The 56,521-nt window shown below is 72.8% G+C and carries 52 protein-coding genes (1 of these 52 cut by a window edge); 25 read left to right on the top strand and 27 right to left on the bottom strand.

Annotation, left to right across the window (positions count from 1 at the left end; genetic code table 11):
- The 7 genes from IH61_RS49665 to IH61_RS0124400 all read right to left on the bottom strand — a co-directional run.
- Positions 1-322 carry the beginning of a putative Ig domain-containing protein gene (locus tag IH61_RS49665; protein WP_031073370.1) on the bottom strand. 1,895 nt of this gene lie to the left of the window's left edge, so 322 of the gene's 2,217 nt are visible here — the first part of the coding sequence; the start codon lies at positions 320-322; its stop codon lies off the left edge, out of view.
- Between the two features lie 117 nt (positions 323-439).
- The gene (locus IH61_RS0124425) at positions 440-1,390 is read right to left on the bottom strand and encodes a sugar kinase (protein WP_037973289.1); all 951 of its coding nucleotides are present in this window, start codon (positions 1,388-1,390) and stop codon (positions 440-442) included.
- Positions 1,383-2,042: a bifunctional 4-hydroxy-2-oxoglutarate aldolase/2-dehydro-3-deoxy-phosphogluconate aldolase gene (locus tag IH61_RS0124420; RefSeq protein ID WP_234327315.1), complete on the bottom strand. Its 660-nt coding sequence runs from the start codon at positions 2,040-2,042 to the stop codon at positions 1,383-1,385. The genes IH61_RS0124425 and IH61_RS0124420 overlap by 8 nt, the downstream gene beginning before the upstream one ends.
- A complete protein-coding gene (locus IH61_RS0124415) occupies positions 2,039-2,953 on the bottom strand; it encodes a carbohydrate ABC transporter permease (RefSeq protein ID WP_051837845.1) in 915 nt (304 codons plus the stop codon). Before IH61_RS0124415 ends, IH61_RS0124420 begins: the two co-directional genes overlap by 4 nt.
- Positions 2,954-2,993: 40 nt before the next feature.
- Positions 2,994-3,944 (bottom strand): carbohydrate ABC transporter permease, encoded by a 951-nt coding sequence (locus IH61_RS0124410; protein WP_031073361.1) that lies wholly within the window; start codon positions 3,942-3,944, stop codon positions 2,994-2,996.
- 5 nt (positions 3,945-3,949) lie between these two features.
- Positions 3,950-5,242, bottom strand: a complete 1,293-nt coding sequence (locus tag IH61_RS0124405) for an extracellular solute-binding protein (RefSeq protein WP_051837843.1) — start codon at positions 5,240-5,242, stop codon at positions 3,950-3,952.
- 16 nt (positions 5,243-5,258) lie between these two features.
- The gene (locus IH61_RS0124400) at positions 5,259-6,050 is read right to left on the bottom strand and encodes an NAD-dependent epimerase/dehydratase family protein (RefSeq protein ID WP_078911359.1); all 792 of its coding nucleotides are present in this window, start codon (positions 6,048-6,050) and stop codon (positions 5,259-5,261) included.
- Positions 6,051-6,212: 162 nt separating this feature from the next.
- Between IH61_RS0124400 and IH61_RS0124395 the strand changes: the two genes are divergently transcribed.
- From IH61_RS0124395 to IH61_RS0124385, 3 genes are read left to right on the top strand one after another with little or no spacing between them, the layout of a single operon-like run.
- A complete protein-coding gene (locus IH61_RS0124395; RefSeq protein ID WP_267884062.1) occupies positions 6,213-7,418 on the top strand; it encodes an ROK family transcriptional regulator in 1,206 nt (401 codons plus the stop codon).
- Positions 7,415-8,611, top strand: coding sequence for a galactonate dehydratase (gene dgoD / locus IH61_RS0124390; protein ID WP_078911358.1), 1,197 nt, complete (start codon positions 7,415-7,417; stop codon positions 8,609-8,611). The genes IH61_RS0124395 and dgoD overlap by 4 nt, the downstream gene beginning before the upstream one ends.
- Positions 8,612-8,616: 5 nt before the next feature.
- On the top strand, positions 8,617-9,720 hold the full coding sequence (locus IH61_RS0124385) for a lactonase family protein (protein WP_063763257.1): 1,104 nt from the start codon (positions 8,617-8,619) through the stop codon (positions 9,718-9,720).
- Positions 9,721-9,990: 270 nt separating this feature from the next.
- Here the strand turns inward: IH61_RS0124385 and IH61_RS0124380 are convergent, their stop codons facing one another.
- On the bottom strand, positions 9,991-11,370 hold the full coding sequence (locus IH61_RS0124380) for an FUSC family protein (protein ID WP_158845261.1): 1,380 nt from the start codon (positions 11,368-11,370) through the stop codon (positions 9,991-9,993).
- A 76-nt stretch (positions 11,371-11,446) separates the two neighbouring features.
- On the opposite strand from IH61_RS0124380, the gene IH61_RS0124375 reads away from it, so the two are divergent.
- Positions 11,447-11,887 carry a MarR family winged helix-turn-helix transcriptional regulator gene (locus tag IH61_RS0124375; RefSeq protein ID WP_234327314.1) on the top strand — a complete coding sequence of 147 codons (441 nt, stop codon included), beginning with the start codon at positions 11,447-11,449 and terminating at the stop codon, positions 11,885-11,887.
- A gap of 11 nt (positions 11,888-11,898) precedes the next feature.
- On the opposite strand, the gene eboE is transcribed toward IH61_RS0124375, so the two are convergent.
- The 4 genes from eboE to IH61_RS0124355 form a co-directional block, all read right to left on the bottom strand.
- Complete coding sequence (gene eboE, locus IH61_RS0124370) at positions 11,899-13,086, bottom strand: metabolite traffic protein EboE (protein ID WP_031073345.1); 1,188 nt, start codon at positions 13,084-13,086, stop codon at positions 11,899-11,901.
- A complete protein-coding gene (locus tag IH61_RS50360; protein ID WP_051837837.1) occupies positions 13,086-14,504 on the bottom strand; it encodes an EboA domain-containing protein in 1,419 nt (472 codons plus the stop codon). The genes eboE and IH61_RS50360 overlap by 1 nt, the downstream gene beginning before the upstream one ends.
- 61 nt (positions 14,505-14,565) lie before the next feature.
- Positions 14,566-15,753 carry an inositol-3-phosphate synthase gene (locus IH61_RS0124360; protein WP_031073340.1) on the bottom strand — a complete coding sequence of 396 codons (1,188 nt, stop codon included), beginning with the start codon at positions 15,751-15,753 and terminating at the stop codon, positions 14,566-14,568.
- A complete protein-coding gene (locus IH61_RS0124355) occupies positions 15,750-16,775 on the bottom strand; it encodes a sugar phosphate isomerase/epimerase family protein (protein WP_031073338.1) in 1,026 nt (341 codons plus the stop codon). Before IH61_RS0124355 ends, IH61_RS0124360 begins: the two co-directional genes overlap by 4 nt.
- A 435-nt stretch (positions 16,776-17,210) precedes the next feature.
- Between IH61_RS0124355 and IH61_RS0124350 the strand changes: the two genes are divergently transcribed.
- The 9 genes from IH61_RS0124350 to IH61_RS0124310 all read left to right on the top strand — a co-directional run bounded on the left by IH61_RS0124350 (position 17,211) and on the right by IH61_RS0124310 (position 30,754).
- Positions 17,211-17,972, top strand: coding sequence for a DeoR/GlpR family DNA-binding transcription regulator (locus IH61_RS0124350; protein ID WP_031073336.1), 762 nt, complete (start codon positions 17,211-17,213; stop codon positions 17,970-17,972).
- Between the two features lie 177 nt (positions 17,973-18,149).
- Positions 18,150-19,430: an extracellular solute-binding protein gene (locus tag IH61_RS0124345; protein ID WP_031073334.1), complete on the top strand. Its 1,281-nt coding sequence runs from the start codon at positions 18,150-18,152 to the stop codon at positions 19,428-19,430.
- Positions 19,431-19,470: 40 nt separating this feature from the next.
- The gene (locus IH61_RS0124340; protein WP_037973288.1) at positions 19,471-20,376 is read left to right on the top strand and encodes a carbohydrate ABC transporter permease; all 906 of its coding nucleotides are present in this window, start codon (positions 19,471-19,473) and stop codon (positions 20,374-20,376) included.
- Positions 20,373-21,200 carry a carbohydrate ABC transporter permease gene (locus tag IH61_RS0124335; protein WP_031073329.1) on the top strand — a complete coding sequence of 276 codons (828 nt, stop codon included), beginning with the start codon at positions 20,373-20,375 and terminating at the stop codon, positions 21,198-21,200. The genes IH61_RS0124340 and IH61_RS0124335 overlap by 4 nt, the downstream gene beginning before the upstream one ends.
- Before the next feature lie 163 nt (positions 21,201-21,363).
- Positions 21,364-24,042 (top strand): TIM-barrel domain-containing protein, encoded by a 2,679-nt coding sequence (locus IH61_RS0124330; protein WP_051837835.1) that lies wholly within the window; start codon positions 21,364-21,366, stop codon positions 24,040-24,042.
- Positions 24,043-24,156: 114 nt separating this feature from the next.
- Positions 24,157-25,884, top strand: coding sequence for an RNA ligase family protein (locus IH61_RS0124325; RefSeq protein ID WP_031073325.1), 1,728 nt, complete (start codon positions 24,157-24,159; stop codon positions 25,882-25,884).
- Positions 25,885-25,890: 6 nt separating this feature from the next.
- Positions 25,891-28,683, top strand: coding sequence for an RNA repair domain-containing protein (locus IH61_RS0124320; protein ID WP_031073323.1), 2,793 nt, complete (start codon positions 25,891-25,893; stop codon positions 28,681-28,683).
- Between the two features lie 63 nt (positions 28,684-28,746).
- Positions 28,747-29,388 (top strand): ArsR/SmtB family transcription factor, encoded by a 642-nt coding sequence (locus IH61_RS0124315; protein WP_051837833.1) that lies wholly within the window; start codon positions 28,747-28,749, stop codon positions 29,386-29,388.
- Positions 29,389-29,485: 97 nt separating this feature from the next.
- Entirely contained in the window at positions 29,486-30,754 is a 1,269-nt protein-coding gene (locus IH61_RS0124310) for an MFS transporter (protein WP_031073319.1), read from the top strand.
- Between the two features lie 10 nt (positions 30,755-30,764).
- Here the strand turns inward: IH61_RS0124310 and IH61_RS0124305 are convergent, their stop codons facing one another.
- On the bottom strand, positions 30,765-31,907 hold the full coding sequence (locus IH61_RS0124305) for a hypothetical protein (protein WP_158845258.1): 1,143 nt from the start codon (positions 31,905-31,907) through the stop codon (positions 30,765-30,767).
- Positions 31,908-32,232: 325 nt separating this feature from the next.
- On the opposite strand from IH61_RS0124305, the gene IH61_RS43160 reads away from it, so the two are divergent.
- Positions 32,233-32,817, top strand: a complete 585-nt coding sequence (locus IH61_RS43160; protein WP_031073316.1) for a DUF4328 domain-containing protein — start codon at positions 32,233-32,235, stop codon at positions 32,815-32,817.
- Between the two features lie 214 nt (positions 32,818-33,031).
- Here IH61_RS43160 and IH61_RS0124295 read toward each other — a convergent pair whose 3' ends face one another.
- The 3 genes from IH61_RS0124295 to IH61_RS0124285 form a co-directional block, all read right to left on the bottom strand.
- Positions 33,032-33,784, bottom strand: coding sequence for a maleylpyruvate isomerase family mycothiol-dependent enzyme (locus tag IH61_RS0124295; protein ID WP_031073313.1), 753 nt, complete (start codon positions 33,782-33,784; stop codon positions 33,032-33,034).
- A 126-nt stretch (positions 33,785-33,910) separates the two neighbouring features.
- Entirely contained in the window at positions 33,911-34,705 is a 795-nt protein-coding gene (locus IH61_RS0124290) for a putative protein N(5)-glutamine methyltransferase (RefSeq protein WP_031073311.1), read from the bottom strand.
- Between the two features lie 277 nt (positions 34,706-34,982).
- Positions 34,983-35,558 carry a TetR/AcrR family transcriptional regulator gene (locus tag IH61_RS0124285; RefSeq protein ID WP_031073309.1) on the bottom strand — a complete coding sequence of 192 codons (576 nt, stop codon included), beginning with the start codon at positions 35,556-35,558 and terminating at the stop codon, positions 34,983-34,985.
- Positions 35,559-35,726: 168 nt separating this feature from the next.
- Between IH61_RS0124285 and IH61_RS0124280 the strand changes: the two genes are divergently transcribed.
- The gene (locus IH61_RS0124280) at positions 35,727-36,572 is read left to right on the top strand and encodes an SDR family NAD(P)-dependent oxidoreductase (RefSeq protein WP_031073307.1); all 846 of its coding nucleotides are present in this window, start codon (positions 35,727-35,729) and stop codon (positions 36,570-36,572) included.
- A 24-nt stretch (positions 36,573-36,596) separates the two neighbouring features.
- On the opposite strand, the gene IH61_RS0124275 is transcribed toward IH61_RS0124280, so the two are convergent.
- Complete coding sequence (locus IH61_RS0124275) at positions 36,597-36,950, bottom strand: VOC family protein (RefSeq protein WP_031073305.1); 354 nt, start codon at positions 36,948-36,950, stop codon at positions 36,597-36,599.
- A gap of 416 nt (positions 36,951-37,366) precedes the next feature.
- On the opposite strand from IH61_RS0124275, the gene IH61_RS0124270 reads away from it, so the two are divergent.
- Positions 37,367-37,732 carry a hypothetical protein gene (locus tag IH61_RS0124270; protein ID WP_051837831.1) on the top strand — a complete coding sequence of 122 codons (366 nt, stop codon included), beginning with the start codon at positions 37,367-37,369 and terminating at the stop codon, positions 37,730-37,732.
- Positions 37,733-37,736: 4 nt separating this feature from the next.
- Here the strand turns inward: IH61_RS0124270 and ligA are convergent, their stop codons facing one another.
- The 4 genes from ligA to IH61_RS0124250 all read right to left on the bottom strand — a co-directional run bounded on the left by ligA (position 37,737) and on the right by IH61_RS0124250 (position 42,290).
- Entirely contained in the window at positions 37,737-39,779 is a 2,043-nt protein-coding gene (ligA, locus tag IH61_RS0124265) for an NAD-dependent DNA ligase LigA (RefSeq protein WP_031073300.1), read from the bottom strand.
- 143 nt (positions 39,780-39,922) lie between these two features.
- On the bottom strand, positions 39,923-40,756 hold the full coding sequence (locus IH61_RS0124260; protein WP_031073298.1) for an AfsR/SARP family transcriptional regulator: 834 nt from the start codon (positions 40,754-40,756) through the stop codon (positions 39,923-39,925).
- Positions 40,757-40,929: 173 nt separating this feature from the next.
- Complete coding sequence (locus IH61_RS0124255) at positions 40,930-41,586, bottom strand: ScbR family autoregulator-binding transcription factor (protein WP_031073296.1); 657 nt, start codon at positions 41,584-41,586, stop codon at positions 40,930-40,932.
- Between the two features lie 299 nt (positions 41,587-41,885).
- Positions 41,886-42,290, bottom strand: a complete 405-nt coding sequence (locus tag IH61_RS0124250) for a RidA family protein (RefSeq protein WP_031073292.1) — start codon at positions 42,288-42,290, stop codon at positions 41,886-41,888.
- Between the two features lie 244 nt (positions 42,291-42,534).
- Between IH61_RS0124250 and IH61_RS43155 the strand changes: the two genes are divergently transcribed.
- A complete protein-coding gene (locus IH61_RS43155) occupies positions 42,535-43,182 on the top strand; it encodes a C40 family peptidase (RefSeq protein ID WP_158845255.1) in 648 nt (215 codons plus the stop codon).
- Between the two features lie 18 nt (positions 43,183-43,200).
- On the opposite strand, the gene IH61_RS0124240 is transcribed toward IH61_RS43155, so the two are convergent.
- Complete coding sequence (locus IH61_RS0124240; protein WP_051837829.1) at positions 43,201-43,695, bottom strand: MarR family winged helix-turn-helix transcriptional regulator; 495 nt, start codon at positions 43,693-43,695, stop codon at positions 43,201-43,203.
- Positions 43,696-43,788: 93 nt separating this feature from the next.
- Between IH61_RS0124240 and IH61_RS0124235 the strand changes: the two genes are divergently transcribed.
- On the top strand, positions 43,789-44,202 hold the full coding sequence (locus tag IH61_RS0124235) for a VOC family protein (protein WP_031073286.1): 414 nt from the start codon (positions 43,789-43,791) through the stop codon (positions 44,200-44,202).
- Here IH61_RS0124235 and thrS read toward each other — a convergent pair.
- Positions 44,196-45,452: a threonine--tRNA ligase gene (gene thrS, locus IH61_RS0124230; protein ID WP_031073284.1), complete on the bottom strand. Its 1,257-nt coding sequence runs from the start codon at positions 45,450-45,452 to the stop codon at positions 44,196-44,198. The genes IH61_RS0124235 and thrS overlap by 7 nt on opposite strands.
- Positions 45,453-45,666: 214 nt before the next feature.
- Complete coding sequence (locus IH61_RS0124225) at positions 45,667-46,455, bottom strand: leucine-rich repeat domain-containing protein (RefSeq protein WP_420713997.1); 789 nt, start codon at positions 46,453-46,455, stop codon at positions 45,667-45,669.
- Between the two features lie 107 nt (positions 46,456-46,562).
- Here IH61_RS0124225 and IH61_RS0124220 point away from each other — a divergent pair, with 107 nt between their 5' ends.
- Positions 46,563-47,342, top strand: a complete 780-nt coding sequence (locus IH61_RS0124220) for an alpha/beta fold hydrolase (RefSeq protein WP_031073280.1) — start codon at positions 46,563-46,565, stop codon at positions 47,340-47,342.
- Between the two features lie 57 nt (positions 47,343-47,399).
- Here IH61_RS0124220 and IH61_RS0124215 read toward each other — a convergent pair whose 3' ends face one another.
- Entirely contained in the window at positions 47,400-48,746 is a 1,347-nt protein-coding gene (locus tag IH61_RS0124215) for a serine hydrolase domain-containing protein (RefSeq protein ID WP_158845250.1), read from the bottom strand.
- A gap of 263 nt (positions 48,747-49,009) precedes the next feature.
- On the opposite strand from IH61_RS0124215, the gene IH61_RS0124210 reads away from it, so the two are divergent.
- The 4 genes from IH61_RS0124210 to IH61_RS0124195 all read left to right on the top strand — a co-directional run bounded on the left by IH61_RS0124210 (position 49,010) and on the right by IH61_RS0124195 (position 53,625).
- A complete protein-coding gene (locus IH61_RS0124210; protein ID WP_031073276.1) occupies positions 49,010-51,754 on the top strand; it encodes a DUF6493 family protein in 2,745 nt (914 codons plus the stop codon).
- A 97-nt stretch (positions 51,755-51,851) separates the two neighbouring features.
- Positions 51,852-52,133, top strand: a complete 282-nt coding sequence (locus IH61_RS0124205; protein WP_158845247.1) for a hypothetical protein — start codon at positions 51,852-51,854, stop codon at positions 52,131-52,133.
- A gap of 104 nt (positions 52,134-52,237) precedes the next feature.
- Positions 52,238-52,543, top strand: coding sequence for an antibiotic biosynthesis monooxygenase family protein (locus IH61_RS0124200; protein ID WP_031073272.1), 306 nt, complete (start codon positions 52,238-52,240; stop codon positions 52,541-52,543).
- A gap of 125 nt (positions 52,544-52,668) precedes the next feature.
- Positions 52,669-53,625, top strand: coding sequence for an SDR family NAD(P)-dependent oxidoreductase (locus IH61_RS0124195; RefSeq protein WP_031073271.1), 957 nt, complete (start codon positions 52,669-52,671; stop codon positions 53,623-53,625).
- 6 nt (positions 53,626-53,631) lie between these two features.
- Here the strand turns inward: IH61_RS0124195 and IH61_RS43150 are convergent, their stop codons facing one another.
- Entirely contained in the window at positions 53,632-54,573 is a 942-nt protein-coding gene (locus IH61_RS43150; RefSeq protein ID WP_158845244.1) for an ArsR/SmtB family transcription factor, read from the bottom strand.
- A 159-nt stretch (positions 54,574-54,732) separates the two neighbouring features.
- Here IH61_RS43150 and IH61_RS0124185 point away from each other — a divergent pair, with 159 nt between their 5' ends.
- A complete protein-coding gene (locus IH61_RS0124185) occupies positions 54,733-55,122 on the top strand; it encodes a hypothetical protein (RefSeq protein ID WP_031073267.1) in 390 nt (129 codons plus the stop codon).
- Positions 55,123-55,192: 70 nt separating this feature from the next.
- On the opposite strand, the gene IH61_RS0124180 is transcribed toward IH61_RS0124185, so the two are convergent.
- Complete coding sequence (locus IH61_RS0124180; protein ID WP_031073265.1) at positions 55,193-55,681, bottom strand: carboxymuconolactone decarboxylase family protein; 489 nt, start codon at positions 55,679-55,681, stop codon at positions 55,193-55,195.
- Between the two features lie 107 nt (positions 55,682-55,788).
- Here IH61_RS0124180 and IH61_RS0124175 point away from each other — a divergent pair.
- The coding region (locus IH61_RS0124175) for a pirin family protein (RefSeq protein WP_051837826.1) at positions 55,789-56,521 on the top strand (733 nt) is incomplete at its 3' end.

Below are 56,521 nucleotides of genomic sequence, written 5' to 3'. Positions count from 1 at the left end.
TCCCGTGGGGCGTGCCGACCACGGTGCCGGTGGAGTAGTTGATGCTCAGCCCGGCCGGCAGGCCCGTGGCCGACCAGCTGAGCGGGGCGGTGCCGCCGGTGGCCTGCGGGAGCAGACCGGTGGCGACGCCGACGACGGAGCTCTGGGTGCCCGGGTCGGTGGGCGCGGGCGCGTCGGCGGCGGGCGCCTTCTGCTGCCGGCTCACGGCGCCGGTGGCCGCCTCCGCGGTGGGGGCGGCCAGGGTGAGCCCGGCGATGCAGGCGGCCGTGGCCAGCGCGGCGGTCGGGCGTAGGAGGAGTCGGACGAGTCTGATCGGGCGCATGGGGGACCTCGTTCCACTGGGGGTGAATGCCGCTGAGGATGAAGGGAGTGCCGATCGGTGGTGGGTCCGTCCTCGCGGCGCCGTCGGCGGAGGGCGCCGCGAGGACGGGGTTCCGGGTCAGCGGCTGACGTCCGTGCCGGCCGCTGGGAGGTGTGCGAGTTCGGCGGCCGTGGGCAGTCCCTCCCAGTCGCCCAGGGCCGAGACGGAGTACGCGGCCACCCGGGCCGCCTTCGCGAGCCGGGCCGGCTCGTCCAGGCCGGAGAGGAGGGCGGAGAGGTAGCCCGCGACGAAGGAGTCCCCGGCGCCGACCGGGTCGGTCTCGGTCACCCGGACCGCCTCGGTGCGCAGGACGCCGGAGGGGCCGGTCGAGAGCGCGCCGCTCGCCCCGAGGGTGAGGATCACGGTGCGCGGGCCGAGTTTCAGCAGCAGGCCGGCGAGCGCCGCGGGATCGGTGCGGTCGGTGTGGAGCAGGGCCCGGGCCTCGTCCAGGCCGGCGAAGAGCAGGTCCACGTGGGGCAGCAGGGCGGTGACGGCCTGCCGGTAGGCGGCGGGCTGCCAGAGCTTCGCCCGGTAGTTGGCGTCGAAGGACACCGTGACGGCCGCGGCCCGGGCTCGCCGTACGGCCTCGCGGACGGCCTCTGCGGCGCTGTCCGACAGCGCCGGGGTGATGGCGCTGGTGTGCAGGACGCTCGCCCGCTCGACGACCTCGGCCGGGATGTCCTCCGGGCGGAGCCGGGAGCCGGCCGAGTGGGCCCGGTAGTAGTGGACCCGTCGCAGGTCGGCGGTGCGCCGCTCCTTGATCATCAGCCCGGTCGGGGCGCCGGGGTCGACGGCGGCGTGCACCTCGACGCCTTCGCCGCGCAGGGTCGTCCGGACCAGCTCTCCGAACTCGTCCGTGCCGAGCCGGCCGATCCACCCGGCGGTGTGGCCGAGCCGCCGGGCGCCGATGGCCACGGTGGATTCGGCGCCGGCGACGGACAGGTCCAGCGTGCGGGCGTGCCGCAGCGGTCCGACGCGCTCCGCGCCGAGCGCGGCCATGGTCTCCCCGATCGTCACCAGGTCAGGCACGGCCGCCCCCTCCTCGTGCGGTCTCGACGAACTCGCCGGCCCGCGTGCGCAGTTCGTCGAGACTCCCGCCCGTGAGGGCGTCGCCGAGCAGCGGGGAGCCGACGGCGACGGCGAGCGCTCCGGCGTCCAGCCAGGGACGCACGTCGGCGAGGCCGATGCCCCCGGTCGGGACGAGAGGCACGTCCGGCAGCGGGGCCCGCAGCGCGGCGGCGAACGACGGCCCCAGCGCCGAGGCCGGGAAGAGCTTCGCGGCGGTCGCGCCGGCCGCCATGGCGTCGACGGCCTCGGTGGGGGTGAGGACGCCCGGCAGGGTTCCGAGGCCGAGGTCACGGGCGGTCTCCACGACGGGCAGGCTCAGATGGGGGCTGACGATGAAGTCGGCGCCCGCGTCGGCCACCCGCTGAACGTCCGTGGCCCGCAGCACGGTGCCCACACCGATGGTGACCTCCTCCCCCAGCCGGGCTCGGGTCCTGGCGACGGCCGTCAGGCTGCCCGGCGTGGGCAGGGTGACCTCCAGGCAGCGGACACCGGCCTCGACCAGCGCGTCGATCGCCGCCGTCAGGTCCGTTCCGGTGGTCGCTCGGAGGATGGCGACCAGCCGGTGCCGCCTCAGGGCGGCGGCCAGCCGGGCGTGGCCGTCGAGGGCGGTCACTTGCCCACCCCCGCGGTCATGCCGGCGATCAGCCGCTGGCCGAGGACGACGAACAGCAGCAGCACCGGCGCCATGACGATGACCACTCCCGCGAACATCCCGCCCCAGTCGGTGCCCTGGAACTGCTGCTGGTCGATGAACGACAGCAGCGCCGAGGGCAGCGTCCTGTTCCCGTCGCTGGTGAGCAGCACCAGTGAGAACAGCGTCTCGTTCCAGGCGCTGAGCACCTGGAGGGTGAAGGCGGTGATCAGGCCGTTGCGGGCCATCGGCAGCACGATCTGCAGGAAGCCACGTACCGCCCCGGCGCCGTCCAGGCAGGCGGCCTCCTCGACCTCGACCGGCAGGCTGCGGAAGTACCCGGTGAGCAGGAAGACGGTGAAGGGCATGGCCAGGCCGACGTAGACGGTCATCAGGCCCTGCATGCTGTCGAGGAGCTTGAGCTGGGTGGCGTTCTGGGCCTTGGCGAAGGCCACGTACACCGGGATGACGATCAGCTGCGTGGGGACGCCGATCCCGAGGGCGAACAGCAGGGTGAGAGGGCTGCCGATCCGGCGCCTGGTGCGGGCCAGGACGTACGCCGCCGGCGCGGCGAGGGCCACCGCGATCACCGCCGAACCGACGGACACCACCAGGGAGTTGACCAGTGCCGGGCCGAAACCGCCGGTGTCCCAGGCACGACTGTAGTTGCCCCATGCGAGGTGGCCGGGCAGCCCGACCGGGTGCTCGAAGATGTCCCTGGTGTCGCGCAGCGAGGTGACGACCATCCAGATCAGCAGCAGGATGTTCCCCAGGCACAGCACCCGGATCACGGCGGCGCCGAGGTGACGCGGCCTCAGCCGTCCGCGTCGGGCGGCGGGCCGGGCGGGACCGGCCCTGAGGTCGGCGTCCGGTGGTCGGGTGATGACGGTCATTGCGGGGTCCTTTGACGTCTGCGCGGCCACGTCTGCGCCGCTAGGAGAGCTGGATGGCATCCCGGCGCATCACCCGCCGGAGCAGGACGGCGACGAGGGCGATGAGGACGAGGCTGACGAGGGCGGCGGCGGAGGAGACGCCGAAGTCGCGGGTCGTGCGGGCCGAGAAGGCGCTCTCGTAGACGTACAGCGCGGTGGTGTAGGTGCTGTTCGGAGGCATGCCGCCGGTGCTGCCGCCGAAGACCAGGACGAGTTCGAAGACCTTGACGGTGGAGATGGTCCACAGCAGGGCGCAGACGGTGACGACGTCCCAGGACAGTGGCAGGGTGACGTGCCGGAAGCGGCCCCACGGGCCGGCGCCGTCGAGTTCGGCGGCCTCGTAGTAGGTGGTCGGGATCTGCTCGACGCCGGACATCAGAATGGTGGTGTAGTAGCCGGTGCCCGCCCACACGGTGACGCCGACGATCATCGTCATCAGGTTCTGCTCGGCCAGCCACTTGGGCGGGTCGTCGACGCCGAGCCAGCCGATGGCGGTGTTGACGATGCCGTCGGGCCGGAACAGCAGCCCGGCCATGACGCCGAACACCAGCGGGTTGACCAGCACCGGGAAGAACAGCACGTAGCGGACGAGGTTGCGGTCGCGCATCTCGCGCAGCAGGACGGTGACGGCGAAGCTGACCACGAAGATGGCCGCGCCGCCGACCAGCAGGATGAGCGTGGTGTTCTTCAGCGAGGTGAGGAACAGCTGGTCGTGCAGGAGGTTGGTGTAGTTCCTGAGGCCGCGACCCCGCGCCTCCCCGACGCCGTCCCAGCTCTGGAAGCCCAGCCAGACGCTGAAGCCGATGGGCGCCACGAAGAACAGCGTGAAGACGACCAGGGCGGGGGCGAGGAAGGGCCAGAACGTCCGGCGCTGGGCCCGTTCCATCGGGCTCCCGGGGGCGCGGCGGTCGCCGCGTCGGCGCCCGCTCCGGGCCGGTAGGGCTGTGGTCATGGCGCTCAGCCCTTGGCCGTCCAGTAGTCGGCGCTCGCCTTGGCCGCCTGGTCGACGAAGCCGGCCGCGTCCGCCTTGCCGAGCCAGAGCTTGTCGTACTGGGCGACCAGGACCTTGTCCTGCCAGTCGGCGTCGGCGTTGTCGTCGGGCAGCCGGCTGGGCCGGTCCTTGAGCTGCTGGGCGACGTCGGCCAGTTCGGCGGGGGCCGGGATCTCGGTGCGCGGGGCGATGTTCCTGGCCTCGGTGGAGATGCCGGCCAGCTGGTCCTTCTGGAGGAAGAAGGCGATGAACCTCCCGGCCGAGTCGGCGTTCCTGGCGCCCTTGGGAATGGTGAAGCCGAAGGGGAGGAAGTCGGCGGCGTTGCGGGTGGCGTCGCCGGTGGTCGGGAAGGCCACCGACCTGACCTCGAAGCCCGCGTCCCTGAACTTCTCCGTCTCGCTCGGCAGCCAACTGCCCATCAGGAAGAAGACGGACTCGCCGTGGGCCCAGTGGTTCTGCTGCTCGGGGTACTTGGTGGCGTCGTAGCCCTTGGCCAGGTAGCCCTCCTTGACCAGTTGCTCGACCTGCTGGGCGCTCCTCAGGACGGCGGGGTCCTTGAACGCGGCTCCGGTCCTGTCGGCGGCGAGCGTCGCGACGGAGCCGCCGTTGCGGTTGAGCAGGTAGTCGAACCAGTACTGGGAGGCCCAGCCCTGGTCGCCGTCGGTGCCGATGCATGCCTTGCCCGCGGCCTTGGCGGCCTTGCAGACGGCCAGCAGGTCGTCCCAGGTCTTCGGCGCCCGCGCGACCAGCGGGTCCTTGCCGTTGTAGAACAGCGAGACGGAGACGGACTCGTACGGGATCATCCAGGGCGTTCCGTCCTTGCCCTTCGGCAGGACGTCCAGGAACTTGGCCGGCAGCACCTCGCCGACCTTGCGGCCCTCGCCGGTGTCCATGGCCAGGACCGAACTCAGGTCCTGGGCCTTGCCGTTGGCGGCCAGAGCGGGAAGCAGGCGGTCGAAGCCCTGGTCGACCAGGTCGGGGGCGTTGCCGGAGAGCAGCGCCGGGGCGACCTTGTCGAGGACCTTGCGGCCCTGCCACTGGACGTCGACGTGGATACCGGTCTTCGCGGTGAACGCGTCGATCGCCTTCTGCAGGACCTTCGCCTGCGGCTCTGTCTGGGTCCACATCGACCAGTACGTGACGTGCTTGCCGTCACCTCCGGAAGATCCGCTGGAGGTCGTCGTGCAGGCGGTCGCCAGCACGAACAGGGCTGCCGCGAGGGCGCCCGCTCTCGCCGGCTTCGAGGAGGTGCTGCGCATGGGGGCGTCCTTCGGTTCAGGGAGTTCGGTCGGTCAGTGGGCCCGGTCGGACATCGGGGTCGAACATCAGGCAGGGCGGGTCGGCGGCCCTGGGGAGGTCCTCCGCGCCGGGCGGCAGGTCGTCGGCGGGGGCGAAGCCGAGGTCGGCGCGGGCGCCGGCCAGGCTCCAGAACCGCTCGGCGTGGCGGGAGACACCGAAGTGGACGCCCGGCCGGGTGGCGCGCAGGGCGGCGAGGACGAGCGCGCGGGCATCGTGGTCGGACAGCCACATGGCGTTGTAGTCGCGTTCCAAGAGCGGCCAGCCGACCAGCCCGAAGCGCAGGCTGACGACGACTGCGCCGTGGCGCAGCGCGTGCTGCCGCCCCAGGGCCTCCTCCGCGAGTTTGGCGGCGCCGTACGGGCAGCACGGCGTGGCGGCTTCGCCCGGGTCGACGGGGTGCGCGCCGAGGCGGAAGTCCAGGCCGGCCGCGTGGTTGGAGGAGGCCAGGACGATCTGCCGCACGCCCCGGTCGGCCGCGGCGGTCAGGAGGTTGTCGGTCATGGCGATGTTCGGCGCCACCTCCGACCAGGCGGCGCGCGGGCTCGCGTGCGCCGCCAGGTGCAGGATCGCGTGGACTCCGTCGACCGCCTCGGCCGCGAAGCCCGGGTCCGCCAGGTCGCCGACCAGGATCTCGTCGGCCCCGGGCGGCCGCGGCGCGGTCCGGTCGGCCACGCGCAGCGCGTACGTCCCGCGCAGCGCCGGCCGGAGCACCGATCCGAGGACTCCACCGCCGCCCGTGACCAGCAGCACGGGGCTTCGAGGCCACATCCGCGACCCACCTTAGTGAACGGCCCGGGAACCTCCCGGGAGGTGTCATCAGTTATGGCCCCCCACGCGATAAGTGTCAAGAGTCTCAACGCACTTCGGAGTCCGGCGGACTGATTGTCAGGAGTCTTGACGCACTTCGCCCGACCGTGCCACGCTGCGGCCGTGTCAGTCGAAACCGGTGGTTCCCTTCAGTCGCTCCGGCGGACCAACCAGGAACGCGTCCTGGGGCTCCTGCTGCGGAGAGGTGCCATGCACCGCGCCGAGATCGCCCGTCAGATCGACGTCTCGCGCGCCACGGTCTCCACGATCGTGAACGAGATGATCGAACGCGGCGTCCTGGTACAGGTCGAGGTGTCCGCGGCCGACCGTGTGGACGGCCGGGTGCGGGAGCAGGTGGCGATCAGCCGGACCGTCGGCGTCGCCGCCGGACTCGACTTCACCCTGGACCGCGTCGCCGTGCACCTCAGCGACCTGGAGCACCGCGAACTGATCAGCGAGTCGGTCGGGGTCGCGGCGGACGCGAGCGCCGACGACCGCATCACGGCCGCCGCCGCACTGCTGGACGGCGCGCTGGCCGCCCACCGACTCGTCCGCGAGGACCTGGTCGGCCTCGGCGTCGGCGTCCCGGGCCGGATCACCACCGCCACCGGGGCGGTCGGCCCCTCGCTGCCCGGCCAGCCCTGGGCGGGCCTCAACGTACGGACCCTGTTCGAGGAGCGGTTCGGACAGCCGGTACTGGTGGACAACAACACCCGCCTGGAGGCCATGGCCGAGTACCTCTGGGGGGCCGGCCGCAGGGCCCCCACCATGCTCTACGTCACCCTCACCAGCGGCATCGGCGCCGCCCTGATCGTCGACGGAACGCTGTTCCGTGGCGCCCTGGGCGGCGCCGGCGAGCTCGGGCACGTCTCCGTCGACTACAGCGGCCCCGCGTGCCCCTGCGGCAACCGGGGCTGCCTGATCCAGAAGGCGGCCGCCCCCGCCATCCTCGACCAGCTGCGGCCGCTGCTCGGCGAGCGCGCGACCATCGGCGACGCCGTCGCGGCCGCCCGCTCCGGCGACCGTGCCAGCGCGGGCGTGCTGGCCGATGCCGCCCGGGTCGTCGGGCAGGCCCTCGCCAACGTCTGCAACCTCCTCGATCCCGGCCGCATCGTCGTCGGCGGCCCGATCGCGACCGCCGGCGACATCGTGCTCGACGCGATCCGCCAGGGCATCGAACGCCACGCCATGGCCACGGTCGCCGCCAGCACCGAGATCGTCCGCGCCGAGTTCGAGGAGTCCACCCAGGCGGGCGCCCGGGGCGGCGCCGCACTCGTCCTCCAGGAAGCACCCCACCTCGCCTCCGTGCTGCGCCGCCTGGCCCGGTGACGCCGGGCGCGAGGCGGCGCAGCCCCGTCCCTCCGAGGAGACCGTTGAACATCGTCACAGTGGAGACCTTCCTGGTACGGCCGCGCTGGCTGTTCCTGCGGATCGAGACCGACGAAGGCCATGTCGGCTGGGGGGAGCCGGTCGTCGAAGGCCGGGCGGCGACCGTCGCCGCCGCCGTCCACGAACTGTCCGACCTGATCATCGGCGTGGACGCCAGACGCATCGAGGACATCTGGCAGACCCTCACCAAGGGCGGCTTCTACCGCGGCGGCCCTGTCCTCAGCAGCGCCGTCGCCGGAATCGACCAGGCCCTGTGGGACATCAAGGGCAAAGCCCTGGGCGTCCCCGTCCACCAACTGCTCGGCGGGCCGGTGCGTGACCGGGTCCGGATGTACACCTGGATCCACGGCGACGAGCCCGAGGAACTGGCCGATTCCGCCCGCCGGGCCGTGGAGGGCGGCATGACCGCCGTGAAGTTCAACGGCTCCGACCGGCTGCTCCCCCTGGACACCCCCGCCGCTGTCAAGCGCCTCGCCCGGCGCACAGCCGCGGTCCGCGAGGCGATCGGCGACGAGGCCGACCTGGCCGTCGACTTCCACGGCCGCGCCTCCACCGCGATGGCGCGCCGGATGCTGCCGGCCCTGGAGGAGTACGACCCGCTCTTCGTCGAGGAACCGGTGCTGCCGGAGTTCAGCCGCGAGATCGGCGCCGTGGTCGCCGGCACCTCGATACCCGTCGCGCTCGGGGAACGCCTGTACTCCCGCTGGGACTTCCGCGAGGTACTGGCCGCCGGCATCGCCGTCGCGCAGCCCGACCTCAGCCACGCCGGCGGCATCTCCGAGGTCCGCCGCATCGCCGCCGCGGCCGAGGCGCACGACGCCGTGATCGCCCCGCACTGCCCGCTCGGCCCGATCGCGCTGGCGGCCTGCCTCCAGATCGACTTCGCCACCCCCAACTTCCTGATCCAGGAACAGAACCTCGGCATCGGCTACACCACGGCCGACGCGGGCCCGCTCGCCTACCTCGTGGACCCTGCCGTCTTCACCCTGCGCGACGGCTTCGTCGAACGCCCCACCGCGCCCGGCCTCGGCATCGAGGTCGACGAGGCGGTGGTCCGCGCGGCGGCCGAGGTCGGACACCGCTGGCGCAACCCGCTGTGGCGCCACCGCGACGGCTCGTTCGCCGAGTGGTGACCGCGATGACCACCGAGCCCGGCGGTCTGCTCGCCGTCGGCAGCTCCGCCCCGGTGTGCGAACCCGGCGCCGGCCTGAGCATCGTCCGTTACGACGCCACCGGCGCCCTGAGCCTGCGCGGCGTACGGCCGCTCGACCACCCTTCCTACACGGCCTCGGACCCGGTCCGCGGGGTCCTGCACGCCGTCCTCGAACGGGACGCCGGGCGGGTCGTCTCCTTCCGGTTCCACCCGCGTACCGGGCTCCGCACGCCCCGCGCCGTCGCCACCAGCGGCGGCGCGCTGCCCTGCCACCTCTCCGTCCACCCCAGCGGGTCGCACGTCTTCGCGGCCCACTACGGCGACGGCGTCCTGTCGGTCTTCCGGACCGCCGCCGACGGCACCATCGCCGTCACCGAACCGGTGCAGACCGTCCGCCACCCCGGCCCTGCCCCCCTCGACGGCCGGCTCACGCCGGCCCACGCCCACATGGCCGCGCCCTCGCCGGACGGCCGCTTCGTCCTGTGCACCACCCTCGGGACCGACCGCGTCCACGTGTACGGCTTCGACCCCCTCACCGGCCGACTCACCGAGCACCGGAGCGTCCCGCTGCCGCCCGGCCGCGGCCCCCGGCACCTCGTCTTCCACCCCTCGGGCCGGTACGTCCACGTCGTCAACGAGCTCTCCTCCACCCTCACCGTCTGCACCTGGGACGCGTCCACCGGCCACCTCGAGCCCGTCGCCGAGCTCTCGACGCGGCCGGACCCGAGCGCGCCGGGCGCCAACTACCCGGCCGCCGTCCGGATCTCCGCGGACGGCCGGTTCCTCTACACGAGCAACCGCGGCGACGACACCATCGCCGTGCACGCCGTCCACGACCACGGGGCCTCTCTCGCACTGCTCACCACCGTTGCCAGTGGCGGCAGTTGGCCTCGCGACCTCGCCCTCTCCCCCGATCAGCGCCTGCTCTTCTGCGCCAACCAGCGATCGGACGCCCTGGCGGCCTTCCACCGCGACCCGTCCTCCGGGCACCTGACCCCGGCCGGGCAGCCCCTCTCGCTCACGGCGCCGACCTCCGTGCTGCCGATCGGCGGTGCGTCCGGCGCCGGGTGGGACCGGCCCGCCGGGTGAGACCGCCCTCGTCGGCCGGGCGCACCTCACCGAATCCTCAGGTTGCGACTGACATGATCACCGGTGTCGACGGCGGCCTCCCCGCCCCCGCGGACGGGAGGGCTTGCCGTCGACGCTTCCTGTTCGCGACCGTAGGCGACCGTCCGGACAGGCCGGCAGGCGGTCTGCCTCCGGCATCCCCCCGGGCATCGAAGGCGGACCGCCTCACGGCTCCCTCGATCGCCCCACCCCGGCGGCCCGTCCTGGCTCACCTGCGGCGGGGTACGGGCTTCACGAGCCGGCCGCCGGTCGGGTCGCCCGGAGGATTCGGCCCAACTCCGCGCGCGCCGAGTTCAGTTCCGCCAACACCTCGGCGTCGGCTGCGCCATCGGCGGTGTCGCCGAGGCGGGCGACCAGGGGTGCGCAGCGCCGGGCCGGTTCCAGGGTGTCGGCCGGGTGAGCCACCGGCCGTCGGCGCCGCATGAGCAGCTGGTGCAGCTGCGGCGGGCGGGCGACCTCCTCGACGCGGTGCAGCGCGTCCCGGAAGCGGGCCTGATGGTCTCGCAGGAGCTCCGGTCGGCGGCGCGCCGCCTCGGCCAGGTCGCCGAGTACGGCGAGGAGCGCGGCCGCGCGGGCGCGCAGCACCTGCCCGCTGCGCACCGGCAGCAGCAGCCAGCTGGCGGCGACGGCCAGCGCCGCACCGAGGACGATGGCCGCCAGCCGCTGCACCAGCAGTGCCTGGCCCGTCTGCCCGAAGTAGCCGTACAGCAGGGAGAGCGCCGCGGTGACCGATCCGGCCCAGTAGGCGTAGTTGACGGCCCGTAGGCCGTTAGCGACCGCCAGCACGGCCAGGATGACCACGATCGAGCGCTGGTCGCCCGGCCCGAAGAGGCCGGCCAGCGGGGTCGCCGCGAGCGTGCCCAGGCCGGCCCCGACCACGCGCAGGCCGGCCTTGTGGAACACGTCGCCCCGGCCTCGGTTGCCGCTGCAGACGATGAAGGCCGTGAGCACCAGCCACTGCCAGTGGTCCGGGTAGGCCCAGCGCCCGAGGACGAAGCTCGCGCCCACGGCGGCCGTCATCTGGAGTGCCATCCGCGTGCTGACCGCCATCCGGCGGCCACGGGCCGCCTCGCGTGGCTGCGGGAGCGGCCGGGCCGGTTCCACGGACGGCGCCGGGGTGGTGAACCCGGTCCGGTCGGCGACGGCTCGCACCAGCACCACCGATGCGTAGGCGATGACCGCCGCCACGGCTCCCCACAGCGGCTGCGCCGCTCCGGGCGGCAGCGGCATCGGGGCCACCAGGAGCCCGATGAACGGGAGCGCGATCAGTGTCCCGAGCCTCGTCGCCTGCGGCCCGAAGCGGCGGACCCACACCGACAGGCCCAGGGCGAGCGTGAAGACCGCATCGCCGGTGTTCGGGTGGTCCTGGAGCAGCCGGTCGACGCCGCCCGCGCAGACGGCGACCACGGCGAGCACCAGCGGCACGGCGCCCTGACCGGGCCCGCGCCCCGGGCGCAGCGCCCGCCCCAGGCTCAGCGCGAGGACGACGGTCAGGACGACCACGTCCAGGGTCAGCCCTGCCAGCGTCTCCAGCAGCCAGGCCGGCAGGAAGGCGACCAGCATCGCGGCACTGGTGACCACGGCGCTGCGGATCTGCTGATTCCTAAGCATTGCGTATCACTTGCCGGGTCTCCAGCCGTCTTTTTCGATACCTGCCCCGCTCATTGGTCAGTGATAGCTTAGAACCATGGAGGACGAGAAAACCATGGAGGACGAGAAGGAAGCGGCGGCGATCCGGCGCGGAGTGGTGCGACTGGCCCGGCGGCTGCGGGCCGAGCGGCCCGAGTGGGCCCTGAGTACCAACAAGACCGGTGTGCTGGCCCACCTGATGCACCACGGCCCGAGCACACCGGGCGAGCTCGCGGCGGCCGAACGCCAGCAGCCGCAGTCCCTCACCCGGGTCTTCGCCGACCTCGAGCACGCGGGTCTGGTGTCCCGGACCCGCAGTACCGCCGACCGCCGCCAGGTGCTACTCGCGATCACCGCGGAAGGCCACCGCGCCCTTGCCGAGGACATGGCCCAGCGGGACGCCTGGCTGGGGTCGGCGCTGGGCGGCCTCAACCACACCGAGCGCCAGGTCCTGCTCCTTGCCGCCGAGCTGATGGACCGCCTCGCCTCCGCCGACTGAAACCCTTGCACTCATCCGACGATCCCCCTCAGTGCGGGCGGCGGCTCCGTCAGGCCGAGCCTGGCCAACTCCCGGCGCGTCCAGTCGAGTTCGGCGGCGATCCCGTTCACGAGATCGGCGCTCCCGCGTGGGGCCTCCGGGAGGACGGCCCAGGTGTAGGTCTCGACCTCCAGGTGCCGGGTGCGCGGCCGGTCGGCGGTGAGCAGGGCGGCGAGCGCCCGTTGGAGCACCGGTCGGGTGCTGGCCAACGGAGGTGCCGGGTCGGCGTGGACGGGGATGTGGAAGTGCGTGCGCCAGGGGTTCTCGCCGCTCAGGGCCCTGGGCCCGGCGAGCGCGTCCCCGAGGTCGTCCGTGCCGACCGGAGGCCGGCCCGCCTGTCGGGTCTGGTGGAGGAACATCGGCTCGTCGAACTCCGCCAGCGCGCCGCGCGTGGCGGGGTCCGCCGGGGACGCCGCGTGGAGGGCGCAGGAGACCTGGGCCTTGAACACGCTGATGCCCGCCCGGTCCAGCTCGGCCACGGCCGCCTCCGGGTCCTCGAACGCGACGGCCAGGTGGCAGATGTCGAGGCAGAGGCCGAAGTGCTCCGGGTCCAGGTGGGAGAGGTAGTGGACGGCCTGTCCGGTCGTCTCGATCAGGCAGCCCGGCTCCGGCTCGAAGGCGATCCTGATGGTGTGCCCGGTCCGCTGATAGGTGTCGGCCAGTTCCGCCTTCAGCATGTCGAGGTGGCGACACGCCCGGTCGTGCTGGTCCCCGCTCCATCCGCTCGCCCAGCCGAACGGCAGCGTCGAGATGCTGCCCTCGGCCACGTCGTCCGGCAGGAGCCCCGCCAGCACCCACACCAGGTCCCAGGTGTAGTGCAGGCGTTGCGGTGACGCCCAGTCGGGCCAGTACACCGCGTGCTTGACGACCGGGTGGTGGAATCCCTGGTAGGGGAAGCCGTTGAGGGTGACGACCTCCAGCCCCCGGGCGGCGAGTTCGGCGCGCAGCCGTCTGGGGGCGGGCGGGTCGGAGGCGAGCTCGGCGGCCGCGCGACGGGCCAGCCACAGGCCGATGCCGAGCGTGGACTCCCCCAGGCGCTCGCGTACGGGCACGGCGTAGGTGTCGAGCTGGCGGAGGATGCCGTCCAGGTCCTCGGCCGCGTGCACGTTGGTGCAGTAGCCGAGGTGGATCTCCTCGCCGTTCCGGTGTCGTAATCGCATCAGCTGCCGTCCCGGCGCACGGAGTTGCCGGCGGACAGCGCATCGCCGTCGTCGAGCTGGATTCGCAGGTCCAGGGGGACGGGTCTGCCGGCGGCGGTGCGTTCGGCGGCGAAGGCCCGGAACATCCGGAGCAGTTCGGAGTCGGTGCGGCGGGCCAGGCCCGCCACGGTGTCGAGGGAGACGCCCATGAAGAGGCACTTCAGCACGCCCTGGCGCCAGGCGCTCTGGCCGAGGTACCGGGCGGCGTACGGGCCCATGGCCGCCGTGACGAGCCTGGCGTCGTTGGTGCGCAGGGCGTCGGCGACCAGCGGGAGCGCCTCGGGGCCGAGGCGCCCGGACTGGTCGAGCAGCGGGAGGGTGCGCAGGACCGCGAGGCGCTCGGCCGGGTCCCCGTCCCGGTACAACCCGTCGAGGATCTTGGCCAGTTCGGCGCCCTGCGCCGGGAGTGCCAGCACCAGCCGGCTGCGGGCGGCCTCGCCCTGCTCGGGGCCGCTGCTGCGTGCGGCGACGGGGAACAGTGCGGTCAGCGTGGCGGGGTCGGACTCCACCCGGCGGATCGCGTCGGCGGTCCAGGGGTCGGCGGACGCGGCGCGCAGGGCGGTCAGGGAGCGCAGGGCCGTCTGCGCGCCGCTGTGGCCGTGCCGGGGCAGCTCGACGGCGACGAGCCCCCGGTAGCGGACCTCGGACAGGGCCGCCAGGACGGGCGGGAAGTCGATCTCGCCGTCGCCGAACTCCAGGTGTTCGTGGACGCCCTGGCGCATGTCCTCGATCTGGACGTTGACCAGCCACGGCGCCGCGCGTCGCACGCACTCGGCCGGGGTGAGGGGCTCCAGGCACTGGCAGTGCCCGATGTCGAGGGTGAGGCCGAACTCCTCGGGGCCGCCCAGTGCGCAGCGCAGGCGCTCGTAGCCGGCCAGGTCGGGCACCAGCATGCCGGGCTCGGGCTCGAATCCCAGCCGCACTCCCGCCTCCCGTGCGTCCCCGACGAGCGTGGCGCAGCCGTCGAGGAGGTACTGGTACGCGTGCTCGTGGCTGACGCCGGGCTGCGGGGTGCCGCTCCAGAAGGAGAGCGCCTCGGCTTCCAGTTCGGCCGCGATGCCCAGGCCCCGCCGCAGCAGGTCCAGCCTCCTGGCCCGCCCGGCCGGATGGACGTCGAGCAGGGTCGGGGAGTGCTTGCGCCAGGGGTCGAGCAGGTAGCGCGCGCCGGTCTCCACCACCACGCCCAGGCCCAGCGCCTCCAGCCTGCGCCGGAGCCTGGGAAGTCGCCGGGCGAGGTCGGGTGCGTACGGGTCGAGGTGGCCGTGGTCCAGGGTGAGGGCGACGCCCGTGTACCCCAGGCCCGCGACCAGCTCCAGCGCGTCGTCGAGGCGGTGGTCGCTCAGGCCGTTGGTGCCGTAGCCGAATCGCAGTGCGGTCATGTCGGGGACACCTTTCGGGCAAGGCCCCTGGCCGGCGGGCAGGCGGCCGACAGCGGACCGGTCATCGCACGCCTCGCCGGTACCACGCGCGCAGCGTTTCGAACTGGGCGACCAGGCGGTGTTCGCTACTCGAATCCTCGGCCCGGATCGGGTCCTTGAAGAAGAAGGCGAGCTGTTCCTGCGGCCCGGTGGAGCCCAGTTGCCGGGCGCGGGCGAGGAGGCGGGCCAGGTCCAGGACCAGCGGTGCGGCCAGCGCGGAGTCGACGCCCTGCCAGGTGAACTGCATCGTCATCGGGGCGCCGAGGAACCCTTCGAAGGCGATGTGGTCCCAGGCCGTCTTCCGCTCGCCCATGCTGGCCACGTAGTCGATGTGGGTGTCGCCCTCGAGTCGGGGGCCGAGCATGGCCTCCAGCCCACTGCGTTTGGAGGCGTTCTTGCTGGCGGCCGCTTCCGGGTCCGCCAGGGTGGCTCCGTCCCCTCCGCCCAGCAGGTTCGTGCCCGACCAGGAGCGCACCCGCAGCGCCCGGTGGGCGAACAGCGGGCCGAGCGCGGCCCGCACCAGCGTCTCCCCGGTCTTGCCGTCGCTGCCCGCGTACGGCAGCCGTTTCCGGTGGGCCAGTTGACGAAGTGCCCGCAGCCGGATGCCGACCGACGGGGTGAAGTCCACGTAGCCGCAGCCGGCCTTCAGCGCCGCGTAGGCGTACAGCGAACTCGGCGGCAGGACGTCGGGCCTGGCCCCGAGAGCCACTTCGAGTGCGTCGAGGCTCTGGTACGCACGGCGCTCCGGGCCGGGCGATTCGGTCGAGGACACGTTGATCACGACGACCTGGCTGAGCCGGTGGCGTTCCCGGAAGGAGGTGATGTCCTCGGCGAGGGCGGCGGCCGCGATGGCCTGGGGCTGCTTGCTCGCGCCCCGGGCGGCCCCGGTGCGGATCTCCTGGTCGGCGGCGAGGAGGGCCCGGCTGACGGCGGGCAGCATCGCCTCGGGGAACACTCCCCCTCCCGCGAGCTGTTCGGCCCGCTTCGGCAGTGAGGTGGCGATCACGTCGTGCCCGCCGAAGACCAGTCTGGTGATCGCGGGCAGGCCGACGTCGGCGAACTCGGGCAGTTCACTCACCATGCCGGTCGGCGACACCATGCCCTGGCCGATCGCGGCGGCGCCGACGACAGCGGTGGTGGCGACCGATCCCCTCGCCCCGACGAACCAGACCCCGACCCGTCCGGCGTCCTGTACGGCCGCGCCGCTCATCGCTCGCCCTCCTTCTCGGCCACGGATCCGAACACCGAGTCGAAGGCCGCGGCCGGAGGCGTGATCGCGTTGAGCCGGCGGACGAAGGTGACGGCTTCGGCCGCGCCGTCCAGACGGTCCATGCCCGCGTCCTCCCACTCGATGGAGATCGGCCCCTGGTAGCCGATGTCGTTCAGCGCGCGGAAGCAGTCCTCCCAGGGAACGTCGCCGTGCCCGGTGGAGACGAAGTCCCAGCCACGGCGCGGGTCGCCCCAGGGCAGGTGGGAGGAGAGCCGGCCCCGGCGGCCGTCGCCGACACGGACCCGGGTGTCCTTGCAGTCGACGTGGTAGATGCGCTCGGCGAACTCCAGGAGGAAGCCGGCGGGGTCGAGGTCCTGCCAGACCATGTGGGAAGGGTCCCAGTTCAGGCCGAACGAGGGCCGGTGCCCGATGGCCTCCAACGTGCGGCGGGTCGTCCAGTAGTCGTAGGCGATCTCGCTCGGGTGGACCTCCAGCGCGAACCTGACGTCCTCCTCCTCGAACACGTCGAGGACGGGGTTCCAGCGGTCCGCGAACTCCCGGTACCCGGCGTCGATCAGGGCGGGCGGGGCTGGCGGGAACATCGCGACGGTGTGCCAGATCGGGGAGCCGGTGAAGCCGACGACCGTGTCGACACCGAGCAGCCTGGCGGCCCTGGCGGTGTCCTCCATCTCCCGCGCGGCCATCCGACGGACCTTCTCCGGGTCCGGGTCCCACAGCCGCGCGGGCAGGATCGCCCGGTGCCGCTCGTCGATCGGGTGGTCGCAGACGGCCTGGCCGACGAGGTGGTTGGAGATCGCCCAGACCTGGAGGCCGTTCCGTTCCAGGATCTCGCGCCTGCCACGCACGTAGCCGGGGTCGGCCAGTGCGCGGTCAACCTCCAAGTGGTCACCCCCGCACGCGATTTCGAGGCCGTCGTAGCCCCAACCGGAGGCCAGCTCGCAGACCTCCTCGAACGGAAGGTCCGTCCACTGTCCGGTGAAAAGGGTGACAGGACGTGTCATCGGGTTCCACTTCTGTTGTGTCGGAGGAGCGTGGGGGGTGGACTCGGCGCCCTCCGGGGGTGAGGAAGGAGCGCCGGGTGCCCGGTGGACGGGTTCCCCTGCCCGGCACCGGCGTTCGTGACGGCGGACATCGCGAGAACGACGCCTGCCGCCGCCCCTCAACAGCGGCGGCAGGCGCCCTGAGGCGGCAAACGGCATGTCCCCGACGCCTGCCCCCACCTCGTAATGGAATTTAATTATTTCCGGGCCGAAGGGCAATCCGCCAAGGGGCCGAGCTTGATAACGGCTCGGCAACAGACCCTCGGCAGGCGGCCGGCGGCCACCGGTGGGGATCGCGCACCGATCGGGCGACGGCCCTGCGACGCGACCGGCAGCGCGCCCGGGAACCCGACGGTGACGAGGAGTGACCAGGGTCGGCCGCACTACACTTCCGACATGCTCAAAGCCGACCGTACCGCCCGCATCCTGACGCACATCGCCGAGGCCGGCAGCGCCGATGTGCACGAGCTGGCCGATCTCCTGGGGGTGTCGCCGGCCACCGTCCGGCGGGACCTGCAGGAGCTGCACGACCAGGGGAGGTTGCACCGCACCCGGGGCGGGGCCGTCACCGGGGCCGTCAACCTGGAGCTGCCGTTGCGGCACAAGCGGGGCCGACGCCAGGCGGAGAAGCGGCGGATCGCGCTGGCGGCCGACCGGTTGGTGCCCGACGGCGCGGTGGTCGGGCTGACGGGCGGGACGACCACGAGCGAGCTGGCGCGGGTGCTGGCCGAACGCGGCGCAGGGATCACCATCGTCACCAACGCGGTCAACATCGCGGCCGACCTCATCGTGCGGCCGGACATCCGGCTGGTGGTGGTGGGCGGGATCGCCCGTACGACGAGCTACGAGCTGGTGGGACCGGCCGCCGACCGGATGCTCGCGCAGTACCACCTCGACGTCGCCTTCATCGGCGTGGACGGCCTGACCGCTCAGGAGGGCTGCACCACGCACGACGAGATGGAGGCCCAGACCGACCTGGCCTTCCTGCGCAGCAGCGCGCGCTCGGTGGTGCTGGCCGACAGTACGAAGATCGGCCGGGTCACCTTCGCGAAGATCTGCCCGCTCTCCGAGGTCGACGACCTGGTCACCGACGAGGAGGCCGACGCGGCGCAGGAGAAGGCGATCGCCGAGTGCGGGGTGCGGGTCCTGCGCGCCTGAACGCGCGTCACGCACCACTGCGCCCGGCCGGACTCCTCCGGCCGGGCCTTTCGCCGTACGCACCGTTGACATGAACTGCCGGGCACAGCAAGCTCGATCGAAACTGTTCGAAACCTGCACCCTTCAAGCAACTCGACTCAGGATCGAACCACGCGGCGTGCGAAGGCGGTAACTGCGGTGAAGAATCGTGTCCTTGCCCTCTCGGCGGCCTGCGCGCTCGGCGCACTCACCCTCACCGCCTGCGGCAGCAGCGGCAGCGACGGCGGCGGCGGAACCGACGCGGACGGCAAGGTGACGCTCAAGCTGGTCGCCGCCGACTACGGCGACAAGGAGTCCAACAGCTCCAAGGCGTACTGGAACTCCCTGGCCACGGCATTCACCGCCGCCAACCCCGGCATCAAGGTCGACGTCCAGGTGGTGAACTGGAACGACATCGACAAGCAGGTCCGCACGATGATCCAGAGCGGCAACGTGCCGGACGTCCTCCAGACCGGCGGCTACGCCGACAAGGTCGCCGACGACCTGCTCTACAAGGCCGAGGACGTGCTCTCCAGCGGCACGAGGGCCAACTTCCTCGACAGCTTCACCGAGGCCGGGAAGGTCAAGGGCGTCCAGTACGGCATCCCGTTCGTCTCCTCCGCCCGCGCCTTCTTCTACAACAGAACCCTCTTCCAGCAGGCCGGCATCCCCCAGCCGCCCACCACCTGGGAGGAGGTCCGCAAGGACGCCGAACTGCTCAAGGCGAAGGCGCCCGGCGCCACCCCGTACGCTCTGCCGCTCGGCCCGGAGGAGGCGCAGGGCGAGAGCATGATCTGGGAGCTGGGCAACGGCGGCGGGCCCACCGCCAAGGACGGCACGTACGCCATCAACAGCCAGGCCGACATCGACACCTTCACCTGGCTCAGGGCGAACCTCGTCGACCCCGGCCTCACCTACGCCAACCCCGCCACCACCGACCGCAAGACCGCCTTCGCCGACTTCGCCGCAGGGAAGGCGGGGATGCTCAACGGCCATCCCTCGCTGATCCAGATGGCCAAGGACGGCAAGGTCGACTACGGCGTCGCGCCGATCCCCGGCAAGTCGGGCCCGCTCAAGTCCACGCTCGGCGTGGCCGACTGGACGATGGCCTTCAAGAAGAACGGCCACCGCGACCAGATCAGGAAGTTCCTCGACTTCGTCTACACGAAGGACAACACGCTCACCTTCGACGAGACCTACAACCTGATGCCGGTCACCCAGGACACGCTGCGCGAGATGACCTCCAGCGGCAAGCACAAGGACCTCGAACCGTTCTTCGCCCTCCTGCCGAACGCCTCCTTCTACCCGCTGGGCGACACCAGTTGGGACGCGGTCTCCGCCGAGATGAAGAAGTCCATCGGCGGCGCGGTCTCCTCCGACCCGGCCAAGGTGCTCGGCGAGCTGCAGAAGAAGGCCCAGAACGCCGTCGCCGACAAGTAGCGAACACGCAGCCGGCCCGCGCCCCGCGAAAGGCACCCCGTTGTCCGTCGACTCCGCCGCCCGTCGAGGGCTTCACCGCAGACTGGGCCCGCTGCCGTGGATCGGCCCGGCCGTCCTGCTGATCCTCCTCGTCGTCCTCTGGCCCGTGTACGAGATGGTGCGCACGTCCTTCCTGCGCATCAGCACCAGCGGCTTCGTCCGCGGCTCCGCCGGGCCGGACAAGTACCGCAAGCTCTTCGGCGAGGCCGACCTCGGCCATGTGCTGCTCTCCACGGTGGTCTGGACCCTCGCCGTGGTCGGCCTCACCATGCTGCTCTCCCTCGGCCTGGCCCAGCTGTTCGACCAGCGCTTCCCCGGCCGCAGGTTCGCTCGCTGGGCGCTGATCGCCCCCTGGGCCGCCTCCGTGCTGATGACCTCCATCGGCTTCCGCTGGATGCTCGACCGCACCGCCGGGGTGCTCAACACGGCGATGACCGACCTCGGCCTGGTCGACGGGCCGCGCGACTGGCTGGGCGATCCCGCCACCGCCTGGCCGTGGATGGTGGCCGTCGCCGTCTTCGTCTCCCTGCCGTTCACCACCTACACCCTGCTGGCCGGCCTCCAGACGGTCCCCGCCGAGATCTACGAGGCGGCCCGGGTGGACGGTGCCTCCCTGTGGCAGTCGTACCGGCGGATCACGCTGCCGCTGCTGCGCCCGGCCTTCCTGGTCGGTCTGGTGATCAACCTGATCAACGTCTTCAACTCCTTCCCCGTCATCTGGGGCATGACCCAGGGCGGCCCGAGCAGCGACACGGCCACCACCACGGTGTTCATGTACCAGCTGAAGAGCACCGACCTCGGGGAGTCCGCGGCCATGTCGGTGGTCAACTTTGCGCTCGTGGTGCTGATGGTGCTGGCTTTCCTGAAAGTGAGCCGCTGGAACCGGGATACCGGGGAGGAGAGTTGACGACCCGTCGGATACGCCCTCGCACCCTGCTGCTCGCCGCCACGGCCTGGCTGCTGGCCGTCGTCTTCCTGCTCCCCTACCTGGAGATGGTCGTCACCGCGCTGCGCCCCGCCGACGAGCTGCGCGACGCAACCTACCTGCCACGGCAGTTCGCCTGGTCCAACTTCGTCGAGGTCTGGCGCGACTCCACCCTCGGCGCCAACCTGCGCGTCAGCCTGCTGGTCGCCGGCGGCTCCACCCTGCTCGCGCTGCTGGTCGCCCTGCCCGCCGCCTACCACACCGCCCGCATCCGCTACCGGGGGCGGCGGCTCTTCCTGCTCCTCGTCCTCGTCACCCAGATGTTCCAGCCGACCTCACTGCTGGTGGGCCTCTACCGCGAGTTCTACCAGCTGGACATGCTCAACTCGGTCTGGACGCTGATCCTCTGCAACGCCGCCTTCAACCTGGCCTTCGCCGTCTGGATCCTCACCGCCTACATCGGCTCGATCCCCGTGGAACTGGAGGAGGCCGCCATGATCGACGGCCTCGGACGGATCGGGGTTCTGCGCCGGGTCGTGCTCCCACTGGCGATGCCGGGCGTGGTGACCGCGCTGATCTTCACCTTCATCGCCGCCTGGAACGAGTTCGTGATGGGCCTGACCCTGTCGACCGCCCCGCAGAGCCAGCCGCTCACCGTGGGCCTCAACAGCTTCATCGGCGACTACACGGTGCAGTGGAACTACCTGTTCGCCGGATCGGTCGTCGCCATCCTGCCGGTGGTGGTGCTGTTCGCCCTGATCGAGCGGCAGGTGGTCTCCGGACTCACCGCCGGGTCCGTCAAGTAGCTGCCCCGTCACGCCAGTTCGCTCCCGCTCAAGGCATCTCCACCCACCGCCTCCTCTCCCCCGCCCGGGGACGCCGTGGCCGCCCAAGTCGCGCGGCCGCTGCCTCCGCCGGCCTCCTCACCACCACCAGCCCCGCGTTGACAGGAGAACAGGAGACACCACCGTGCGTTTACCCCGCCCCCGCCCCCGCCCCCGCCTGCGCCGGGCCGCTCTCGTCGCGGCCCTGAGCAGCATCACCGCCCTCGCCGGTCCCGTCCTCCCGGCCCGGGCCGCCGGCACCCCCGCCGCCGTCCTCGACCAGGACCACCGGAGCGTCACCTGGCAGAGCCCGCAGTACGCCAAGGGCACCCTCGGCGGCGCCAACTCCTGCCCGCCCGCCCCCCAGGACGCGGACGGCGCGGTCTGCGCCCGCTTCGACCTGACCGTGAACGTCCCCGCGGGCTACTGGAACGACAACCCGGAGGGCGGAGTCCCGCTCTCCGTCCAGTGGCAGAACCCCGCCGAGGACTTCGACCTCTACGTCTTCGACTCCGCCGGCAAGCAGGTCGCCTCCAGCGCGGGCACCGCCGACCCGGAGGCCACCGTCATCCCCAAGGCGTCCGGCACCTACCACGTCCTCGTCGTCCCGTACGACGTGCGCGGCGGCTCCTTCACCGGCCGCGCCCACCTCCCGGTGACCGCCGACGCCGGGGACCTCACCTCCTTCTCCGGCGGCCAGGGCAGCTACGACATCGGCGCGGGCTCCCTCAAGGCCAAGGTCGACTTCCTCGCCGACGACCAGCTCCGCCTGCGCGCCGCCCCGGACGGTGTGTTCACCGACCCGGCCGGCAGCACCATCATCCGCAAGCAGCCCGAACTCCGGTCCGACACCTGGTCGGTGGACACCGGCGCGTACTACGCCGTCCACGCCCACGACCTGGTGCTGCGCGTCTACAAGCACCCGCTGCGCTTCGGCCTCTACCGCGCCGACGACCGCACCGCGATCTGGCAGGAGGACGCCCCGCTGCGCTGGAGCACCAGCGGCATGCGCCAGAGCCTCCAGCGCGGCGCCGAGGAGCAGTTCTTCGGCGGCGGCGAGCAGAACGGCTCCTTCTCGCACCGCGACCACGCCGTCCACGTCTCCAACAGCTTCGACTGGGACGAGGGCGGCTACAACAACTCCCAGCCCTTCTACGTCTCCACCGCCGGCTACGGCGTCTTCCGCAACACCTTCGCCCCGGGCCTCTACGACTTCGGCTCGCCTGTGCGCACCGGCCAGCAGGAACAGCGCCTGGACGCCTACTACTTCACCGGCGACGTCAAGAAGGTCATCGGCCAGTACACCTCCCTGGTCGGCAAGCCGTTCATGCCGCCCGTCTACGGCCTGGAGCCCGGCGACTCCGACTGCTACCTCCACAACGCCAACCGCGGCGAGCGCCACACCCTCGACGCCGTCAAGATCGCCGACGGGTACGTGCAGCAGCAGATGCCGCTCGGCTGGATGCTCGTCAACGACGGCTACGGCTGCGGCTACGAGAACCTCCCCCAGACCGGCACGGGCCTGAGGAAGGACCACGCCCAGCTCGGCCTGTGGACGCAGAACGGCCTGCCCAACCAGGCCAAGGAGGTCAAGGCCGGCGTGCGGGTGCGCAAGCTCGACGTGGCCTGGGTCGGCAACGGCTACGACTTCGCGCTCAACGCCTGCGACCAGGCCAAGGCCGGTATCGAGGACAACAGCGACGCCCGCGGCTTCGTCTGGCTGCCCGTCTCCTGGGCCGGTGCCCAGCGCTGCGGCGTGCTGTGGAGCGGCGACCAGAGCCTGTCCTGGGACTACATCCGCTGGCAGATCCCCACCTACGCGGGCGCCACGATGTCCGGCATCGCCTACAACACCGGCGACGTGGGCTCGATCTACCGCCGCGACCCGAAGATGTACACCCGCGACCTCCAGTGGAAGGCGTTCCTGCCCGCCATCATGACCATGGACGGCTGGGCCCGGGACACGACCGGCACCCAGCAGCGCGACCAGCAGCCCTGGCTGGACGGCGAGCCGTACACGTCGATCAACCGCAAGTACCTCCAGCTCAAGGAGCGGCTGCTGCCGTACATGTACACCCTCTCGGCGGAGGCCACCCGTACGGGCATCGGCGCGGTGCGCCCGCTCGCCCTGGAGTACCCGGACGACCCGGCGGCGCTCGGCCCGGACGCGAAGTACGAGTTCCTGGCCGGGCCGGACTTCCTGGTCGCGCCGGTCTACTCCGACACCTCGGTGCGCAACGGCATCTACGTCCCGGCCGGCACCTGGACGGACTACTGGACGGGGCGCACCTACCAGGGCCCGACCACGATCAACGACTACGCGGCGCCGCTCGACACCCTCCCGCTGTTCGTCCGGGGCGGCGCGATCGTGCCGATGTGGCCCAAGGGCACGCTGTCCTGGGAGAGCCGGGACCGGGGCGAACTCGACTACGACCTCTACCCGTCGGAGCAGGGCTCCGCCACCTACACCCTGTACGAGGACGACGGCGTCACCCGGCAGCACACGGGCGGAGCCTCGGCCACCCAGCGCGTCGACGTCGACGCGAACCCGGCCGTCACCACCGTCAAGGTCGGTGCCAGCGAAGGAAGTTACACGGGCAAGCCGGAGGCGCGCGGCTACCGGTTCACGGTCCACGGCCAGGCCGCTCCCAGCCTCGTCGCCACCTCCGGCGGCCCGCTGCCGCAGCTCGACTCGGCGGCCGAGCTCGATACCGCCGAGTCCGGCTGGTACTACGACGAGGCCACGGGCCTCACCGAGGTCAAGACCGCGAAGGTGTCCACCGACCAGGGCTTCTCCCTCCGCCTGATCCACGGAGACGACTGACCCCTCCCGGGACGGGGCCTCGCCCGGGGCCCCGTCCCGGTTAATTCGCTGGTCGGACGGGTCGGGCAGCTCCTACAGTGTCGGCGGATCAAGGACCGACACGGGGGGCGACAGATGCGCGTGCAGTACCCGAGGACGCCGCACCTGCCCTGGTCGCCGGGCGCCACGGCGGACGACGTACGGACCGGGGACCTCTCCGGACTCGCCGGGGCCGAGGTCGTCGTCACCGAGAAGCTCGACGGCGAGAACACCACCCTCTACCGCGAGGGCCTGCACGCCCGCTCCCTCGACTCCGCCCACCACCCCTCCCGCGCCTGGGTGAAGGAGCTGCACGGCCGCATCGGCCGCCTGATCCCGCCCGGCTGGCGCGTCAGCGGGGAGAACATGTACGCCCGGCACTCGATCCCGTACGACGATCTGGAGAGCTGGTTCTACGGTTTCTCGGTCTGGAACGAGCGGGACGCCTGCCTGGACTGGGACACCACCGTCCGCTTCCTGCGCCGCGCGGGCCTCCCGACACCCCGGGTGCTCTGGCGCGGCCGGTACGACGAACGCGCGCTGCGGTCCCTCGCGTCGAGCCTCGACCTGGACCGGCAGGAGGGGTACGTCCTCCGCACCGTCCAGGGCTTCCCCCGGGCCGAGTTCGGCGAGCGGATCGCCAAGTGGGTGCGCCCCCGGCACGTGCGCACCGACACCCACTGGATGCACGCCGCCGTGGTGCCCAACGGGCTCGGCCCCTCCGCCGCGCTGTGGGCGGTGCGCTGCGGCGCCCGCCCAGCCCCCGGCGCCCTGGCCACAGCACTGGGCCTCGACGAACTCCCCGGCCCTGAACACGAGTTGGCCGAGATCTCGGACCGCCTCGACGCCCTCGGCCGCACCGGGGACCGCCGACTGACCGGCGTCCTGGCCACCGTGCTGCGCGCCACCCGCCGGGAGGAGCTGGCGCCCCGGCTGGTCGGCACCCTCGGCCTGCCGCTGGCCCGCAGGGTCGCCGACCTCGTCGGCCTGCACCCCCGGCTGCACCGCCCCCACCCCGACGAGGACCGGTACGCCGGGCTGGTGCGGATGTCCGAGGCCGCCGACCTCGAGGTCCTGCACGCCCTCGCCGCCCTGACCGCCCCCGGCCCGGAGGAGGAGCAACAGGTCGCCTGGTCCGAGCTGCACGCCGACGCCGGCGCCCTCCTCGACCCGGACCCGCTGGACGGGCTGCGCAAGGGCCTGCGCGAGAGCCTCGCCGACCTCGGCCGCGAGGCCGCCGACCGCTGCTACGCCCAGGCCCGCGAGGCGTACGCGCTCGGCCGCCTCGAGCGCACCGACGAGGCCGTGGCCGCCACCTGGCGCTGGCGCGACGGCGAATTCCCCCGGCTGATCCAGCTCACCGGCCCCGCCGGCAGCGGCAAGAGCACCTTCACCGGCACGCTCGGGGCCGTCGACACGGTGGTCTCCCTGGACGGCCTGCGCACCGCCCGAGGCTCCCGCGCCGACCAGCGCGACAACGCCGACGTGCTGCGCGAGGGCCTGGACCGCCTCTCCGCCGCCCTCGTCCCCGGCGCCACCGTCGTCTGGGACGCCACCTCGCTCAACCGCCACCAGCGCTCCCTGGTGCAGGGCGTCGCGCAGCGCCGGGACGCCCTGGTCACCCAGGCCGTCATGATCGTCGACGAGGCCGAGCTCCAGCGCCGCAACGCCACCCGCCCCCACCCGGTGCCCGCGCAGGTGCTCACCGCGCAGCTGCACCGCTACCAGCCGCCGTACCCCGGGGAGGCCCACCGCACCTGGTACGTCGGCGCGCGTGGCACCGTGGAGGACAGGGCGGGCTCACTCGACCTCGAGGAGGACTGAGGACCGATGCGTCCCATCGAGCAGATCTGCCAGCGCATCCGCTGGGACGCCCGCTTCGACCCGGCGCGCTTCACCCTCGGCGTGCGCCAGCGCGACGACCGCGTCAAGCGCGTCCCGCTGGAGGCGTTCACCGCCGCCGGGGACGTCCCCTGGCACCGGGTGCGCTTCGTCGAGGCGGACGGCGTGCCGGTGTGGGACCGCGACACGGGCCTGGACGTGCTCGACCGCACCGAGGCCGGGCGCCGTACCGACCCGAGCCTGCTGCCCACGCCCTTCTTCTCCGCAACCGTCCCGCACGGCTGGCGGGCCGGTTCCGGCTGGCGCCCGGTCGCCTCCACGGGTGGGGCTTCTCCCGCGCAGCGGCTGCGGGTGGTCACCTGGAACACCCTGTGGGACCGCTACGACGCCGAGCTGATCGCCACCGGCCGCCGCCGTCCGCTGCTGATCGCCGCGCTGGAGGCGGCCGACGCCGAGGTGATCGCCCTCCAGGAGGTCGAACCGGCGCTGGCCGCCGCACTGTCGGCCGCGCCCTGGGTGCGGGAGCGCTACACCCTCCACCTCGACCCGCTGGCGCCGGACCTCGACCGGTACGGGCTGCTGCTGCTCAGCCGCCTGCCCGTCCTGGCCGCCGGACAGCACGCGCTGGGCCCGTACAAGGCGGTGGCCGCCGTCACCGTCCAGGCCGGGTCGGCGCCGCTGACCGTCGCCGCCGTCCACCTCAGCAGCGACCACTCGCCGGACGGCGCGGCCCGGCGGCAGGACGAACTCGCCCGCCTCGCCGAGGGGTTCGCGGGCGTGGAGTGCGAACTCGTCCTGCTCGGGGACTTCAACGACGGCCGCTCCGGCCCGCAGGGCCCCGCCGCCGCCCTCGGCCTGCGCGACGCCTGGACGCAGGCGCACGGCCCCTCGGACGACACCCCCACCTTCGACCCGACGCGCAATCCGCTGGCCGCCGTCTCCTCCCTCAGCGGGCGCCCCGGCCGCCTGGACCGGGTGCTGCACCGGGACGCCCTGGTCACCTCGGCCGGGCTGCTCGGCGAGCGCCCGGCGGCGGACGGGCTGTACCCCTCCGACCACTACGGTCTCGTCGTGGACCTCGACCTCGCCGGCGGTTCGGACGCCGAGGTGCTCGACCTCGCACCCACCGCGCGGACCGCCGTGGCCTGGCTGCCGCCGGAGGAGCTGTGGCCGCCGATCCAGCGCCTGCGCGAGGCCCACGACCCCCAGGTGCGCCGCTGGCCGCCGCACGTGAACCTGCTGTTCGGCTTCGTCCCCGAGTCGGAGTTCGAGCGCGCCCTGCCGCTGCTCGCCCGGGCCGCCGCCGAGGTCGCCCCGTTCACCACCCGGCTGGAGGGGGTACACACTTTCGGCCACCGCGAGGACGCCACGCTCTGGCTGGACCCGGCCGCCTCCGAGGCCGCGCCGTGGGCGGCGCTGCGGCACGCCCTGGAGCGGCGCTTCCCCCGCTGCCGGGGCCGCGCCGAGGGCTTCACGCCGCACCTGACCCTCGGCCGCAGCGCCGACCCTCAGCGCACGGCCGCCGAGTGCGCGGCCGCGCTCACGGGCGTGACCGCCCGGGTGGGCGAGCTGGTGGTGCTCTCGCGCCGGGGTGAGGAGCCGATGCGTCCGCGCGCCGTGATCTCCCTGGGCACGGGCGAGGTCCCGGCCGTACCGGACGCACCCGCCGTCTCGCTGCGGCGGGAGGCTCCCCAACAATCGCTGGCTGCCCATGAGTTGGCCTCGCTGATCGCGGCGGCGCTGCCGGATGGCGCGGTCCGTACGGTCGGCTCGCGCCGGATGGGCTGCCAGCTGGACGACGGCGACCTCGACCTGGTCGCCGCTCTGCCCGGCGCGGCCGACCTGCCCGCCGTCCGCGCCCGGGTCGCGGCGGCGCTGCCGCAGGCCCGGGGGCTGCACGAGGTGCGCGGCGCGCGGGTGCCGGGGCTGCGGCTGGAGGCGGACGGCCTGACGGTGGACCTCGCGGTGGTCCCCACCGGCGCGCTCGACCCCGCCACCGCCGTCGAACGGAGGGCGGAGCTGGGCGAGGCGGCGGCCGTCGCGCTGAGCGCCGTCACGGACGCGGAGGCGATCCTGACGGCGGTCGGCGAGCGGCACGCGGCCTTCGTCCGGCTGGCCCGCCAGGTGAAGGCGTGGGGGCGGGCACGCGGACTGGACTCGGCGCCGTTCGGCCAACTCCCCTCGCTGGCCTGGTCGGTGCTGGCGGCGCGGACGGTGTTGGACGCGGACTCCCCCGAGGGCGACCTGTTCGCGAGCTTCGCCGGGACCTGGGCCGCGTACGACTGGCGCCGCGCGGTGAGCCTGGAGGGCGAGGCGGCGGACACCTCCCACGGCCTGACCGTCCTCACCCCTTCGGCGCCGGTCCGCAGCTGCACCGCCCAGGTCGGCGCCGACATGCAGGAGCTGCTCGCCGAGGAACTCTTCCGGGCCTGGCAGCTGGCCACCGAACTCCGCGACCCGTGGCCCGAGTTGCTCACCCCGCCGCCGCTGCACCGGCGCCATGCGGCCTGGGCCGTGGTGACCGCCGAGCCGGAGTCGGTGGGCCTCGCCCGGGGCCGGCTGCGCGCCCTGCTCACCGCGCTGGAGGAGGCGGGCGGGCGCCAACTGCACGCCTGGCCAAGGCCGTTCCACTCGGGCGGGCGGACGCGCTTCGCCATCGGCCTCGGGTCCGAGCCGCTCACGGCGGCGCAGCTCGCGCCGATCACGGCCGCATGGTCGCGCGGCCTACCGGGGGTCGAGGTCACCCACACCCCCGGAGGGTCGGTGCCCACCCTGAGCTGAGCCCGGTCCCGAAACTCTGAAAATTATCTTGCGCAACTTTTCCTTCGGACCTACGGTGGTTCCATGCCCGCCGAGCCGAAGCCCCAGTCGCAGCCCCAGCCCGAGCCGCAGCCGCAGCCCCAGCCGCACGCCGACCGGATCACCGAGCTCTCCCAGCTGAAGGCGTTCACCAACCCGCTGCGCGTCCAGCTCTACCGACTGCTCTTCGCCGCCGGGTCCGCGACCGCCTCCCAGCTCGCCGAACAGGCCGAACTGGCGCCCTCACTGGTCAGCTACCACCTGCGCAAACTCGCCGAGCTCGGCTTCGTCGTCGAGGCGACGGGCCGCAGCGGCGACGGCCGGGAACGCTGGTGGGAGCTGCCCTCCGAGGGCGGCTGGAGCTTCCGCGAGTCGGACTTCGCGGACACCCCCGAAGGCGCCGCCACCATCGAGGCGGTCGGCCGGGGCCTGCTCGAGGCCCGGGTCGCCCAGTACCGCAAGTACCTCACCCAGGCGTCCGCCTGGGGCACCGCCTGGACGGACGCGGCGTTCGCGGCGGAGTGGATTCTCGACCTCACTCCGTCCGAACTCGCCGAAATGAACGACGAGTTGAACGAGGTCGCCCGCCGCTGGCGCGAGCACGGCCTGGCCGCCAAGGCCGCCGGGGACACCGAGGACCGCGCGCACGTGTCCGCCTACCTGTACGGCTTCCCGTTCCGCCCCTGACCGACCCCGCCCCGTAGAAACCCCTCAAGCCCCGCCGGGGCGCACTCCCGCCCGCGCCCGCGCACCCCCTCCACTCCACCACATACTGGAGCCTGTCATGCCCACGACCATAGAGATCCCAGCACCCCTCACCCCGCCCGCCCACCGCGACGGCAACGTCCTGCGCTGGCTCGGCGCCTACACCGCCTCCCTCGTCGGCGACAGCGTCTACTTCCTCGCCCTCGGCTGGTCCGCCCAACGCGCCGCCGGCCCCACCGAGGTCGGCCTGGTCATGGCCGCCGGAGGCGTCCCCCGGGCCGTCCTCATGCTCGGCGGCGGCGTCCTCGCCGACCGCCTCGACCCGCGCCGCGTCATCCTCGGCAGCGACGCCCTGCGCTGCCTGCTGATCCTCTCCGTGGCCGCCGCCGTCGCCCTGACCACCCCCGCGATCTGGCTCCTCGTCACCGTCGCCCTGGTCTTCGGCGCCGTCGACGCCCTGTTCGTCCCGGCCGTCGGCGCCCTGCCGCCCCGCATCACCGGCCCCGACCAACTCGCCCGTGTCACGGGCCTGCGCTCCCTCGCCATGCGCGTCGGCCAGATCGCCGGCCCACCCCTCGGCGGCCTCGCCATGGCCCTCGGCGGCCCCGCCGCCGCCTTCACCACGGCGGGCGTCCTCTTCGCCCTCTCCCTGCCCCTCCTCCTGACCGTCCGGGTACGCCCGCTCCCCGCCCCCACCGAGGACGCTCCCGCCAGGCGCACACCCCGCGAGGACCTCCTCGACGGGCTCCGCTACATCCGCCGCCACCGCCTCATCGGCCCGCTCGTCCTCGCCGGAGCCGTCGCCGAACTCTGCCTCAACAGCGTCCTCAACGTCGGCATGGTGCTGCTCAACGCCGAACGCGGCTGGGGCGCGTCCGGCTACGGCTGGATCGTCTCCGCCTTCGGCGCCGGCGCCGCCGCGAGCGCCGCCCTGCTCGCCATAGCCGGCTGGCTCCCCCGCGCCGGACTGATGCTCTCCGGCTCCCTCCTGGTCACCAGCGCGGCCGCCGTCGGCCTCGGCCTCGTCCCGGACCTCTGGGAAGCCGTCGCCCTCGCCGCCCTGGCTGGCCTCTCCGCAGGCGTCTTCGGCAGCCTGGACAACACCCTCATCCAGACCGCCTCCGACCCCGCCTACCTCGGCCGCGTCACCTCCGTCGTCATGGTGACCATGCTCGGCCTCTCCCCCCTCGCCTACCCCCTCGTCGGCGCCGCCATCGCCACCTGGGGCGTCGCCCCCGTCTTCGCCACCTGCGGCGCCTCCACCACCCTCGCCCTCCTCGTCCTCCTCGGCTCCCCCACCCTGCGCCGCGCCGAACTCCCCCGCCGCCGACCCGCCCCGGCCAACTGACGGCCAGGCGCTACCGATCCCGGTTCCGCCCCGCCGAGGGGACGACCGTACGGATCCAGGGCCCCAGGACCGACCGGAGCCCACTCGTCCGCAGCTGCCCCTCGATCGTGCGGTGCAAGCAGCCGCAGTAGACCCCGTCCCGCCCGAACATGCGGCGGGTGAACCGGTCGTGCACCGCCCGCCGCTCCTCGGCCGTCACGGGCAGCGCCCCCTCCACGTGCATGCCGCAGCCGGGCCGCCCGACGATGTCGACGCGCTGCGCGGCGACCTCGTCCACCCTCGAGAGCAACTGCCGCAGCACGGAGGCGTTCCGGCAGCGCCCGCCGACCAGTCCTTCGGGAGGGCCGGCCTCGGCGACACCGTGCCGTTCGTTCAGCCAGGTACCGGCGAAGTAGCCCAGGAAGCTCCAGGCCGTCAGGTACCCGGCGGAGTCCGGCGCGGCGTCCAGCCACGTCAGGAGCCACTCCTCCAGGGCCCCCAGGCACGCCGGGCAGCAGCAACCGTCCGTCAGGGACACCCAGAGGTTGTGTTCCTCCCGGTTGGCGATGTCCGTCCCCGACTCCAGCAGGTCATGGCCCAGACCGATCACCAGCCCCAACAGCATGGCCGCCTCATGGTCCGCCCGAATCGCCCGACCGAACGGGTAGCCGCCCACCTCGTAGGTACGCAGCTCGAGGATGCTGCCGCTCTCGAAGTCGCCGCAGTGGTTGGGATAGGACAACAGGCCGTCGAGGAGGCAGTGCGAGAACAGGTCCAACCGACCGACCCGCCCGGCAACGGCCACACTGTCCTGCGCGTCCCGCCAGGCCCGGTCGATGACGTCCTGGCCGAACCTCAGCTTCTCCCAGTACTCCAGCGTCACCCCGGGCTGGTACGCCGAACCCATCACCCAGGTGAGGTCCCTCCAGTGCGGGAGCGTGACGGGGAGCGTGGCGGCCATGAAGATGTGGTCGCCGAACCAGAAGATCCGCGAGGTCCGCAGCAGCGGACTGCGCCCCACCCAGGACGCCGGCAGGTGGACGTCGTAGTCGAGTTCGAGGGTCCTGCCACCCATCACGACGCCGAGCATCGGCTCGACGCCGCTCTCCCCCGGCGCACTCCACCCGTCCAGCGGACGGTTGTACCCGAACCAGATCCCCTTGCGCTCCAACACGCTCCGGCGGATCGCCGGCACACCCGGAACGCCCGGCAGGGCCGCGACGGCCTCGAGAACGGTCCGCGCGTACGCCTCCTGATAGGAGGCCGCAGCACGCGCCGACTCCCGGCGTGCAGCATCGAACGTCCCAGGACCGTAGTCCCCACCCAGAAGTCGCCGAAGTCCCGGATTCTGCACGGCTGTTCCCCTCCTCGCACCACCTGCGGGCCCAGGGAATCCCGTCCCCACCTTGCGGCCCGCCAACCACGCCGCGCGAGGCGCCCCGAGCGCCACCCCCTGGTCTTTCCGCGATCACCTGTTCGACCGAGGGGAAGCACCACCCATGGACACCGTCCTGCAGCAGCGCCTGCGCCTGGCCCACCATCGCGGACAGCTGACCGACCCGCAGGGCCTCGCCGTGGCCACTCAGATCCTGATCGCGCTCGAGGCCGCCCTCAAGCTCGCCTTCGCCGTCACTCTCCAGACCGGCGGCCCGCTGCTCTTCCCCGTCGCCCGGCTGCAGATGCCCGCCCTGCTCGCGGCCGGCGTCACCTTCCTGGTCTGGTTCCGGCGCTGCCAGGCCAACGCCCACGCCTTCGCCCCGGAACGGCTCACGTTCACCCCGGGGATGGCAGTCGCGACCTGGTTCATCCCGTTCCTCGGCCTGTGGCAGCCGCGCCGGGCCAGCCTCGACCTCGCCCAGGCGACCGGCATCCACCGCACCCGCCTGATCAACGCCTGGTGGACCGCCTGGCTGACCAAACTCCTGGGCGTCCCGGTCCTCGCCATCACCTTCGCCCTCGCCGACTACCGCGGCTCCGCAACCCCCTGGCTCGCCCTCGCCAACACCGGCACGGCCACCCTCGCCCTCCTGGTGATCGGCCGAATCACAAAGGCCCAACGGACCCTGCTCACGTCCCACGAGTGACGGCGCGGTCCCGACCAACACATTCGCGCCTCGGGCTCATACACCCGGTCCCTGAGCGCCCGCTCCAACGTTTCGACGACCACGTCGTACGGCAGGGCGGGAGGATTCTCGAAGCGGCGATGTGAATGCATGTCGTGAGACCACGCACTACGCAGTGGCACCCACACGTTTGCCCCAACCCTGCGGGACGGGGCAAACGTTGGCTGATGCGGCATTAGAACGCGGAGTTGGCGAACCAGAGGTCCAGCAGTTCCCCGTCACCGGCCACGGTGACGCCCGGCGCCGAGCGGTCGAGGCGGCCGTAGAGGAGGAGCAGCAGGTCGGCGGCCGAGCCCGAGACCGTAGCGTCGGCGGCCGCGTCACCGGCCTCGAGGCCGAAGCCGTCCGGGCGGAGGCGGACCAGCCAGTCGCCCGCCCCGTCGGTGCGGGTGAAGCGGATCGCCCGGTGCTCGGCGCGCAGTTCGGCCGTGCGCGGGGCGAAGAAGGACGCGTTCGGCAGGTTCGTCAGGAACTCGTCGACGCCGTCCGCCGCGAGGACGGGGTCGATGTCGGCGGCCAGGCCGAGCGCGAGTTCGGCGTCGACGCGGTGGACGAGGGTTTCGAAGAGCATCCGGCGCACCCAGAAGCGGGCGTGCTGGTCGATGCCCCAGGCCCACATCGGCGCGTCGAGGTCGATCGAGGCGAACGCCGTGTCGGCCTCCGCCGCGGCCTCGGCGAGCCATGCCGGGTAGTCCTCGGCCCGCTCGGGGAGCTTGAGGTCGACGCGGCGTTCGGTGGGCGGCTGCTGGATGCGCTGGAGCAGCAGGGAGGTGAACCAGCGCTGGACGCTGCCCGCGTGGCGGACGAGGTCGACGAGGGTCCAGTCGGGGCAGGTGGGGACCGGGGTCGCCGGATCGGCGGACCGCACGGCGGCGACGAACCGGGCGGTTTCGGCCTGCACGGCGGCGACGTGATCGTTCTGGTTCATGTGCGGGTGCTCCTGGGCGGGCGTGGCGTGCGCTTGCACGCATGGAAGTTTCATCACGTGAAGCACCTGCGACGCTAGGGCTCAAAGGTTGAGCCTGTCAAACATCCACCCCGCCCGCCCCCGGGCTCACGGCTTCCGGGCGAGGACCACCGTGGCGTCCAGCTCCTCCTCCTGCACGGCCTCCGCCGTCAGCCCGGCCTCGCGGGCCACCGCCAGCGCGCTCGGCAACTGCCGCTCGCTGGTCTCGAACAGCAGCGCCCCACCCGGCGCGAGCCACTGCGGAGCGGCTGCCGCCACCCGGCGCAGCACGTCCAGCCCGTCCGCCCCGCCGTCCAGTGCGGGCCGGGCCTCGTAGAGCCGGGCCTCGGGCGGCAGCAGCTCGATGTCCCCGGTCGGGACGTACGGAACGTTGGCGAGCAGCACGTCGACGTGCCCGCGCAGTTCGGCGGCGGGCAGGGCGTCGAACAGGTCGCCCTCGTACGCCCGGGCTCCGGCCGGGCCGAGGTTGCGGCGGGCACAGCGCACGGCGGCCGGGTCCACGTCGGCCGCGTAGAGCCGCACGGGGTGCGCCGCGCCGTGGGCGACGGCGGCACCGAGGGCGCCGGTGCCGCAGCACAGGTCGACGACGACGGCGCCCGGGGTGGTGAGCGCCGTGGCGGTGGCGGCCAGGAACTCGCTGCGGCGGCGCGGTACGAAGACGCCCGGGTCGACGGCGATCCGCAGCCCGGCGAACTCGGCCCAGCCGACGACGTGCTCGAGCGGCCGCCCTTCGGCGCGGGCGCGGACCATGGCGGCCAGTTCGGCGGGTGTGGCGGCGCAGGAGAGCAGGATGCGCGCCTCGTCCTCGGCGAAGACGCAGCCGGCGGCGCGCAGGCGGGCGACCACGGAGGATCGGAGGGCGGAGGAGGAGAAGACCGGCACAGAGGACCCCTTGGGGAGATCGGGAGGAGGCGATGTGGAATCCGCCAGGGCTCCCGTCAGGGCCGTCGACGCGTCGGCGCGTGCACGCTAGGCGCGTACGTCGCCCACACGGCTGCGCTCCGGGAGCACCCGCTCGGACGTTCCGTTGATGGGGCTCACCTCCCTAGGTCGCGGTCGTACTCGGCGCCGGACACCCTACCGCATGTCCGGCGCCGATGATCAAGCCTTTCGCGCGAGCCGCCTGGGCCACCGCTACGGTCGACCGTGCCGCCGGACGCTACCGGCCCGTCCCGTAGCGGAGTCCGTCGAGGAGCAGGTCGAGGAGCCGGCCGGCCCTGTCCCGCTGGTCCGGGGTGCTGGTGACCTGTACGATACCGGTGAGGCTGAGGCCGACGTCGAAAGGGTCGATGTCCGAGCGCAGGAGGCCGGCTTCGGCGCCGGCGCGCAGCAGGGAGTCGATCGCGGTGCCGAGCTTCTCGAGGGTCTCGGCGAAGGGGTTCGCGCCGGACGCGACCGCGGCGCGCAGGGCGTCCGCCATGCCCTGCTTGGCAGCGAGATAGTCGAAGAACCTGTCCATCCACAGCCGCATCGCCCGGTCCGGAGGCAGTTCGGCCAGGAGTTCCGCGGCGCCGTCGCAGACGCGGGCCAGTTCGTTGCGATAGGCCGCCTCGACGAGTGCGCCACGTGTCGGGAAGTGGCGGTAGAGGGTGGCCGAGCCGACGCCCGCGGCCTTGGCTATCGCATCGAACGGAACGTCCGGTCCCTGCTCGGCGAAGGCGCGGACGGCCGTTTCGAGGATGCGCTCCCGATTGCGGCGGGCGTCGGCTCGCAGCGGACCCGGGCTGCTCGTCACTGGCTGCTCCTTTCGTCGGGTCACCAGTCTACTTGGACAAACGGGGAGTTCCCCGGTTACCGTCGTAGCTAACCGGGGAACTCTCCGGTTAGCTACGGCTCAGCTACGGCTCAGCTACGGCTCAGCTACGACTCAGCTACGACGACTACGTCTGAGGGAGAACCCTTGATGACCAGCGAGAAGACCGTCCTGATCACCGGCACGTCCTCCGGTATCGGCCTGGCCGCCGCGGTCGGCGCCGCCCGCGCAGGCTGGACCGTCATCGCCACCATGCGGGACACCGGCAAGGCCGAGGCCCTGCTCAAGGCCGCCGACGAGAGCGGCGTCGCCGATCGCGTCCAGGTCAAGCGCCTGGACGTGGTCGACCCCGAGAGCGTCGCCGCCTGCCTGGACGAGGTGATCGCCGAGCACGGCCACCTCGACGCCCTGGTCAACAACGCCGGCGCCGCCGGGGTCGGAACCATCGAGCAGAGCAGCGTGGACGACGTCCGCGCCGTCATGGAGGTCAACTTCTTCGGCGTGGTGACCACCACGCGGGCCGCCCTCCCCCACCTGCGGGCCTCCGGAGGCCGGGTCATCACCGTGACCAGCGTCGGCGGCGTCGTCGGCCAGCCCTTCAACGAGGCGTACTGCGCCGCCAAGTTCGCCGTCGAAGGCTTCATGGAGTCCCTCGCCCCCGTCGCCGCCACCGTGGGCGTCGACGTGACCGTGGTCGAGCCGGGCGCGGTGGCGAGCGAGTTTGTCGCCAACCTCGGCCTGGACATCCCCGCTCTGCTCAGCGAGGCCGGGCCCTACGCCCCGGCCCTCCAGGCGTACCTCTCCCGCACCCAGACCTCCTTCGCCAACGGCCAGTCCCCGGCCGAGGCCGCCGCCCCGATCGTCACGGCCCTCACCGACGAGCGTCCGGCCTTCCGGATCCAGACCTCCCAGTGGGCCCGGGAGTTCACCGGAACCAAGCTCACCGACCTCGACGGCTCCGCCGTCCAAGCCCTCACCCACACCTGGGTCCGCTGAACGACTACACGTGCGAGGAGGCCGTCAGACCGACTGCCACAGCTCGATCCGGTTTCCCTCGGGATCCGTGACCCAGCCGAAGCGACCGACGCCCTCCATCTCCTGGATCTCCTCGGACACTTCGGCTCCCCCGGCTCGGAGCTGGGCCAGCATCGCGTCCAGGTCACGGACCCGGAAGTTGAGCATCGTCTGCTGGGAGCGGGACCCGAAGTAGTCCGTCCCGGACTCGAACGTCGCGAACACCGTCGGCCCGGCCGCCTGACGCCACAAACCGTACTCATCGGCGTCAAGTCCCAGACACTCGCGGTACCAGGCGTTCAGACCCTCCGGGTCGGCCGCCCGCAGGAAGTACCCACCGATCCCCAGCACACGTTCCATACCGCCATCCTGCCAGGACGGCGCTTGGGCGGGCCGGCACCACCACGCCCCGCTTCGGACAGGGGGCTGATCGAAACACTGGAGCCGCCACCCGCTAGCCTTCATCCCTTCGGGCGCCGTCAGGGCCTGGAGTCCAAAATGGTGAATGCCGATGACACTTGGCGAACTGCCTGTCGTGTGGAGCCTGCCTCCTGAGGACGCCCGAGCCGGATGGCGGGCCTTGTGGTGGAGCGTCGGACCGAGCGATGAACTCGCGGTGATGCTGATCCAGGAACGGAATCTGAGCTGTTCCCCGCACGTCAAGGGATGGGCCGGATGGCGCGTGGCGGCTCCGTGCGACGGCGTACTGGTCGTGATCTCGGGCGGAACGGAACACCGCGCCCCCGTGACCGGTATCCCAGCGTGGACGGCTGCCCGTGTGGCCCCTCGGCGGCAGCGCGGGCGCCACCGAGGAGGCCGCGGCCTGGCTCGCCTGGTACAGCCACAAGGGTGCTTTCCTGTCCCGAGTCGATCCCGCCAGCGGCGACATCACCAGCTACCGCAACCCGCTGAGACGCATCGACGGCATCGCCGTACGCGGCACCCGGATGCTCCTCACCCACCAGTTCCACAACCGTCCCGTCCTCGAGCTGAGCCGCGCGGAGCTCATCGACGACGCCTGGGTGGTCAGCACCCAGGAGAAGCTGCGACTACCGGACCAGGTAGTCATGTGCTGCGCCCAGGGCCGCGACGGTGTCCTCTGGCTCCGCGTCGGCGACAGCTGGACACAGGTCGAAGCTTGACCCCTCAGGCGAGGTGTTCGGCGACGAGGGTGGCGAAGTCCTCCGGGGTCATGATCGGTACGCCGAGCTCCTCGGCCTTGGCGCGCTTGGAGCCGGCCTTCTCGCCCGCGACCAGCAGGCCGGTCTTCTTGGAGACGGAGGAGGATGCCTTGCCGCCCGCGCGTTCGATGAGTTCGTTCATCGCGTTGCGGGAGAGTTCGGCGAGGGCGCCGGTCATGCTGCCGGTGACGACGACGCTCTGTCCGGCCAGCGGGCCCGCGTCGGTCGTCGCTGCCTCGCCCGGCTGCTCCTGGGCGGATGCGGCTGCGGTCGGCTCGGTGACCTGGATGCCCACGCCCTGTGCCGCGAGGCGGTCCAACAGCGGTGCCACGTCGGCGAGTTCGGACAGGACCATGGCCGCCTTCTCGGTGCCGATGCCGTCGACCCCGGCGAGCGCCTCGGCGTCGGCGGCGCGGATGGCGGCCATGCTGCCGAAGTGGGCGGCGATCCGGCGGGACATGGTGCGCCCGGTGCCGCGGATGCCCAGGGCGCAGAAGACCCGGTTGAGCGGCCGGGTGCGGGCGGTCTCGATGGCGGCGAGCAGTTTGTCGGCGCTGGTCTCGCCCATCCGCTCGAGGGTGAGCAGCTGCTCCCTGGTGAGGGTGAACAGGTCGGCGAGGTCGGCGACGAGGCCCGTCTCGACCAGTTGCACGGCCCGGGTGCCGCCGAGGCCCTCGATGTCGAGCTGGTCGCGCCCGGCGGCGTAGATCACGGAGGCGACGGCCTGGCAGGCGCGGCCGCGCACGCAGCGCCAGCGCTGCTCGGAGGTGTCGATGGCGTCGCCGCAGCGGGGGCAGACCTCGGGGAAGACGATGGGCTGCTCGGCGCCGGTGCGCTCCTCGACCAACGGCGCCTCGACGCGCGGGATCACGTCGCCCGCGCGGTAGACGAACACCTGGTCGCCGATCATCAGGCCGCGCCGCTCGATGTCGGCGGGGTTGTGCAGCGTCGCGTACGTGACGGTGACACCGTCGATGACCACCGGTTCGAGGACGGCGCGGGGCGCGATGATGCCGGTGCGGCCGACGTTCCACTCCACGCCGAGCAGCCTGGTGACCTTGTGCTGGGCCTGGAGCTTGCGGGCCACGGCCCAGCGCGGCGCCCGGGAGCCTGAGCCGGCGGCCTCCTGGTCGGCGACGGCGTCCGCCTTGATGACGACGCCGTCGATGCCGAAGGGCAGGGCGGCGCGCAGGGCGGCGATCTCGTCGATGCGGCGCTGAACCTCCTCGAGGGTGGCGCAGCGCAGGGGCGCGGCCTCGGTGGTGGCGGCGGTGTTGGCGCCGAGTTCGGCGATCCGGGCGAGCAGGGCGGCGTGGTCGAGGCCGGGCAGGCCGTGGGCGTCGTAGCCGAAGAAGGTCAGCTCGACGCGGTAGGCGCGGTCCTTGGCCCGCAGGGTGCCGGCGGCGCCGCTGCGCGGGTGGGCGAAGGGGGTGGCGCCGTGGGCGGTGCGGGCGGCGTTGGCCGCCTCGAACTGCTCGTGGGTGAGCAGCACCTCGCCGCGCAGCTCGACGTCCACCGGCTCGGCGAGCCGGGCGGGCAGGCCGAGCACCGCCTCGGCGGCGGCGGTGATGTCCTCGCCGGCCAGGCCGTCGCCGCGGGTGAGCACCTGGGTGAGGCGGCCGGCCCGGTAGCGGGCGGCGACGGCGAGGCCGTCCAGCTTCGGCTCTACGCACCAGGCGGCGACGGGCCGGCCGAGGCGGCGCTCCAGGCCGGCGGCCCAGGACTCCAGCTCCTCGACGGAGAAGACGTTGTCGAGCGAGAGCATCGGGGTGCTGTGCGGCACGTCCCCGACGGCCGCGCCGCCGGCCACCTTGCCGGTGGGCGACTCGGGCAGCACCTCCTCGGGGTGGGCCCGCTCGTACGCCTCGATGGCCCGCACCAGGGCGTCGTACTCGTCGTCCCCGAGCGGCGTGGAGCCGTCGCCGTAGTAGGCCCCGGCCGCGCGCACGGCGGTGGAGACGGCGTCGGCGTACTGCTGCGGGGTGGCCAGGGAGGCTTCGTCGTTCATGCCGACATCATCGCGAGTCGCACTGACATCCGGGCTCGGGCCCTGCTCGACCTCACCGCCGGGCGTGTCCCGGCCCCGGCGCGGACATCCTGCCCCCGTTCCCCCGACCGACCCGCACGCCCGACCACCTCGGTCAGCGGCTGTCAGCCGACCCGGCTCAGCCTCGCCGTCCGACCGCCCGCCTCGCCGGGTTCGGCGGGCTCCCGCTCGGGGCCCGCGAGCAGGATGGCACGCTGGAGGCGACTCAGCCCGGTGCCCGGTTCCATGCCCAACTCCCGTACCAGGGTGGAGCGCAGGCGCTGGTACGCCTCCAGTGCCTCGCCGCGTCGGCCGGAGCGGTGCAGGGCGATCATGTACTGGCTGTGCAGGCCCTCGTGGGTGCGGTAGCGGTCGACGAGGACGGTGAGTTCGGCGATCAGGGCGCGGTGGCGGCCGAGCCTGAGGTCCGCCTCGATCCGCTGGTCCAGCGCGTACAGCCGGGACTCCTCCAACCGCTTGGCCTCGACGGCGAGTTGGCCGCCGGTCGGCACGTCGGCGAAGGCCGGGCCGCGCCACACGGCCAGGGCTTCGGCCAGTCGGCTCGCGGCGAGCGCGTGGTCCTCGGCGTCCATGGCGCAGTAGCCGAGCCCGGCCAGCCGCTCGAACTCGGCGACGTCCGCCGCTCCCCCACCCCCGTTGAGCCGGTAGCCGCCGGGCGAGGTCGCCAGCACGTCCTTGGCGCTTGCCCCCTCTCCCGTGCCCGACGCGAGTGCCCGGTCGATCAGTTCGCGCAGTTGCAGGACGTACGTCTGCACGGTGGTGCGGGCGCTGCGCGGCGGACGGCCGGACCACAGCTCCTCCGCCAGCAGGGAGGCCGGGACCACCTCGCCCACCCGCAGCGCCAGCAGTGCCAGCACCTGCCGGGGCTTCGGCGCCGACGGCACCACCGAGAGCCCGCCCACCCGGACGTCCAGTTCCCCGAGCACCCGAATTTCCACGTTGACCATCCCCCACACCACACGGAACGCCGCAGGCGAGTACGCCGCGGCCGGCACCCGGGTCGACACCCTGAGGCAGCTGCGACCAGTGAAAAACAGGTCATGCGGTTTGTCAACAGAAAACCGAACGTACTGTTTGTTTTTGAGGGAGGATCAGAAGCGGTCGGATGCGGTCAGATACCCGGGGCGGCCTCGCGGGAAGCCTCCACCTCGGCCACCACCTGGGCGCCGCGCTCCGGCCCCATCCGCAGGGAGGCGAGCACGCCCGGCACCGCGATGCTGGGCATCAGGTGCCGATAGAGCCCCGACACCCGCTCCTCCAGGTCCGCCCGGGCGGACAGCTTCTGCGACTGGATCTGCACGCCCGTCCAGGCCGCGATCATCAGCCAGGCCGTGTCCGCCGCGACGACGTGCGGCAGCAGCTCGCCGCGCTCGCCGGCCGCGACCAGCAGTTCCTCCATCCGCCCGATCCAGCCGGGGATCGCGCCGCCGAGGTCGTCCAGCACGTCCTGACCGAGCGAGAGCCGGGCCCCCGCACTGAGCAGCGGGTCGCGCGGCATCAGGTGGGCCACCACCATACCGGTGTCCACGAACTCCTGAAGCTTGCAGGTCCGTTCGGGCACGCCGTCCTGGGTGAACTGCTCCTCCACCACACCCTGGGCGAGATCCCGCTTGGAGGCGAAATGGAAGTACACCGCACCCCGCGTCACGCCGGCCCGGGCGACCACCTCGCCGATGGTGGCGCCCTCGTACCCGTGCTCGTCGAAGACCGACGCCGCGGCCTCCAGGATCAGCCGACGCGTACGAACCGCCCGCTCCTGCCGCACCACCGCAACCACCCCGCCCTGAGCCGTCCCTCAAACAAAACCAAACCAACCACCCCGTATCTTAGCGACGGGCCGCCCGAAGGCGACACGATCAACCTGCTCGATCGCCACATCCGTATCTCTGCCCCCACCAGCCCCTTTCTCACAGGGTTCTCAGGAACCTCACAGCCGCCAACCTGTGGGGAAATCGAGGGGCGCACCGTTCGGCGACGGGCGCGCACCCCCCGGCCAACCTTATGGATCCGACCATAAAACCGAACGATCGGTTTCATTTCTCGGATTCAGGCCGCCCCACCTGCTTCTCAGCCCAGAACCGCCATGGCCTCCACCTCCACCAACTGGTCGTGGTAGCCGAGCACGGCCACCCCGAGCAGGGTGCTCGGCGCGTCGTGCTCGCCCATGTACGCGCGATACACGTTCCACACCTTCACCAGGTCGGCCTGGTTCGAGGAGGCCACGTACACGGTGGTCCTGGCGATGTCGGTGAGCCCTGCACCGGCACCCTCCAGCACGGTTATCAGATTGCGCATCACCTGGTGGGCCTGGGCCTCGAAATCGCCGACCGCCACCGTCCTCCCCTCCTCGTCCAGCGGACAGGCGCCGGCCAGCCAGAGCGTGCGGACCGGAGCCTCGACCAGCGCCGCATAGGCGTAGTCGACGGCGGGAGTCAGCCGGGAATTGCGGATCAGCTTCACATGCGAGCTCATGGGGCCTCCGATACTCGAGGAACGACAGGACGACAGGACGACAGGACCGAACGTTCGCGCCCATGGTTGGCCTGACCTGGCCGACGGTCAATCGGTTTTCGCACGAACTCCCGTTCCCCGTAGGGCCGCTGCGCCAGCGATTCACCTGCACGGGTGATGGCGGCCGGGCCCGCCGACCCGGAATCCTGGTCCCTTCCGCACCGCACCCCCGGGGAGTCGAGCGATGGAGCCGATGGAGTCACCGATGGAATCCCGGCAGCCCGGCGACGACCGATCCCCCGGCGTCGACCGCCGCCGCATGCTGGGCCTCGCCCTCGGCGCCGGGCTCGCCCCGGCCCTCGCCGCCGCCCCCGCCCAGGCCGAACCGGCCCAACCCACCCGGCCTGCCGACGCCGGCGCCCGCGCCGAGGACACCACGCCCGCCGCCGCCCTGGGCCGCCGCGTCGCCGCCGTGGCCGCCTCGCAGCTCGGCGTCCCGTACGCCTGGGGCGGCGGCGACCGCCTGGGCGCGAGCCTCGGCTTCTGCGACGAGGAGAACGGCTACCTCGACGGCGTCTGCCTCGGCGAGAGCACCGTCGGCTTCGACTGCAGCGGCCTCTCCCTCTACTGCTGGTACCGCGCCAGCCACGGCACCGTCGAGCTGGGCCACTACACCGTCGCCCAGTTCCACCGCAGCGCCCCGGTGGAGCGCCCCGACCTCGCCCCGGGCGACCTGCTGTTCTTCTCCCGCCCGGACGCCCCGCTGCACCATGTCGGCATCTACGCGGGCGAGGGCGCGATGATCCACGCCGAGCGCACCGGCACCCTGGTCGCCCGGGTCGAGCACGTCCTCGACGTACCGCGCTGGGCGGGCGAGTTCGCCGGAGCACGACGCCCCGCCCCGCCCGCCTGAACGGCCCCTGCAGCGCCCCTACACCGCCCCGCGCCGCTCCCCCAGCCCCACGTGCACCCGCAGCAGCAGGGACTGCAGCACCTCCCGCTCCCCCGCGTCCAGGGGCGCCAGCACCTCGTCCTGCACCTCCCGCGCCTGCTCCTCCAGCTCCGCGAGCAGTGCCCGCCCCGCCCCGGTGACGGACACCGACACCCGCCGCCGGTCCGCCGCGTCCCGCGCCCGCTCGACGTACCCGGCGGCGGCGAGCTGGTCCGCCACCTTCGCCAGGTCGCTCGGGTCGATGCCCAGCCGCCCGACCAGGTCCCGCTGCGCCTGCGGCCCGAAGTCGGCCAGCGCGGCCAGCACTGCCATGTCCCAGAGCCGCAGCCCGCGTTCGGCCAGCCGCTCGGTGAGCCTGGCACGCGCGGCCTTGCCGACCTTCGAGAGCAGGTACGTGCTGAGGTCGAGCAGCGTCGGCGGCAGGGCGTCGCTCGGAGGCAGGGGGTGACCCGGAGGCGGGGCGTCGGAAACCATGGCGACAGTCTAGGGTCCACCCCTATAGTGGGTGCCAACCCACTAATTCGCCCCGGCGGCCGCAACCGCCCCGCCCGACCCAGGAGTTCGCCCGTGGACGCCCTCTACCCCCGCCTGCTCGTCACCCGCTTCGCCGAGTGCTTCGCCTTCTACCGCGCCGTCCTGCCCGCCCTCACCGGCGCCGCGCTCGTCAAGGGCGCCCCCGAGGGCCCGTACGCCAACTGGGAGGACGTCGACGACCAGGCCGTCCTGGTGCTGTACGACCGCGCCGCCATGGCCGCCGACCTCGGCACCGCCCATCTGCCCACCCGGCCGGCCGCCGACGCGCAGGACGCCGCGATGCTCGTCCTGCGCGTCGGCGACGTGGACGCCGCGCTCGACCTGTGCCTTCGCAGCGGCGGCGCCCTCGTCGCCCCGGCGACCGACCGACCGCAGTGGGGCCCCAACCTGCGCAGCGCCCACCTGCGGGACCCGGAGGGCCACCTGATCGAGCTCCAGTCCTACTGACCGGCGCCGTCCCCCTCCCACAGCTGCGGCGCGCACTGCTCCACCAGGGCGCCGATCCGCGCCAGGGCCTCCTCGGCGGGCATCGGGTCGAGCCGCCGGCCGTCCCGCAGCCGCAGGGCGACCCGCCCGTCCACCGCCTCCTTCGCCCCGATGACCGCCTGGTACGGCACCAGCCTGGCCGCCCGGATCCGCGCGCCCAGGCTCCCGTACTCGGGCCCGGCCACCTCGGCCCGCAGCCCGAGCTCCAGACAGCGCCGCCGCAGCCGCTCGGCCTGCTCCACCTCCGCCTCGGAGATCGGCACCAGGACGACCTGGACGGGCGCCAGCCAGGCCGGGAACGCACCGCCGTACAGCTCGATGAGGTGCGCGACGACCCGCTCCACGCTGCCGATCACGCTGCGGTGCACCATCACCGGCCGGTGCTTGAGGCCGTCCGGGCCGATGTAGTGCAGGCCGAACCGCTCCGGCTGGTGGAAGTCGATCTGGACGGTGGAGAGGGTGAACTCCCGCCCGGCGCCGTCGGCGATCTGCACGTCGATCTTGGGCCCGTAGAACGCCGCCTCTCCCTCCGCCGCCTCGAACGGCACCCCGGAGCGCTCCAGCACCTCGGTCAGCAGCGCGACCGCCCGCTCCCACAGCGCCGGATCGGCCACGTACTTGCCGCCCTCGCCGGGCAGCGAGAGCCGGTAGCGCACGGGCACCACGCCCAGCGCCCGGTGCGCCTCGCGGATCAACTCCAGTGCGGCCACGGCCTCGTCGGCCGCCTGCTCCGGGGTGCAGAAGACGTGCGCGTCGTTCAGCTGGATCGCCCGGACCCTGGTCAGCCCGCCCAGCACCCCGGACAGTTCGGAGCGGTACATGCCGCCCAACTCCGCCATGCGCAGCGGCAGTTCGCGGTAGCTGTGCGAGCGGGAGCGGTAGATGAGGGCGTGGTGCGGGCACAGGCTCGGCCGCAGCACCATCTCCTCCACGCCGAGCCGCATGGGCGGGAACATGTCCTCGCGGTAGTGCTCCCAGTGGCCGGAGATCTCGTAGAGGTCGCGCTTGCCGAGCACCGGGGAGTAGACGTGCCGGTAGCCGGCCAGGCGTTCGCGCTCGCGGATGAACTCCTCCAGCGCGTGCCGGATCGCGGCGCCGTCGGGCAGCCAGTACGGCAGGCCGGAGCCCATCAGGGGGTCGGTGTCGAACAGGTCCAGCTCGCGGCCGAGCTTGCGGTGGTCGTGGGCGGCCTGGGCGTTCGCGGGGTTCATCGTGTGGTCTCCACTCAGGTGTGACCGCGGGGGCGAGTGGAGCCGGGAACGACGAAGCCCCGGGGCACTCGGCCCCGGGGCTTCGGACTAGGTCAGCAGTCAGCGCACCGGGACTCTCTCCGGCGTCGTCGTGACGAGTGCAGCGCGCTTCATGGCGTCCACGCTAGCAGGCCGCGCGCCCGCTCGGCGATCTTTTCCCGCAGGTCGGTTCGGGTCAGTAGAGGACCACACACCCGCGCGCCGCCAGCACGTCGAGCAGCGCGGCCGGCAACCGGACGTCGTTCCACCGAAGATCCAGCTTCTCCAGCGCGGGCAGTGCCCCCGGCTCCGCCAGCCAGTCCGGCAGTGCGGTGATCCGGTTGGACCGAAGGTCGATACGGCGCAGCAGCGGCAACCCGGCGAGCGCGTCCGGGAGTTCCGTGAGGGCGTTGTCCCGCAGCTCCAGCTCCCGCAGTTCGGTCAGACCCGCCACGGACTCCGGCAGGGCGGTCAACTCGTTGCCGCGCAGCCACAGTTCGCGCAGGGCGCGCAGGCGGCCGATCGACTCGGGCAGCTCGGTGAGCCCGTTGTCCTGGGCGCGCAGCTCGATCAGTGCGGTCATCTCGCCGATGGCGTCCGGCAGTTCGGTGAGCGGGTTGTCGCCGACGTTGAGGTAGCGCAGGGCGGTGAGCCGTCCCAGGCTGTCGGGCAGGGAGGTCAGCGCATTGTCGTGGACGAAGAGGAAGTCACGCAGCCCGGTCAGGTCGCCCAGCTCCTCGGGCAGCCGGGTGAGCCGGTTGTGCCCGAGGTCGAGCAGGCGAAGGTTCTTCAACCGGCCGATTTCGGAGGGCAGTTGCTCGATCCCGGTGTCGGCGAGGATGAGGACGGTCAGGTCCGTGCGGTCCCACACCTCGGCGGGCACGGCCTCGAGCGGCTGCCGCCACAGGTTGAGCACCACGTCCGCGCCGTCGTTCATCGTCGTCCTCGCCTCGGCCTCGCCCCGCCGGTCGGCGGCTGCGCCCACTGTACGGAACGATCGTTCGGGTGAGGTCCGGTGTGTCGCGTTTGGCGCCCGGCCCGGCGAGGCAGAACCACCGCCGTGCCCGACAACCCGACCGAGGAGAGCCGACCTTGACCGCCGTCCCCCTGCCGCACACCCTCATCGGCCACGGCCCTCACCACGTGATCGCCGTGCACGGCTGGTTCGCCGACCGCGGCGCCTACGAGCGCATGCTGCCCGACCTCGACCTCGACGCCTTCACCTACGCCTTCGTCGACCTGCGCGGCTACGGCGAGGCCCGCGACCTGCCCGGCCGCCACACCACCACGGAGGGCGGCGCGGACCTGCTGGCGACGGCGGACGCCCTCGGCTGGGACCGCTTCTCCCTCATCGGGCACTCGATGGGCGGATGCATCGTGCAGCGCGTCCTCACCCTCGCACCCGAGCGCGTACGGCGCCTGGTCGGCATCGCCCCGGTTCCGGCCTCCGGCGTCCCGATGCCGCCCGAGCAGTGGGAGCTGTTCGCGGGCGCCGCCGACCTGCCGGAGAACCGGGCGGCCATCATCGACATCACCACGAGCGGTGTGCGGCCGCGCGCCTGGGTGGCGCGGATGCTCGCCCAGTCGCTGGGGCGCAGCGACGTCAAGGCGTTCCGCGCCTGGCTGGACTCCTGGGCGCTCGAGGACTTCCACGAGGAGATCGCCGGACTCCCGCTGCCGGTACGGGTGTTCGTCTGCGAGCTGGACCAGGCGCTCACGGGCGAGTTCCTCCGCGGGACGTGGCTGCGCCACTACCCGAACGCCACCGCCGTCGACCTGCCCGCCACCGGGCACTACCCGATGGAGGAGTCGCCGCTGCAACTCATCAGCGCCATCGAGGAGTTCCTTGGCGAGGACGACGGCGAGGGCTGAGCGGGAGGGCTGAGCGGGAGGCCGCCGCGCCCGACCGGGGGCGCGGCGGCACCGTCATCAGCCCTTGGCCCCGCCGCCCTTACCCTCGCCGCCCTTGCCGCAGAACACGTCCTCCAGCAGCCCGAACTGCGCGCCCATCTGCGCGTAGACCTGCTGCGGGTCGCCCTTCGGCGTCGTCGACACGGCCAGCCAGCGGTTGCCCGAGGACCACATCTGCGACAGGTACCCGGGCATCGAGCCGTCGTGCCCGTACACCGGCCCGCAGCTGAGGTCGACCCGGGCCAGCCCCAGCCCGTAGTTGGCGGTGCTCGGCGAGCCGTCCGGGGTCATCGGGATGGTGGTCCTCATCGCCGCCATCTGCTCCTGCTTCAGCAGCCGCCCGGCCAGCAGGGCCTTCTCGAAGCGGATCAGGTCGTCGGTGGTGGAGATCAGCTCACCGGCGGAGGTCGCCCAGGTGACGCTCTGCTCGCTGATGTCGTAGTCGGTGCGCGGCGCGGTCGGCCCGGTGCCGTCGACCAGCGTGACGTAGCCGTGGGCGTGCGGGCCGCGGATGTCGGTCGAGGCGCCCGGGAAGTACGTCCTGGTCAGGCCGAGCGGGCGCAGGATGCGGGCCTCGATCTCGCGGGTGTAGGCGTTCCCGGTGACCTTCTCGATGACCATGCCGAGCAGGATGAAGTTGGTGTTGGAGTAGTGGAAGGAGGTGCCGGGCGCGAAGTACGGCGCGTGCGCCGTCGCGGCGGCCACCACCTTGTCGCGCGGGACGCTGTCCTTGAAGCCGCCGCCCTCGATCCACTTTCGGGCGTCGGCGACGTTGGTGAACGTCGGGAAGACGCCGCCGTCGGGCTCGTTGGTCGGGTCCCAGACGCCGGAGCTGTGGTTGAGCAGCTGGCGGATGGTGATGTGCGCGCCGTTGGGGACGAGCCCGGGCAGGTAGCTCTCCACCGGGTCGTCCAGGCCGATGCGGTGCTCGCCGACGAGCTGCAGCACGGTCGTCGAGGTGAACACCTTGGTGATGCTGCCGACCCGGTACCGGCCGTCCGGCCGCACCGGCGCGCCGGTCCTGAGGTCGGAGACGCCGGAGCCGGCCCGCCGCACCCCGTCCTCGTCGACCACCTCGCCGAAGGAGGCGGCCGCCCCGGCCGCCGTCACCTTCCGCAGGCCCGCCCGCAGCCGGGCCCCGAGGTCGCCCTGGTCGTTGCTGCCCTGGCTGTCGGCCGCCAGGCTGTCGGCTCCCTGGCTGTACCCGTCCAGACCGATCAGGGCGTCCTGCCCGGAGACGATCAGCTTCGGCGGAGCCTGCACCGGCCCGGGTGTCGGCACCGGAGCCGCCGACGCCGAGGCGACGGGCGCCGCCAGCGCCACACAGATCGCCGCCACCAGCACGGACACCCTACGACGCGCCATGAATCCCCCCATCACTGCGGCAGGCTCCCCGCCTGCCGTCCTCGCCCAGCCTCTCCGCTGCCTCCCCGGCGGTCATCGGTCGCCGGGAGGAGGCTGTTCTCCGCCCTGCAGCCGAGCACCGCCTACGCCGCTCGGACGAGACGCCGGCCTCCAAACCCCCCTGACGGTCAGTTGATCAACCACGGCCCGGACACCTGCCCGTCCGACTGTCAGTGCGGGGCGCTATGTTCACGAACGTCAGTCGGACCGGATGAGGGGGCGCAGTGACGGATCTCAGGACCGAGGCGATCAGCTGGGAGGAGCTGCGCGCGCTCATCGCCGCACGGGTGCCCCAGGGGGTGATCGAGCGGCTCTCCGACGTGCCCGCCGCCGAGCTGAGCCATGTCCGCGCCCCGCTGCGAAAGCTCCGCACGAAACTTTCGCGCGAGCTCTCCCAGGAAGACATGAACCGGTACTCCGCCGCCTACGACCAGCTCGCCGCGCTGCAGTTCGCCGGGGTCTTCTCCGCCGCCACCCCGGTCCAGGCCCTGGACTGGCTGACGAACCGCCGCCTGCTCGACGTCACCTGGCCCCTGCCCGGCGGCGGCTCCACCAACCCGGACTGCCGCGCGCTACTGCTGGCCCTGATCGCGCCGCACCGCGACCAGGCGTTCCACCGGGAACTCGCGGTCCGGCTCGCCGAGTGGCTGCCTGCCCGCGGAGACCGCGACCGCTGGCTGATCACCCACGGCCTGGCCGTCTGGTCGGGCGCCGAGGTACCGGCCACCGACGGGTACGTGATCGGCTGGGTGCGCGAGGGCCACTACATGCGCTCCGGCTTCCACGGCGGGATCGGCGAGTGGTTCGCCGAGCGGGGCCTGCGCGAGCCGGTGCCGCACCACAGCACCCTGCTCTCCTGGCTGCGCGCCCAGCCCCGGCTGGGCGACTTCGTCCGCCGCCTGTTCGAAGTCCCGGACGTCGGCACCGAGTTCACCTATTTCTCCGACGCCGAGTTCGAGCCGGACAATGCCTGGCCCAAGGCACTCACCGCCCTCACCCGCGAGGGCCTGCTCAACCGCACCGAACTGATCGACCTCTGCCTCGGCCGACTACTGCGCGGCGACCGGCCCGGAAACCTGCGCGGATTCCTCCAGTTGTACGCAGCCCTGGCCCTCGACGACGAGGAGGTCCTCGCCCGGGCCCGCGACCACGTCCGGCTGGCCGCCGACGGCTCGCCGACCGCCGCCAAGGCGGCCCAGGCCGCGCTGCTGTCCGCGGACGACCGCCTCCCCCTCGACGTGTTCACCGAGCTGACGGCCGCCGTCCTGGCCCGCCCGGAGAAGGGCCTCGCCACCACCCAACTGAGCCGCGTCGAGGCCACTCTGCGCCGCGCCCCCGCCACGGCCGAGGTCCTGCTGCCCGCCGTCTGCGTGGCCTTCGCCCACCCGGCCCCGGCCGTCCAGGAACGCGCCCTGCGCCTGGCCGCCCGGCACCTGCCCACCGTCGCCCCGGCCACCGCCGAGGCCGTGCGCGCCGCCGCCACGACCCTCAGCCCCGCCCTCCAGCCAGACGCCCACCACCTGCTGGCCACCGAGGCTCCCACCACCGAACCGCAAAGCCTCGCCCCTCACCCCGGCAAGAGCGCGCTTCCCGCCGCCCCCTCCGGCCCGACCGAACTCGCCGAGCGGCTGGCGGCGCTCCTGTCCGACCCCGTTCCCGACCCCGGCGAGTTCGAGGTGGTGCTGGCCGCCCTCGTCCTCGAGCACCATCGCGACGCCAAGGCCCTCCGGCGCGCTCTCGAGCCGCTCCCCAGCCACCATCACCGCGATGCACCGCGATGGGTCGTGCAGGTCAGGAGCGTCGACGGAGCGCTCCTCAGCCTCCTCCACGCCCTGACCGGCCGAAGCTACCGATCCGCGCCGCTCGCGGCCGAGCTGCTCGACCACCCGGCCCACCTGCGAACGCCGGCGGCCATTGCCGCCTTGCGCGCGCTGGAAGTCGCCACCTTGTTCGCCGAATCACCCGTGCCGGTCCTGCTCGCCACCCCGACCGCCGCCGACGGCTCCGTCGATCCGGCGGTGTTCACCGACCGCCTCACGGCGTACCGGGCCGCCGGAGCACTGCCCTGGCCCGCCGACCTGGCTCAGGCCCTGCTCCGCCTGCCCCCGTCCGCCGTGACCGCCGCCCGCGCCGCAGCCGCCGAACTCGGCTGCGCACTGCCGCCCGACACCCCGCCGCCCGCACCGGACGCGTTCCACACCCAGTCCCCAGGCCAGCCCGAGCAGGTCGCCCCGTACGGCTGGGCTCCCGCGACGCTCCCGCGCATCGCACCGTACGTCCACGCCCCGGGGCCCGGCGTCGACGGCGTGACGGGCCTGCTCCACCTGCTCCCCGACCCGGCCGACACCGGTCACTTCAACGGTTTGCAGACGCCGAACGGCGTCCAGCTCGCCCAGCTGCCCTGGACCGCCCCCTGGCACCCGGAGACCGTGGCCGCCCACGGCCTCCCCTCCCTGGTGTTCCAGACGATCACCTCCAGGGAAGGTCACACCCTCAACCCCCTGTTCCCCCTTCTCGCAGAGGTCGCGGGCGAGCCCGGGCCCGTGACCCACCTGGCGCTCGCCTACGGCCTGGCGGCCACCCGGGCGGAGAGCCGCACCGCCGCACTGGACGCCCTGCTGACGCTCAACGCACGCGACAGGCTGCGCCCCGAGCTGCTCGGCCGGTGGACGGCCGAGCTCTGGCGCCTGACCGCCGCCAAGCCGAACCGCTTCCTCCCCGTCCTGGCCGACGCCGCACGCGGAGGTGCGGCCCGGCCGGTCTGGGAGGTGCTCGCCGCCCTGATCACCGAGCTCGCCGCCCACCCCGCCCTCCGGGGTCTGCCCGACGCCCTCGTCCTGGCCGCCGAGTGCGCGGCGGCCACCGGCATCCGCACCACCCTCCCCGCCCTCGACGCCCTCACGGCCCCGACCGCACCCCGCCGCGTCCGAACGGAGGCCGCCCGGCTGGCCCGCATCCTCACCTCCTGACCCAAGAAGCGCCGGAACCCGACCGGGAAACAGCACGGTTGGCGTCGAGTGAGCGGAGCTGATCCGGACGCGACACAGCCGGGGGGACGAGGATCTGATGCCGACAGCCATGGACTGGGCGAAGAGCCGGTCGACGCAGGGGCCGTTGCGCTTCATCCGCCTCATCCCGCCCCCGGAACAGCCCGGCATACCCGACCCATCCGACCCATCCGGCCCGGTCGACCCGTCCGGCCCGCTGCCCGCCGCCGGGACGCCCTGGGGCCTGCGACGGGCCCGCGTGCTGCTGCCGCTGCTCACCTTCCCCTCCTGCCCCGGGTCCGCTTCCTGGAGCTGCGCCGCAGCCCGGACGCGTACGTCCGTCATCTGCGCCGGTACCTGACGAAACGCTTCCGCTCCGAGCTGGCCCGAGAGCGTAGGACGGACACCTACAGCCCTGACCGGGCCCGGCCAGGCAGGCCGACTGGCCCCTCTAGGATGCGTTCCATGATCCTTGAAAGCGCACTGCTCGACGTCCGGCCCGGGCGGGAGGAGGAGTTCCTCGCCGCCTTCGCGCAGGCCCGGCCGTTGATCTCGGTCCAGAAGGGCTTCCGGTCGCTGGAGCTGCGGCGGTGTCTGGATGAGGGGAGCGGTTCGCGCTTCCTGCTGCAGGTGGAGTGGGAAACACTGGCCGACCACACCGAGGGCTTCCGCCGCTCCGCCGAGTACGAGCAGTGGCGGGCCTTGCTGCACCACTTCTACGCGCCGTTCCCCACGGTCGAACACTACGGGGAACCGCTGCTGACAGCGTGAGACCGTGCTGTCAGTGATCTGCGGGTCATCTGCGGGTGATCTGTGGGTGATCCGACGGCAGCCCCTGCGAGCCTCTGTTGCAGGCCGCTCGACCGCGAGCGGCCTGCAACAGAGGAGTCGCCGCCGTGCCGTCCGTCGCATCGCCCACCACACCCTGGAACCACCACCGCCTGCCGCGTGCGGACGGCAGCACCTTCCTCGTCACCGGCGGCAACGCGGGGATCGGCTACTTCGTCGCCGAGCAGCTCTCCACCACCGGAGCGACCGTCGTCCTGGGCAGCCGGAGCCTCGCCAAGGCGGAGGCCGCCATCGCCTCCGTCCGCGCCCGCGTGCCCCAGGCCCGCCTACGCGCCGTGCGGCTGGACCTCGCCGACCTGTCCTCGCTCGCGACCGTCGCCGAGTCCCTGGGCACGACGTCCCTCGACGCCGTCGTCCTCAATGCCGGGGTCGCACTGGACGACCCGCCGCGCCAGGAAACCGCCGACGGCCACGAGTTGATGTTCGGCACGAACCACCTCGGCCACTTCGCGCTGACCCGGTGGCTGATGCCCCTCCTCGAAGCCGCCCCGGCAGGTCGCGTCGTCACCATGGGCAGCTTCGCCGCGAAGTCCGAACGCCTGGACCTGAACGACCTGCAGTCCCGGGACGACTACCGCCCCAAGCGCACCTACGGCCGGTCCAAGCTGGCCCAGATGCACTTCGGGTTCGAACTCGACCGCCGCCTCCGAGCCGCCGACAGCACGGTCGCGAGCATCGTGGTCCATCCCGGCGGCGCCCTGGACGGCCTCACCCCCTCGCGTCCGCCCGTGCACACCCGCACACCGGGCGCCCACCTCCGCGCGGCGCCCGCCGGCGTCCTCGTCCAGGGCAAGGACGCGGGCGCCTGGCCCGCCGTCCGGGCGGTCCTCGACCCGGCCGTACGGGGAGGAGACCTGTGGGCGCCGCGCGTCTTCGGCCTGCGCGGCCGGCCCAGGCGCGAGCCGGTGTGGGCCCACCTCGCCGACCCCGTGGTCGCCGCTCACCTCTGGGACGCCAGTTGCCGCCTCACCGGCGCCGATCCGCTGGCCGCCCTGCTCACGTAGCGGGGGTCACAACGGGTTGGCCGCGAGCAGCCCGACCCCGAGGGGCGTGAGGGAGTGGACGACCCGCTGGCCGTCCCGGACGGAGGTGATCATCCCGCCGGCGCGCAGGGTGGCCGCGTGCTGGGAGGCCGCGGGGGCGCTCACCCCCAGCCGGACGGCGAGTTCGGTGGTGGTGCAGCCCGTGCCGATCGCGCGCAGGGCGGCGGCCTTGCCCTTGCCGACGAGCGCCGTCAGGCCGTCCACGCGAGCGGGCGGCGGCCGGACGGCCTCCGAAGCCGTGTACACGAAGAGCGGCTGCTGCCAGGGGCTGGCGATGGCCGGGGAGAGCATCCCCCCGAGGAACAGGTTCGGGGACAGGACGAACCCGGCCTCCGCCGTCCGTTCCATGCCTTCCGGAACCTCCGGGGCGAGGCCCGCCAGGGTGAGTTCGAAGCGCGTCGGATCGCTGAAAGCCCGGTGGATGCCGACCAGCATCCGGCCTGTCCCCTGCTCGCCCACGACGCCGCGGCGCATGCAGACGTCGGCGTTGAGCAGCTTCACCATGTCGGGCCAGTCCTCGGCCAGGCAGGCGCCGTACAGGGCGTGGAGCCCGCGTAACAGGCGCCTCAGCTGCGCGGCGCCGCCGTCCAGCAGCTGCGCGACGGGCTTCGGCACCGGCCCCAGTTCCGCGTACCGGGCCAGTTCTCCCTGCAACTGGTCGGCGCCGACCGCACCGATGACGTCGAGTTCGTCGGCGATCGAGATACCGGCGGCGTCCATCGGCATCGGCGGGGTCAGGAAGTCCGGGAGGTAGAGCGGGTTGGCCATGACCAGGTCGATCAGCGGCCGCGCCCGGGCAGGCACCCGGGACCGGACCGCGCGCCACCACCGCCGCGCGGGAAGCGGGGCCCCGCTGTCCTGCTGGAGCCCGATCAGCAGGTGCTGGACCGGTGAGACCGCGAACCGCACGTCGGCCAAGTCCCTTGCCGCAAACGCCAAAGCCACCCTCATGCCGCCGCTCCCCCGGTTCGCTTAAGGCCAGACCTTAAAAGCTGTCCGTCCTCGGACAAGGCGACCAGCATCTACCCCAGACGCCGCTACTGTCAGAACTTCCGAAGGGGAGAAAGCATGCGCATCGGCAGGAAGACCAGGGTCGGCCTGGTCGCCACGATCGGCACCGCCGCCGTCCTCGCGCTGGGCGCCAGCCCGGCCTCCGCCGTCCAGGGCTACGTCCAGTACCCGATCGGCAGCGGTTCCTGCGCGGGCTACGAGGAGATCCAGCCCACGTGGGTCGACGGCGGCTGGCACGACATCATGGAGAACAACCCGACCCAGGCATCGGCGACGGACCCGTACCGGTGCCTCTTCACCCTGATCGACAACGGCGGGGAGGTCTGGCGCTCCTCCGGCGCCGGGTCCGGCTGGTGGCCGGACGGTCCCACGCACCACATGCAGGCGTGCGCCGAGCGCTGGTACAACACCGTCCTTCTGAGCCGGGACTGCGGTCCGATCAACTGACCGCGACCGCCCGGCAGCCGGGGCCCCACCCCCGACTGCCGGGCACCCACCGTCTCCGCCTCCTGGGCGATCAGTGCGAAGCCGGGCGCCTCACCGGATGCTTGCTCATGATCGACACCCGGTTGAACGAGTTGATCGTGATCGCCACCCAGATCGCCGCCGACAGCTCGTCCTCCGTCAGCACCTCGCGCGCCACGGCGTACGCGGACTCCTGCAGCGCCGCGTCGGCGGGCGAGGTGGTCGCCTCCGCCAGCTCCAGCGCCGCCCGCTCGCGCGCGGTGAACACCTCGGTGTCCCGCCAGGCCGCGAGCACCCCGAGCCGCTGGGTGGTCTCCCCGGCCCGCAGCGCGGCGCGGGTGTGGACGTCCAGGCAGAAGGCGCAGCCGTTGATCTGCGACACCCGCAGGTTGACGAGTTCGACGAGCACCCGGTCCAGCCCGGCCTCGGCCGCCGCCGTCCGCGCCGCCTCGGCAGCGGCCACCAGAGCCTTGTAGGCTCCCGGGGTCTGCTTGTCGATGAACACCCGCCACTTCGCCGGGACCACCGTCACCTCGTCCACGAACCGCTCCTCCTCGACATGATCGCTTGGATCACTTCCGCTGATCAGCATGCCCGTGCATAATAGTTGAAAATCGAACGATCTGCAGGCGGAAGGACACACCGGCGATGAGCACCCCCGGCGACCTCACCATAGAGCCCACCGAGGCCATCGAGGCCATCGAGATCCTCACACCCCGGGACGTCCCGCTCGGCGGCCCCCGCGCCATGACCGTCCGCCGCACCCTCCCCCAGCGCAACCGCAGCCTGATCGGCGCCTGGTGCTTCGTCGACCACTACGGCCCCGACGACGTCACCCTCAGCGGCGGCATGGACGTCGCCCCGCACCCGCACATCGGCCTGCAGACCGTCAGCTGGCTCTTCAGCGGCGAGATCGAGCACCGCGACAGCCTCGGAGTCCACGCCTACGTCCGCCCCGGCGAGATCAACCTGATGACCGCCGGCCACGGCATCTGCCACTCCGAGGTCTCCACCCCGGCCACCACCCAACTGCACGGCGTCCAGCTCTGGGTCGCCCTCCCCGAGCAACACCGCGACACCGCCCGGGACTTCCACCACCACACCCCCCGCCCCGTCCCCCTCGACGGCGGCAGCGAAGCCCGCGTCTTCCTCGGCACCCTCGCCGGCGACACCTCCCCCGTCCCCACCTTCACCCCCCTCCTCGGCGCCGAACTCACCCTCGCCCCCCACGCCACCGTCACCCTCGACGTCGACCCCACCTACGAACACGCCCTCCTCGTCGACCAGGGCGAAGTCCACCTCGACACCACCCCCGTCCCCACCGCCCACCTCGCCTACGCCTCCCCCAACCTGTCTCTTATACACATCTCCGCGCCCCCCA

Source organism: Streptomyces sp. NRRL WC-3742 (assembly GCF_000720635.1).
Taxonomy (GTDB): Bacteria; Actinomycetota; Actinomycetes; order Streptomycetales; family Streptomycetaceae; genus Kitasatospora.
The sequence above is the reverse complement of the archived record's forward strand: the minus strand, read 5'-3'. Positions and strand labels throughout refer to the sequence as shown.

What these genes read in the sequence shown, in the direction of transcription:
- IH61_RS0124415 (WP_051837845.1), bottom strand. Translation starts at nt 2,953, where the DNA reads ATGACCGTCATCACCCGACCACCGGACGCCGACCTCAGGGCCGGTCCC.
- IH61_RS0124410 (WP_031073361.1), bottom strand. Translation starts at nt 3,944, where the DNA reads ATGACCACAGCCCTACCGGCCCGGAGCGGGCGCCGACGCGGCGACCGC.
- IH61_RS0124405 (WP_051837843.1), bottom strand. Translation starts at nt 5,242, where the DNA reads ATGCGCAGCACCTCCTCGAAGCCGGCGAGAGCGGGCGCCCTCGCGGCA.
- IH61_RS0124400 (WP_078911359.1), bottom strand. Translation starts at nt 6,050, where the DNA reads ATGTGGCCTCGAAGCCCCGTGCTGCTGGTCACGGGCGGCGGTGGAGTC.
- IH61_RS0124385 (WP_063763257.1), top strand. Translation starts at nt 8,617, where the DNA reads ATGACCACCGAGCCCGGCGGTCTGCTCGCCGTCGGCAGCTCCGCCCCG.
- IH61_RS0124380 (WP_158845261.1), bottom strand. Translation starts at nt 11,370, where the DNA reads ATGCTTAGGAATCAGCAGATCCGCAGCGCCGTGGTCACCAGTGCCGCG.
- IH61_RS0124375 (WP_234327314.1), top strand. Translation starts at nt 11,447, where the DNA reads ATGGAGGACGAGAAAACCATGGAGGACGAGAAGGAAGCGGCGGCGATC.
- eboE (WP_031073345.1), bottom strand. Translation starts at nt 13,086, where the DNA reads ATGCGATTACGACACCGGAACGGCGAGGAGATCCACCTCGGCTACTGC.
- IH61_RS50360 (WP_051837837.1), bottom strand. Translation starts at nt 14,504, where the DNA reads ATGACCGCACTGCGATTCGGCTACGGCACCAACGGCCTGAGCGACCAC.
- IH61_RS0124360 (WP_031073340.1), bottom strand. Translation starts at nt 15,753, where the DNA reads ATGAGCGGCGCGGCCGTACAGGACGCCGGACGGGTCGGGGTCTGGTTC.
- IH61_RS0124355 (WP_031073338.1), bottom strand. Translation starts at nt 16,775, where the DNA reads ATGACACGTCCTGTCACCCTTTTCACCGGACAGTGGACGGACCTTCCG.
- IH61_RS0124350 (WP_031073336.1), top strand. Translation starts at nt 17,211, where the DNA reads ATGCTCAAAGCCGACCGTACCGCCCGCATCCTGACGCACATCGCCGAG.
- IH61_RS0124325 (WP_031073325.1), top strand. Translation starts at nt 24,157, where the DNA reads ATGCGCGTGCAGTACCCGAGGACGCCGCACCTGCCCTGGTCGCCGGGC.
- IH61_RS0124320 (WP_031073323.1), top strand. Translation starts at nt 25,891, where the DNA reads ATGCGTCCCATCGAGCAGATCTGCCAGCGCATCCGCTGGGACGCCCGC.
- IH61_RS0124315 (WP_051837833.1), top strand. Translation starts at nt 28,747, where the DNA reads ATGCCCGCCGAGCCGAAGCCCCAGTCGCAGCCCCAGCCCGAGCCGCAG.
- IH61_RS0124310 (WP_031073319.1), top strand. Translation starts at nt 29,486, where the DNA reads ATGCCCACGACCATAGAGATCCCAGCACCCCTCACCCCGCCCGCCCAC.
- IH61_RS43160 (WP_031073316.1), top strand. Translation starts at nt 32,233, where the DNA reads ATGGACACCGTCCTGCAGCAGCGCCTGCGCCTGGCCCACCATCGCGGA.
- IH61_RS0124295 (WP_031073313.1), bottom strand. Translation starts at nt 33,784, where the DNA reads ATGAACCAGAACGATCACGTCGCCGCCGTGCAGGCCGAAACCGCCCGG.
- IH61_RS0124280 (WP_031073307.1), top strand. Translation starts at nt 35,727, where the DNA reads ATGACCAGCGAGAAGACCGTCCTGATCACCGGCACGTCCTCCGGTATC.
- IH61_RS0124275 (WP_031073305.1), bottom strand. Translation starts at nt 36,950, where the DNA reads ATGGAACGTGTGCTGGGGATCGGTGGGTACTTCCTGCGGGCGGCCGAC.
- ligA (WP_031073300.1), bottom strand. Translation starts at nt 39,779, where the DNA reads ATGAACGACGAAGCCTCCCTGGCCACCCCGCAGCAGTACGCCGACGCC.
- IH61_RS0124250 (WP_031073292.1), bottom strand. Translation starts at nt 42,290, where the DNA reads ATGAGCTCGCATGTGAAGCTGATCCGCAATTCCCGGCTGACTCCCGCC.
- IH61_RS43155 (WP_158845255.1), top strand. Translation starts at nt 42,535, where the DNA reads ATGGAATCCCGGCAGCCCGGCGACGACCGATCCCCCGGCGTCGACCGC.
- IH61_RS0124240 (WP_051837829.1), bottom strand. Translation starts at nt 43,695, where the DNA reads ATGGTTTCCGACGCCCCGCCTCCGGGTCACCCCCTGCCTCCGAGCGAC.
- thrS (WP_031073284.1), bottom strand. Translation starts at nt 45,452, where the DNA reads ATGAACCCCGCGAACGCCCAGGCCGCCCACGACCACCGCAAGCTCGGC.
- IH61_RS0124215 (WP_158845250.1), bottom strand. Translation starts at nt 48,746, where the DNA reads ATGGCGCGTCGTAGGGTGTCCGTGCTGGTGGCGGCGATCTGTGTGGCG.
- IH61_RS0124205 (WP_158845247.1), top strand. Translation starts at nt 51,852, where the DNA reads ATGCCGACAGCCATGGACTGGGCGAAGAGCCGGTCGACGCAGGGGCCG.
- IH61_RS0124200 (WP_031073272.1), top strand. Translation starts at nt 52,238, where the DNA reads ATGATCCTTGAAAGCGCACTGCTCGACGTCCGGCCCGGGCGGGAGGAG.
- IH61_RS0124185 (WP_031073267.1), top strand. Translation starts at nt 54,733, where the DNA reads ATGCGCATCGGCAGGAAGACCAGGGTCGGCCTGGTCGCCACGATCGGC.